Origin of the sequence: Azospirillum picis, from assembly GCF_017876115.1 — a bacterium.
Classification (GTDB): domain Bacteria; phylum Pseudomonadota; class Alphaproteobacteria; order Azospirillales; family Azospirillaceae; genus Azospirillum; species Azospirillum picis.
In genome coordinates this window covers 164,750-207,113 of the sequence record NZ_JAGINO010000010.1, presented here as the reverse complement: position 1 = coordinate 207,113, position 42,364 = coordinate 164,750, and the positions used below count along the sequence as shown (strand labels likewise).

At 70.6% G+C, this 42,364-nt stretch carries 39 protein-coding genes (1 of these 39 only partly in view); 17 read left to right on the top strand and 22 right to left on the bottom strand.

The window, feature by feature from the left end; genetic code table 11:
* Positions 1 to 275, top strand: a 275-nt coding sequence (locus tag J2850_RS15850; protein WP_209983298.1) for a hypothetical protein, incomplete at its 5' end; no start/stop codon positions are given.
* A gap of 170 nt (positions 276 to 445) precedes the next feature.
* Here J2850_RS15850 and J2850_RS15845 read toward each other — a convergent pair.
* Entirely contained in the window at positions 446 to 1,372 is a 927-nt protein-coding gene (locus J2850_RS15845) for a restriction endonuclease (RefSeq protein WP_209983296.1), read from the bottom strand.
* Positions 1,373 to 1,638: 266 nt separating this feature from the next.
* Positions 1,639 to 2,715: a DMT family transporter gene (locus tag J2850_RS15840; protein ID WP_209983294.1), complete on the bottom strand. Its 1,077-nt coding sequence runs from the start codon at positions 2,713 to 2,715 to the stop codon at positions 1,639 to 1,641.
* Between the two features lie 312 nt (positions 2,716 to 3,027).
* On the opposite strand from J2850_RS15840, the gene J2850_RS15835 reads away from it, so the two are divergent.
* Positions 3,028 to 3,603 (top strand): hypothetical protein, encoded by a 576-nt coding sequence (locus J2850_RS15835; RefSeq protein ID WP_209983291.1) that lies wholly within the window; start codon positions 3,028 to 3,030, stop codon positions 3,601 to 3,603.
* On the opposite strand, the gene J2850_RS15830 is transcribed toward J2850_RS15835, so the two are convergent.
* The 7 genes from J2850_RS15830 to J2850_RS15800 all read right to left on the bottom strand — a co-directional run bounded on the left by J2850_RS15830 (position 3,591) and on the right by J2850_RS15800 (position 13,370).
* Positions 3,591 to 4,382: a galactosyltransferase-related protein gene (locus tag J2850_RS15830; protein WP_209983289.1), complete on the bottom strand. Its 792-nt coding sequence runs from the start codon at positions 4,380 to 4,382 to the stop codon at positions 3,591 to 3,593. The genes J2850_RS15835 and J2850_RS15830 overlap by 13 nt on opposite strands.
* Positions 4,383 to 4,407: 25 nt before the next feature.
* Positions 4,408 to 7,002, bottom strand: a complete 2,595-nt coding sequence (locus tag J2850_RS15825; protein WP_209983288.1) for a tetratricopeptide repeat protein — start codon at positions 7,000 to 7,002, stop codon at positions 4,408 to 4,410.
* Between the two features lie 9 nt (positions 7,003 to 7,011).
* On the bottom strand, positions 7,012 to 7,740 hold the full coding sequence (locus J2850_RS15820; RefSeq protein WP_209983287.1) for a hypothetical protein: 729 nt from the start codon (positions 7,738 to 7,740) through the stop codon (positions 7,012 to 7,014).
* A gap of 21 nt (positions 7,741 to 7,761) precedes the next feature.
* Positions 7,762 to 8,739 carry a glycosyltransferase family 10 domain-containing protein gene (locus J2850_RS15815; RefSeq protein WP_209983285.1) on the bottom strand — a complete coding sequence of 326 codons (978 nt, stop codon included), beginning with the start codon at positions 8,737 to 8,739 and terminating at the stop codon, positions 7,762 to 7,764.
* 162 nt (positions 8,740 to 8,901) lie between these two features.
* Complete coding sequence (locus tag J2850_RS15810) at positions 8,902 to 9,771, bottom strand: DUF1003 domain-containing protein (protein ID WP_246513112.1); 870 nt, start codon at positions 9,769 to 9,771, stop codon at positions 8,902 to 8,904.
* Between the two features lie 206 nt (positions 9,772 to 9,977).
* The gene (locus J2850_RS15805) at positions 9,978 to 11,801 is read right to left on the bottom strand and encodes a phosphoenolpyruvate carboxykinase (GTP) (RefSeq protein WP_209983283.1); all 1,824 of its coding nucleotides are present in this window, start codon (positions 11,799 to 11,801) and stop codon (positions 9,978 to 9,980) included.
* Between the two features lie 546 nt (positions 11,802 to 12,347).
* The gene (locus tag J2850_RS15800) at positions 12,348 to 13,370 is read right to left on the bottom strand and encodes a HugZ family pyridoxamine 5'-phosphate oxidase (protein WP_209983281.1); all 1,023 of its coding nucleotides are present in this window, start codon (positions 13,368 to 13,370) and stop codon (positions 12,348 to 12,350) included.
* Positions 13,371 to 13,602: 232 nt separating this feature from the next.
* Here J2850_RS15800 and J2850_RS15795 point away from each other — a divergent pair, with 232 nt between their 5' ends.
* From J2850_RS15795 to ptsP, 8 genes are all read left to right on the top strand, one after another.
* Entirely contained in the window at positions 13,603 to 14,298 is a 696-nt protein-coding gene (locus J2850_RS15795) for a response regulator transcription factor (RefSeq protein ID WP_209983279.1), read from the top strand.
* A 1-nt stretch (position 14,299) separates the two neighbouring features.
* Positions 14,300 to 16,099, top strand: coding sequence for a stimulus-sensing domain-containing protein (locus tag J2850_RS15790; RefSeq protein WP_209983342.1), 1,800 nt, complete (start codon positions 14,300 to 14,302; stop codon positions 16,097 to 16,099).
* A 191-nt stretch (positions 16,100 to 16,290) separates the two neighbouring features.
* Complete coding sequence (locus tag J2850_RS15785) at positions 16,291 to 16,692, top strand: hypothetical protein (protein ID WP_209983277.1); 402 nt, start codon at positions 16,291 to 16,293, stop codon at positions 16,690 to 16,692.
* Between the two features lie 223 nt (positions 16,693 to 16,915).
* The gene (locus J2850_RS15780) at positions 16,916 to 17,374 is read left to right on the top strand and encodes an HPr kinase/phosphorylase (RefSeq protein ID WP_209983275.1); all 459 of its coding nucleotides are present in this window, start codon (positions 16,916 to 16,918) and stop codon (positions 17,372 to 17,374) included.
* Positions 17,371 to 18,333: an RNase adapter RapZ gene (gene rapZ, locus J2850_RS15775; protein ID WP_209983272.1), complete on the top strand. Its 963-nt coding sequence runs from the start codon at positions 17,371 to 17,373 to the stop codon at positions 18,331 to 18,333. The genes J2850_RS15780 and rapZ overlap by 4 nt, the downstream gene beginning before the upstream one ends.
* A 122-nt stretch (positions 18,334 to 18,455) precedes the next feature.
* Positions 18,456 to 18,854: a PTS sugar transporter subunit IIA gene (locus J2850_RS15770; RefSeq protein WP_209983271.1), complete on the top strand. Its 399-nt coding sequence runs from the start codon at positions 18,456 to 18,458 to the stop codon at positions 18,852 to 18,854.
* Positions 18,855 to 18,864: 10 nt separating this feature from the next.
* Positions 18,865 to 19,185, top strand: coding sequence for an HPr family phosphocarrier protein (locus J2850_RS15765; protein ID WP_209983269.1), 321 nt, complete (start codon positions 18,865 to 18,867; stop codon positions 19,183 to 19,185).
* A 67-nt stretch (positions 19,186 to 19,252) separates the two neighbouring features.
* Positions 19,253 to 21,040 (top strand): phosphoenolpyruvate--protein phosphotransferase, encoded by a 1,788-nt coding sequence (gene ptsP / locus J2850_RS15760; RefSeq protein ID WP_209983267.1) that lies wholly within the window; start codon positions 19,253 to 19,255, stop codon positions 21,038 to 21,040.
* Between the two features lie 22 nt (positions 21,041 to 21,062).
* Here the strand turns inward: ptsP and J2850_RS15755 are convergent, their stop codons facing one another.
* Both J2850_RS15755 and J2850_RS15750 read right to left on the bottom strand, forming a co-directional pair.
* Entirely contained in the window at positions 21,063 to 21,935 is an 873-nt protein-coding gene (locus J2850_RS15755; protein ID WP_209983265.1) for a c-type cytochrome, read from the bottom strand.
* Entirely contained in the window at positions 21,932 to 22,825 is an 894-nt protein-coding gene (locus J2850_RS15750; RefSeq protein WP_209983263.1) for a thermonuclease family protein, read from the bottom strand. The genes J2850_RS15755 and J2850_RS15750 overlap by 4 nt, the downstream gene beginning before the upstream one ends.
* 95 nt (positions 22,826 to 22,920) lie before the next feature.
* Between J2850_RS15750 and J2850_RS15745 the strand changes: the two genes are divergently transcribed.
* Both J2850_RS15745 and J2850_RS15740 read left to right on the top strand, forming a co-directional pair.
* Positions 22,921 to 24,408 carry a M48 family metalloprotease gene (locus tag J2850_RS15745; protein WP_209983261.1) on the top strand — a complete coding sequence of 496 codons (1,488 nt, stop codon included), beginning with the start codon at positions 22,921 to 22,923 and terminating at the stop codon, positions 24,406 to 24,408.
* Positions 24,409 to 24,651: 243 nt separating this feature from the next.
* Positions 24,652 to 26,676: an adenylate/guanylate cyclase domain-containing protein gene (locus tag J2850_RS15740; protein WP_246513110.1), complete on the top strand. Its 2,025-nt coding sequence runs from the start codon at positions 24,652 to 24,654 to the stop codon at positions 26,674 to 26,676.
* Positions 26,677 to 26,767: 91 nt separating this feature from the next.
* Here J2850_RS15740 and cobT read toward each other — a convergent pair whose 3' ends face one another.
* From cobT to J2850_RS15720, 4 genes are all read right to left on the bottom strand, one after another.
* Positions 26,768 to 28,639: a cobaltochelatase subunit CobT gene (gene cobT / locus J2850_RS15735; RefSeq protein WP_209983259.1), complete on the bottom strand. Its 1,872-nt coding sequence runs from the start codon at positions 28,637 to 28,639 to the stop codon at positions 26,768 to 26,770.
* A gap of 82 nt (positions 28,640 to 28,721) precedes the next feature.
* Positions 28,722 to 29,105 carry a GxxExxY protein gene (locus tag J2850_RS15730; RefSeq protein WP_209983258.1) on the bottom strand — a complete coding sequence of 128 codons (384 nt, stop codon included), beginning with the start codon at positions 29,103 to 29,105 and terminating at the stop codon, positions 28,722 to 28,724.
* A 92-nt stretch (positions 29,106 to 29,197) separates the two neighbouring features.
* Positions 29,198 to 30,202 (bottom strand): cobaltochelatase subunit CobS, encoded by a 1,005-nt coding sequence (gene cobS, locus J2850_RS15725; protein WP_209983256.1) that lies wholly within the window; start codon positions 30,200 to 30,202, stop codon positions 29,198 to 29,200.
* A gap of 74 nt (positions 30,203 to 30,276) precedes the next feature.
* Entirely contained in the window at positions 30,277 to 30,921 is a 645-nt protein-coding gene (locus tag J2850_RS15720) for a J domain-containing protein (protein WP_417281587.1), read from the bottom strand.
* 129 nt (positions 30,922 to 31,050) lie between these two features.
* On the opposite strand from J2850_RS15720, the gene J2850_RS15715 reads away from it, so the two are divergent.
* Both J2850_RS15715 and J2850_RS15710 read left to right on the top strand, forming a co-directional pair.
* Positions 31,051 to 31,326: a BolA family protein gene (locus J2850_RS15715; protein WP_209983254.1), complete on the top strand. Its 276-nt coding sequence runs from the start codon at positions 31,051 to 31,053 to the stop codon at positions 31,324 to 31,326.
* A 323-nt stretch (positions 31,327 to 31,649) separates the two neighbouring features.
* Positions 31,650 to 32,135, top strand: coding sequence for a ribbon-helix-helix domain-containing protein (locus tag J2850_RS15710; protein WP_209983252.1), 486 nt, complete (start codon positions 31,650 to 31,652; stop codon positions 32,133 to 32,135).
* A gap of 39 nt (positions 32,136 to 32,174) precedes the next feature.
* Here J2850_RS15710 and J2850_RS15705 read toward each other — a convergent pair whose 3' ends face one another.
* The 4 genes from J2850_RS15705 to J2850_RS15690 form a co-directional block, all read right to left on the bottom strand.
* The gene (locus tag J2850_RS15705) at positions 32,175 to 32,792 is read right to left on the bottom strand and encodes a DUF2889 domain-containing protein (protein WP_209983250.1); all 618 of its coding nucleotides are present in this window, start codon (positions 32,790 to 32,792) and stop codon (positions 32,175 to 32,177) included.
* Positions 32,793 to 32,926: 134 nt separating this feature from the next.
* On the bottom strand, positions 32,927 to 33,388 hold the full coding sequence (locus J2850_RS15700) for a CBS domain-containing protein (protein WP_209983248.1): 462 nt from the start codon (positions 33,386 to 33,388) through the stop codon (positions 32,927 to 32,929).
* Between the two features lie 186 nt (positions 33,389 to 33,574).
* Positions 33,575 to 34,708, bottom strand: a complete 1,134-nt coding sequence (aroB, locus tag J2850_RS15695; protein WP_209983247.1) for a 3-dehydroquinate synthase — start codon at positions 34,706 to 34,708, stop codon at positions 33,575 to 33,577.
* Between the two features lie 48 nt (positions 34,709 to 34,756).
* On the bottom strand, positions 34,757 to 35,419 hold the full coding sequence (locus tag J2850_RS15690) for a shikimate kinase (protein ID WP_209983338.1): 663 nt from the start codon (positions 35,417 to 35,419) through the stop codon (positions 34,757 to 34,759).
* A gap of 369 nt (positions 35,420 to 35,788) precedes the next feature.
* On the opposite strand from J2850_RS15690, the gene J2850_RS15685 reads away from it, so the two are divergent.
* From J2850_RS15685 to xerD, 3 genes are read left to right on the top strand one after another with little or no spacing between them, the layout of a single operon-like run.
* Positions 35,789 to 35,929, top strand: a complete 141-nt coding sequence (locus J2850_RS15685) for a hypothetical protein (protein ID WP_209983245.1) — start codon at positions 35,789 to 35,791, stop codon at positions 35,927 to 35,929.
* Positions 35,910 to 37,877 (top strand): hypothetical protein, encoded by a 1,968-nt coding sequence (locus tag J2850_RS15680; protein ID WP_246513109.1) that lies wholly within the window; start codon positions 35,910 to 35,912, stop codon positions 37,875 to 37,877. Before J2850_RS15685 ends, J2850_RS15680 begins: the two co-directional genes overlap by 20 nt.
* Positions 37,878 to 37,910: 33 nt before the next feature.
* The gene (gene xerD / locus J2850_RS15675; protein ID WP_209983243.1) at positions 37,911 to 38,897 is read left to right on the top strand and encodes a site-specific tyrosine recombinase XerD; all 987 of its coding nucleotides are present in this window, start codon (positions 37,911 to 37,913) and stop codon (positions 38,895 to 38,897) included.
* A 176-nt stretch (positions 38,898 to 39,073) separates the two neighbouring features.
* Here the strand turns inward: xerD and J2850_RS15670 are convergent, their stop codons facing one another.
* The 3 genes from J2850_RS15670 to J2850_RS15660 all read right to left on the bottom strand — a co-directional run.
* Complete coding sequence (locus J2850_RS15670; protein ID WP_209983242.1) at positions 39,074 to 39,385, bottom strand: polyhydroxyalkanoic acid system family protein; 312 nt, start codon at positions 39,383 to 39,385, stop codon at positions 39,074 to 39,076.
* Between the two features lie 67 nt (positions 39,386 to 39,452).
* Complete coding sequence (locus tag J2850_RS15665) at positions 39,453 to 41,738, bottom strand: PAS domain-containing sensor histidine kinase (protein ID WP_246513108.1); 2,286 nt, start codon at positions 41,736 to 41,738, stop codon at positions 39,453 to 39,455.
* A 188-nt stretch (positions 41,739 to 41,926) separates the two neighbouring features.
* Positions 41,927 to 42,364, bottom strand: partial view of an Hpt domain-containing protein gene (locus J2850_RS15660; RefSeq protein ID WP_209983237.1) — the 3' portion only. It continues 1,122 nt past the right edge of the window; only the last 438 of its 1,560 coding nucleotides appear in the window; the start codon falls outside the window, past its right edge; the stop codon is at positions 41,927 to 41,929.

Genomic DNA, 42,364 nt, shown 5'->3' with positions numbered 1-42,364 from the left:
CAACACACCGGCTCTGCTTCGAGGCAAACTTGACCAGCAGGCTTGTCGTACCGGATCAACATGAGGCATGTATGACCCTCCTCGGCTCCACCATTTTCCTCCTTGAAATTCGTGATGCGACAGCGGAATTCGCCCGGAAGCGGCGGAGTTCACCGCGTCTTCATGCCGCCCCCGTTGTGCACGCGGCGTTGACCGAATCGCCGTCCTCCCCTCTCGAAATCCGCCATCTCTGCCCATCCGGGGTGTCGCACATCGCTGCTGCCCGAGCGGCGTGAGCTTGCCCTTGGCGGTTGGGCAGGCGACGACGGCATGGGCTCGGAAAGTGCCGAGTTCTGTGGCCGGGAGGCCGGACATCCCCCTTCCGCAGGCCATCTCCAAGGTCCGCTACCCGGAACCGGCTCTTGGCCGCCTGATGCTCGCCCCGTTCCCGGGATAGGCTCCGCTGCTATTCGAAGAAGTCCTCGTCCACCCTCTTGATGTGGAGGGTTTCCTCGATCCTGCATCCGACCTCGTGGCGGATCATGAGCTTGGCCAGTTGGATGCCGTCGATCAGCACGATGCGCGTACCCAACCGGTCGGCCGTCTCCCTGGCCGACGTGGTGAAGGCGGAGGTGGTGACGAACAGCCCCTTGGTCGCCTTGAACAGGTTCAGGCTGCCGAAGAAATCGCGGATGGCCCCCGCCCCGACCGTGTTGCCGTCGGCGTACCGCTTGGCCTGGACATAGACCCGGTCCAACCCGAGCGGATCCTGGTCGATGACACCGTCCACGCCGTCGTCGCCCGACTTGCCAACCAGAGCCTTGTCGAGTTCCCTTACCGAACCGCCATAGCCCATGGTGATCAGCAGGCGGACCACGGTCTTCTCGAAGAAAGCGGGCGTGCCGGATCGCACCCGCTGGAGGATTTCCTCCGCCAGGGACGCCTCGATCCGCAGATGGGCCTGCCGCATCACCTCATCGGGTGTCAGGGGACCCTCGGCGGCCGGCATCACGACTTCTGCACTGTCGGCGGCCTCCGCCATCCCGGCCTCGCCGTTGCGGAAGCCCTTGAAGCTCGGGAATTGCTCCAGGAACCGGATGGTGATCCGCTCCGGCGGCGAGTTCAGGACGTCCCGGCCGGCCGGCGCGATGCGGAAATGTGCCCGCCGGGTGAGGTCCACCAGCCCGGCTTTGGTCAGGTAACTCTTCGCCCAATGGACCCGGTTGGCGAAGGTCGTCTGCCGGCCCGACGGCAGAAGCTGGGCTCGCTCCTCGTCGGTCAACGCGAACACGTCGGCAAGCTGGTCCACCACATCGCCGATGCGGACCTCGCTGCCCCCGGCGGCGGTCTTCAGCACGGGGAGCATCAGGGTCTGGAAATCGGGAATGGCCATCGCGAGCCCAACGTCTCTTCAAAAGTGTGCAAGGCGGCGGCACTCTATCAGACCGGGTGCGGCAGGCAACGCCGCTGACCGGGGGCGGGGCTGCGGCAGGGTGGCCGGCTCAATCCTCCTCGTCCCAGTCGTCGCCGGGACCCGGATACTGCGGCGGGGCCTTGCCGACCGACGCGACCACCCTGGGGTAGCCTTTGCGTGGCTCCCGCTCGCCGAGGGCCAGGACCTCGACCCGGAACCGCCGCGCCGGCGGGCCGGTCCGCGCCTCAATGCGTGTGGGCGTGGTGGGCATCGGGGAAGTGCGGGTGCCGGTGCCGCAGGCGTCCGTGACGATGGCGGTGGGTGTGCGGTTCGCGCACCGGGCCGTCGTGATGATGCTGGTGATGCTCGTCGTGGACGTGCGGGTGGTCGTGCTCGATCTCGTCGTGCTCATGCTCGTGGTCATGGTCCTCGGTGAGATGCAACCAGACCCCGAAGCCCATCAGCACCGCCGCGGCGACGAGCCCGAACGTCACCGGCTCCCCGAAGATCACCAGCGAGGCGGCACCGCCGACGAAGGGGGCGGTGGAGAAGTAGGCCCCGGTCCTGGCGGTGCCGATCTGCCGCAGGGCGACCACGAACAGAACGAGGCTGATGCCGTAGCCCGACAGCCCGACCAGCATCGCCGCGGCGACCGCCGGCGCGGCGGGCATGGCGGAGCCGAGCGTCGCCGCGATGCCGACATTGACGCTGCCGGCCACCAGCCCCTTGATGATGGCGATGTCCACGGGGTTGGCCAGCGACACCTTGCGCGTCAGGTTGTTGTCCACCGCCCACATCAGGCAGGCGGCGGCGACCGCCGCGGCTCCCCATCCCGCGGCGATGTCCATGCTTCCGCGTCCCGTGCTTCCGCTCCCCATGTCTCCGCTTAAGGAGAGCACGACCGCCCCTGCCACGATGGCGGCCATGCCGGTGACGAGCCGCCGGTCGACCCCTTCCTTGAACGCGAACCATGCCAGCAGGGCGGTGAACACCCCTTCCAGGTTGAGCAGCAGCGAGGCGGCCGATGCCGGTGCCGCGGTCAGGCCGTACATCAGCAGCACCGGGCCGGCAACTCCCCCGGCGGCGACCGCAGCCGTCAGCCACAGCCATTCGGCGCCATGGATGCCCCGCTCCCGCCCTGCGCCCCGGCCAGCCAGCGCGCGGGCCAGCCTCACCAGCCCGAGCCCGAGCCCGGAGCCGAGATAGAGAAGCCCCGCCAGCATCCAGGGCGACAGGTCGTGGACCAGCAGCTTCGCCAGCGGCGTGCCGACGCCGAAGAGCATCGCGGCGAGAATGGCCGCGGCCGGCCCGGTTCGAACCATGGAGCGTCCCTCCGTCCGAAGGCCCTGGCATTGCCCGCCGGCCGGACCCGATGGAAGCCCCACCATCGCGCATTCACGGGGTTCGTGGAACCGGAATCGGGCGCCGTCCCGGTCATATACGTGCATCGAAGCCGCCATTCGCGCAAAAGCTGGTCCCTGGAGCGGCAAATCAGGAAACATTACTTCCTTTTTGCACACTCCTTCGTCGCACCGGCCTCGGCCTTCCTGTAGGATCCGGGGGAAGGGCGGGGCTCCGCCATCCGTCGCCCACCATCCATGACGCTCACCATCCATAACGCTCAGGGAGGAGCGATGCCCGTAACATTGCAGGCCGGCGACATCCTCATCAATTCCGACAAGTTCGGCCATGTCGGGCTGGCGATCGGCAACTGGCAGGGCAACCGCTCGGCCTCGTCGACAGCCACCCACTGCGCCTGCATGGCGATCGTCCACGCCACCAACAGCGGCGTGATCCTGGACGGCTGGGGGCAGAAGGCGGTGGTGTTCCGGCCGCTCCAGCTTTCGGTGACGGAAGTGCTGGCAGTCTCCAAGATCGCCGAGGAGATCAGGAACGGTGCCCAGTACGGCGCCGCGCGCGCCGTGTTCAAGTCCTGGACCGGCAGTTCCAGCTACGGCAAGGGCGCCCGCGAACGCCTGGACAAGTACCGCAGCCGCCTGCGGATGAACGACACCGGCGGCACCGCGCTCTCGATCGTCAAGAACGTCTTCTGCTCGGAACTGGTGATCCTCGCCTACCAGTTGGCGCTGAACGAGGACCATGCCCAGTTCATCCGGCTCGACGGCATGCACTCCCTCCCCAGCACGCTGAAGACCTACCTGACCGGCCGCAGCAACGCCTGGCGGATGGAAGGCGACTACGTGCCCTGACCGCCGCAGGCGGCAAGCTGGTCCGGGTGCGGGGCATGGTTCAGGTGGATGCGGACATGCTCCCAGCGGCCCCGGCCGTCCGGCGTGCCGTCGTCGCAAGGCGTGCGATCCAGCACCTCGAAGGACAGGCTCGACAGCCCGTCGCCCTGCGGCAGCTTTCCGGTCGACCAGAGATGCTGGAACATCCGCCGGTTGACCAGGGAGATGGGGGTCGGCACCGCCTCCGGCGTGAAGCCGTCGTTGTCGTGGTCCAGCGGCCGGAAGGTCCCCTTGCGCCGCCCGGTCGGCAGGCGCCGGGCCCGGATGCGCAGGGAGAAGTCGAAGTCCTCGTAGCCCCAGCCCCAATACTGGTTCGAATAGCCGTCGATCTGGCGGAACACCCCGTTGGGCACCAGCAGCACCCCGCCCATGGTGCTTTCGAGGTTCGAGGTCACGGTGCGGTCGGAACGGCCGGGCGCGACGGGACGGTTCTCGGCCCCGTGCCACAGGATCGGCGTCGGCTCGGCAGCCCAGGAGTAATCGGCGTCGAGCGGCAGGTAATCGACGTCGTGCAGGCAGGTGTAGTCGCTCCCCTCCGCGCCCAGGACGAAGCCGGCATTCTTCAGGGCGCCGCGGTTGAACGGCAGCCCGGCATCCTGCTCGACGACGGTCACGCGATAGTCGAGCGGGACGGCCAGCCGGGCGAAATAGGCCGTCAGCCACGGCACGAACTGGCGCAGATGCTCCGCGCGGTCGCGGTAGGGAACGACGATGTGCAGGCGATGCTCGTTGGCGTCCACGGATCCTCCCTCCTCCAGCAGCGGGCTACGGCAGCGCCGGCACGTCGAACCCACGGGGTGCTGCGCCGGCGCGCCGGATGTCGGCCATCGTCCGGTAGGCCGCCTCAAGGTGCCGGGCGAAGCGGGGCGTGTCAAACAGCGGGCAGCCGGCCAGCCCGTCCGCCAGCCGCCGGTGCAGGGCGGCGAGCCGTGCCGGGTCGCGGACCAGCGCCAGCGCCAGCGCCTCGTAGGCGTCGTCGTCGGCGGTGACCAGCTCCGGCAGCCCGGCGGCGCGGAGCAGGCTGGCCGCCACCCGGCCGGCGAAGGTCGTCCCCGACCGCGTCAGCACCGGCAGCCCGGCCCACAGCGCGTCGCTCGCCGTGGTATGGGCGTTGTAGGGAAGCGTATCGAGGAACAGGTCGGCCAGCCGGTGCCGGGCCAGATGTTCCGGCAGCGGCAGCGGCGACGCGAAGACGAGCCGGCGCGGATCCAGGCCGCGGGTCGCCGCCTCGCGCCGCAGGTTGCCGACCGCCGCCGGGTCGGGTGCGAACAGCCACAGCACGCTGCCGGGAACCGCCCGCAGCAGCCGGATCCAACGGTCGAACAGCGACGGCGTCAGCTTGTAGGGGTTGTTGAAGCTGCAGAAGACGAAGCCGTCCTCCGGCAGGCCGCAGGCGGCACGGGTCGGCGTCCCGGCGGCGATGGTGCGGCGGCGGTCGTTCGGCTGGTAGCAGTGGGGCAGGCGGACCACCGCCTCACTGTAATGGGCGTCGTCCCCCGGCGGGATCACCACCGCATCCCCGATGATGTAGTCGATGAAGGGGGCGCCCATGGTGCCGGGGTATCCCAGCCAGTTGACCTGCAGCGGCGCCGGGCGCGCCGCCAGGATCGGCGTCCGCGCGAAGGCGGTGTAGCCGTTGAGATCCACCAGGATGTCGAGGCCGTCGGCGGCGATCCGCTCCGCCGCCGCGGCATCGGCCATCCGGCCGAGATCGACGAAGCCGTCCACCGCGCCGGCGATCCGGCGCCGCATCGGGCCGCCGTCGTCGACGCCGATGGAGTAGGCGTGGATGGTGAAGCCGGAGCGGTCGTGCAACTCCAGAAGCTCGGCCACCAGCCAGGCGATGGCATGCTCGCGGAAATCGGCCGACAGATAGCCGACACGCAGGCGCCGGTCGGCGGGACTTGCCGGCGCTGCCGGCGGGCGGGAGGGCGACCGGATCCCGGCGGCCTTCTCCGCCCAGCGGACGGCCGCGGCCAGTTGGTCGGCCGGCGTCGACGGCGCCGACAGCAGGGCGAAGGGCGGCAGGTGCGCCGCACCGCGTCGGGCGGCCCCGATCAGGCTCTCCTCCAGCAGGTCGAGGTCGCGCCAGTCGCAGAGTTGCCTGCGCTGCTGGACGAGCTGGGCCAGCGCCGGCACATGGCCGGGAACGAGCCGCAGCACCCGTTGGTAGGCCGCGGCGGCCGCCGCCGGCTCGCCGGCCTTCGACGACGCCGACGCCAGATCCAGCCAGGCCTCCGGATCGCCGGGCAGCAGCGCCAATGCCCTGTGCAGCGCCTGCAGCGCCGCCCGCGGCCGGTGCCCGTTCAGATGGACCTGTCCTGTCAGCCGCCAGCCGGCGGCCATGCCGGCGTCCCGCGCCAGCAGGTCGTGCAGAACGGCCAGCGCGCCGGCATCGTCGCGCCGCCGCCGCAGCGCTTCGGCAAGGCTCAGCATCGCCGGAAAGAACCCCGGCCGCAGGTCGAGGGCCAGGCGGAACTCCCGGACCGCGTCCTCCTCCCGGCCCAGCCGGACCAGGGCATTGCCCAGATTGTTGCGCGCCTCCGGCGCCGTTGGCGCCAGCCGCACCGCAGCCGCCGCGGCCGCGGCCGCCTCCGGCCACAGCGCCAGCGCGTGGGCGGCGTTCCCGACGGCCATCAGCGCCGCCGAGTCGTCGGGCGCCAGTGCCGCCGTCCGCCGCGCCGCATGCCGCGCCGCCTGTGACCGCCCCTGGTCGAGATGGAGCAGCGACAGGTTGGCCCAGGCCGCCTTGCGGTCGGGAGCGAGCAGCAGCGCCTGCCGGTGCGCGGCCTCCGCCTCCGCCGCGGCGCCCGCCTGCTGCAGGGCGGTGCCGAGATTGTCCCAGGCGCTGGCGTCGCCGGGGGAGCGGCGCACCGCCTCTTGGTGATGGGGCACCGCCTCCGCGATCCGGCCGAGCGCCTGGAGCAGCAGGCCGAGGTTTCCGTGCACGCTGCCGAGGTCCGGCCGCCCGGCCAGCACCGCCCGGTAATGCGGCTCGGCCTCCGCCATCCGGCCCCTGTTGTGATGGGCGAGCCCGAGGCCGTAATGCGCGTCGAGCGAGTCCGGATCGAGGCGCAGGGCCGCTGCATAGCAGGCGGCGGCACCGTCCCAATGGCTCACCGAGACCAGCAGCGCGCCGAAGTCGAGATAGACGTCGAGGTCCTTCCGCAGGGCCAGCGATTTCTGGAAATGGGTCACCGCCTCGGCGATGCGGCCCAGCCTCCGGGCGATCAGGGCGAGCCGGTGCAGGGCGGCGGCATCGGCGGGGTCGGCATCGAGCAGCCGCGACCACGCCGCCCGTGCCTCCTCCAGCCTGCCGGCCTGCTCCAGGGACGATGCCTCCTGCCGGGCGTCGGTCATCGGGCGGCCTCAGTCGCGCCAGCGGGTGTGATGGAGGATCTGCGGGATCGCGGCCGGCCGGCGATCGTTCCCCCACTGCGAGATGTCGGCGACGGTCCGCACGCCGCGGCGGCGGCCAAGCAGGCTGAGGATGCTCTGGTCATGCCGGTGATCGCGGAACTCCGGGTAGTTCGGCAGGCCGCATTCGTTGGGCCGGTCGGTCAGGATGCGCGGATCCTCGGCATGCTGCAGCCACTCCGCGGCGAAGGCCACCGTGGCGGGCGTGCGTTCGCAGACGATGAAGCTTGCCAGGATCTGCGTGGCGTTGGCATAGCCGGGATGGTCCAGCCCCATGTAGTGGAAGCAGTCGCGCTTGGTCCACACCCGGTTGCGATGCTCCGCCTGCAGGGTGAACAGCAGGATCGGCAGGTCGCGGCGCTGCCGGCACAGCTCCACCACCGGATCGATGCGGTGGATGAAATGGGCGCCGCTGTCGCAATAGAACAGCACGTCCCCCTCGGCCAGTTGGGTCGACAGCATCCAGTGGATCAGGAAGGGCTTCCACAGCCAGTAGCCGGCACCGCGCGGCTGCTCCAGCGTGGCGCGGTTGCGGGCAACGAAATCCGGATGGTCGTCCAGTGTCCGGCGGCCGAGCGCCGCCACCGCGTCGAAGCCGCCCACCGCCAGCCCGGTCGCCGCGTTGTGCTTCTGCGCCGCCAGGAAGGCGCCGTCGGCATAGTTCAGGAGGATGCGCGCCATGATCGTTCCCGCCTGTGCCGGCTAAAGCCGGGCCTCGATGAACTCGACGAGCCTGTAGACGTCGAAATGGAAGTCCTCGGTGCCGAGGAAGGGCGGCACGCCGCGCACCGCGCACCAGGCGTCGTAGTCCTCGTCCAGCGCCAGGATGTGGCTGCAGGCGGCCTCGTCGTCGGGAAAGGCGGAAACGTCGATGAAGCTGCCGGCGGCCACCTCGCGGCGCAGCTCCGGATCGCCCCAGTAGAGCGGGACGGTCCCGGCCTGGAAGGCGTCCAGGATCTTCTCGGTCAGGTAGCCGGGATGGCTGCTGTTCTCGAAGGCGAAGGCGAAGCGGTAGCGCTGGAAGACCTTGATCTTCGGCAGCCAGCCCGTCCTGACCACCGATCCGGTGTTGTTCAGGTGCCAGCCCACCGCATCGACCCGGCGGCGGGCGTCCAGCATCGCGAAGAAGGCGTTGCGCCGTTCGGCGTGCGGATTCTTGTAGAGGAAGGCGCAGAAGCCGCGGTCCTGGAACTCGCGCCGGCTCGGAAGGACCGGGGGAAGCACCGGCTGGCAGAACAGCGGGGTCGCCGTCTCGCGGAAATGGTCGTGGGCATGGACGACGTAGAGCGGCAGCCGGAAATGCCGCGGATCGTCGAGGCGGTCGAAGGACACCGCCATGTCGAAGGAGTCCAGCGGCGGCCTCCGGTTCTCGCCGGTGAAGTAGAGCGAGCGGGCGCTGCGCATCTCGCGGTGGCGGCCGCCGAACACCGAGACGATGGCGAGGTCGCTGTCGTCCTCGACCACGCGGACCGCGAAACGGGTCGCCAGCAGGGCGGTGAAGAAGTTGCGGCGGCTGTCGAACTCCGGCCAGAAGTCATGGAAGGCGAGCTTGAGCGGCGGTTTCGCCCCGCGCCGCGGTCCGTCCGGCCCGGTCAGCAGGAACCGCTCCAGTTCCAGCGGGTTGCGCCGCCCGCCCGCGAAGAAGTCCGCCAGGAAGGCGCTGGTCCGCGCGTCGATCATGCCCTGCCCCCTCTCGCACCGCCCCTGCGGACGGCACGGAGCTTAGCAAAGCCGGCACCGCAACGGCAGGGCCAAGAGGCCACCGGCCGGCACGGCCGTACGGAATGCCGGCCGGCACGGCCGTACGGGATGCCGCCCGGTGACGGCGGGGATGCCGGCCGGTCAACGGCGCAGCCGCTTTTCCTGCATGATCTCGAGCTGGAGCTGCTGGATTTCGGTCAGGCGCTGCCACTGCCGCTGGATCAGGTAGTCCATCTTCTCGTGCAGGTGCCGGATCTCCAGTTCCGCCTTCAGGTTGACCCGGTAGTCGTTCTCCGACCGCAGGCGGTCCTTCGCCTCCTGGCGCTTCTGGCTCATCATGATGACCGGCGCCTGGATGGCGGCCAGACAGGACAGCAGCAGGTTCAGCAGGATGAAGGGATAGGGGTCGAAGGACCTCGGCTCGCCCTCGATCACGTTCACCGCCATCCAGACGGCAAGGAACAGCCCGAAGGAGATGAGGAACGCCCAGCTCCCTCCGAAGCTGGCGAGCCCGTCGGACAGCCGCTCGCCCAGCGTCCTGCGGTCGTCGTACTCCTCTTCCGGGTTCTCGGCCAGCGTGTCGTGGCGGGCCAGGCTCTCCGCGACCTCGCGGTCGAGTTCGCTGAGTTCGCCATGCTCCGCCTGCAGGAGTTCCGCCACGTAAAGGGAGCGGTAGCGCGCCAGCTCCTGGCGGCTGATCAGCGATTCGGGGTCCAGATGCGGGTGGTCCCTGCGGATGCGGTCCGCCAGGTTGGGCCGCAGGGCGTCGAGCGCGATCAGGTCGCGCTTGGGACGGCGCTTGCCGCTGATGGCGCAGGGGTGGCGCTTGGACGGCAGGATCGATCCGGACTCGCCGCCCTCCGCCTCGGCATCCGGCTCGGCTGTCCCGTCACCGTCCGGTCCACCATGGCGCATCCCGGCCCGCTCGGGCATGGGGGTCGGCACCACCCGGTCATCCCCGTCCTGCGGCGGAACCGGCGAACCCGACGGTGGAAGTGTGTGATCGGTCATGGTGTCGCCTCCCTGGCATGCCTGCGAACCGCAGGGAGGACTTTATGCCCGATTGTTTTGACAAGCCGGTTAAATCGCTGAAAGGCGGCGGCCGGCCGGGATGACAGGGCGTTCATCCCGCCCGCTTATCGTCATGAGAAAAGTGGCCACCATGAGAAAAGGGGCCGCCTTCCGGCGGCCCCCCCATCCCTCGCGCGGCGTCGGGGTCAGCCGATCCGCCAGACCTCCGGGATGCTCTCCAGCCGCTTCAGCAGCGCGTTGCGCTGCTGCTCGATCTCGTCCGGCAGGCGGTCGCCGAAGCGGTTGAACAGCTCCTCCTGGTCCTTCGCCTCGGCCTCGGCCTCCTTGCGGTCGATGTCCATGATCTTGGCGAACTTGTCGGCCGGGAAATTCAGGCCCGACCAGTTCAGATCCTGGTAGCGCGGCGAGTAGCCGAAGGGCGACTCGGCCACGTCGTTGGCGCGACCGCGGACGCGGTCGACGATCCACTTCAGCACGCGCATGTTGTCGCCGAAGCCCGGCCAGACGAACTTGCCGTTCTCGTCCTTGCGGAACCAGTTGACGCGGTAGATGCGCGGCAGGTTCTCCACCTTGCCTTCCATCGACAGCCAGTGGTTCCAGTAGTCGGCCATGTTGTAGCCGCAGAAGGGCAGCATGGCGAAGGGGTCGCGGCGGATGGCGGCCTGGCCGACCGCGGCGGCGGTGGCTTCCGAGCCCATGGTCGCCGCCCAGTAGACGCCTTCGCGCCAGTTGTAGGCCTCGAACACCAGCGGGAAGGTCTTCGACAGGCGGCCGCCGAAGATGAAGGCGCTGATCGGCACGCCGGCGGGGTCTTCCCAGGCCGGGTCGATCGACGGGCACTGCGCGGCCGGCGCGGTGAAGCGGGAGTTCGGGTGGGCGGCGACCCGGCCGCAGCCCGGCGTCCAGTCCTTGCCCTGCCAGTCGATCAGGTGGGCCGGCGCTTCGTCCGTCAGCCCTTCCCACCACACGTCGCCGTCGTCGGTCAGCGCGACGTTGGTGAAGATGACGTTGCGGTCCAGCGTCTTCAGCGCGTTCGGGTTGGACTTGATGCTGGTGCCGGGGGCGACGCCGAAGAAGCCGGCCTCCGGGTTGATGGCGCGCAGCGTGCCGTCGGGCTGCGGCTTGATCCAGGCGATGTCGTCACCGATGGTGCGGACCTTCCAGCCCTCGAACTCCTTGGGCGGGACCAGCATGGCGAAGTTGGTCTTGCCGCAGGCCGACGGGAAGGCGGCGCCGACATAGGTCTTCTCGCCGGCCGGGCTTTCCACGCCGAGGATCAGCATGTGCTCGGCCAGCCAGCCCTGCTCGCGCCCCATGGCCGACGCGATGCGCAGCGCGAAGCACTTCTTGCCGAGCAGCGCGTTGCCGCCGTAGCCGGAGCCGTAGGAGACGATGCGGTGCTCCTCCGGGAAATGGACGATGTACTTGTTGTCGGCGTTGCACGGCCAGGCGACGTCCTTTTCGCCGGGCTCCAGCGGGGCGCCGATCGAATGCAGGCAGGGGACGAAGTCGCCGTCGCCGAGGATGTCCAGCACCTTCTGGCCCATGCGGGTCATCAGGCGCATGTTGACCGCGACATAGGCGCTGTCGGAAATCTGGACGCCGATGTGCGAGATGTCGGAGCCGAGCGGCCCCATGCTGAACGGCACCACATACATGGTGCGGCCGCGCATGCAGCCCTCGAACAGGCCGTCCAGCTTGGCCTTCATCTGGGCCGGGTCCATCCAGTTGTTGGTCGGGCCGGCTTCCTCGCGGGTGCGCGAGCAGATGTAGGTGCTGTCCTCGACGCGGGCGACGTCACCCGGATCGGAGCGGCAGAGGAAGGAGTTCGGCCGCTTGGCCTCGTTCAGGCGGATGAAGGTGCCGGCCTCGACCATCTCGTTGCAGAGGCGGTCGTATTCCTCCTGCGAGCCGTCGCACCAGTGGACGCGCTCCGGCTTGCATTTCAGCGCGATCTCCTCGACCCAGGCCAGGAGCTTCTTGTTCCGCGTCCGCGTGTTACCAGTCATATCGTCCCTCTCGAAGCTTGGTGCCGGTGATGCGGCGCCGGGTTCCCGCCCGGCGGCTTGCGCACTGCCGCTCCGGCCATTCTTTCGTCCGTCGTCTTGTCAGTCGGAAAAGCCCGCCTCAGCGGGGCGCCGCCTGTGGGCGGCGGCCAGGGCCGAAACCCGTCCCCAGGCGCGGCATCGCGGCGGCACGGCGGCGATGCATCGCGAGGGGCGGCCCCGACGTACGGCTTCTTGGGGCGAAAAGCCTGGGAGCCGACGGCTCCCCGGACGTAAAACGGGTCGATCCGTTATGGTCCACTGAAGTGTTCTCCTGGTTGCGCTGGACGCACGCCGCGTTCTTGTTTTTGGTGCGGCGTCCGTAGGTGTCGAGGCGACCTCTCGGCTGGTCGTTCAGGCTGACGGTCGGCAGTTCTTCTCTCGATTTTTATTGTTATTGGTTTCGCTTCGCTCTTTCCGCGAGCGTTGCCTTGTTTTCTTGTTTTCCGGTGGGCGTGTTCACCCTCCGTCGTCCGGACGATGGATTTCTCCTGTCAGCGGCGTGCTCCCTCACATCTCCCCCTCCCGGGATTTGCCCGGCGCCGGCGAGTGTGAATTCAGTGTCTCCGGACCGGAGGATCCCGGCCCGCCCTGCGGCCGGACCAGCTTGTCCAGCTCCAGTCTAGCCGATTCGGGGTCCTGGATTCTCCGGCCAAAATCGACGCGGGCGACGTACCCCCCGCGTCGGAGATCGCATCCCTCCGGGTCAAGACCGGTCAGGGACCAGCCCTCGCCGTTCCCGCCGCCCTTCCCGTCTTTGCCATCACCGGCGGCGGCCAGCCGGGCGCCGTAGCCCTCGGCATTCAGGCGGTCGAGCAGGTCCTGCTCGCCGGCCGCCAGCGCCGGGGCGGGCGGAGGAAAACCCAGTTCGGCGGCGGTCAGCCAGTGGATGCGGCCGAAACCGGCGACGAGATGCGCCCGCTCCACCGCCACGCGGTAGAGGGCGAAGTCGCCGAAACCGGCATAGAGGGCGGCGTCGGGATGGCGGCGCAGGTAGCGGGCGCGGCAGGCGGGGTCGTCCGACCGTTCCACCCGCCCAAGCAGCGACAGCCGGGCACCGGTCAGCGGCTGCGCCAGCCCGGCGGTGCCGTCGAACAGCAGCCCGACGCGGTTGTCGGCCAGCAGGTTGCGCGTATGGTCGGCCAGCCCGGACAGCAGCAGCAGGGGACTGCCGTCATGGTCGAGCGCCACCAGCACCAGCGAGGGGTAGGGCCAGCCCGCGCAACCGGCGCCGGCTTCCTCCGCGCCCCGCGCGTCACCCTCCCGCGCATCCCCTCTCTGCAGGGTTGCGAAGGTGGCGCGGTCGCAGGCGCGCATCAGCCGCCGCGCCCGGCCAGCCGGGGTGTCGGCAGCCGGGGTATCGGCAGTCGTGGGGGTGGAGGCCGGGGGCGCGGATAGCGATGCCCCGGGGACAGTGGCCGTCCCGGGAGCTGTCCGGCCCGCCGCAGCACCGGACGGCGGCGCGCCTCCCGTCCCCTCCGAAGCCGCTTCGGACGGGGCGGGACGCACGGGAAGGTCGTTCGAAAAACTCATTCCAAAACGAGTGCGTTCTCCCGCGCGGCACCGTTGTTCGGCGCCGCATTGACGCCATATTGGCCCATACAAATGCTGTGGGAAAAGCGAAAACTGCCGCTGGCACCTGGACTCTGGCATAAAGTATTGGGATGACCACTCGGCCTATGCCCATGTTTCCGCTAACATTCCCCGCGCCGCGCCAGTAACCCACAGACTTGCCGACTTGCCCAATTAGGATCCCGGATCGACCATGCCCCACACCGTCGCCCTGGTGGATGACGACCGCAACATCCTGGCCTCGGTCTCCATTGCGCTGGAAGCCGAGGGCTTCGACGTCCGCACCTACACCGACGGCGCCGAGGCGCTGCGCGGGCTGACCCAGCGCCCGCCCGATCTGGCCGTCCTCGACATCAAGATGCCGCGCATGGACGGCATGGAACTGCTGCAGCGCCTGCGCCAGACCAGCCGGATGCCGGTCATCTTCCTGACCAGCAAGGACGACGAGCTGGACGAGCTGATGGGCCTGCGCATGGGAGCGGACGACTACATCAAGAAGCCCTTCTCGCAACGGCTGCTGATCGAGCGCATCCGGGCGCTGCTGCGGCGCGAGGCGCTGCGCGGCGACGTCGAGGAGACCGATCCCGGGCAGATGATCACCCGCGGCCCCCTGACGCTGGACGGCGCCCGCCACTCCTGCGGCTGGAAGGGCCAGCCCATCGACCTGACGGTGACCGAGTTCCTGCTGGTCAAGGCCCTGGCGCAGCGGCCGGGCCATGTGAAGAACCGCGACCAGTTGATGGACGCGGCCTATGGCGAGCATGTCTATGTCGACGACCGCACCATCGACAGCCACATCAAGCGGCTGCGCAAGAAGTTCAAGGCAATCGATCCCGACTTCACCCAGATCGAAACGCTCTACGGCGTCGGCTACCGGTACAAGGAATAGCGTGGACATCAAGACCGCAGGCGGGCGCAGCGGCCGCCGCCGGCGCGGGGTGTCGCCGCTGACGCTGCGCGTCCTGGCGGTGAACGTCCTGGCGCTGGCGCTGCTGCTGGCCGGGCTGCTCTATCTCGGCCGCTACCAGGACCGGCTGATCCAGGCCGAGACCGAGGCGCTGGCAACGGAGGCCCGCATCTTCGCCTCGGCGCTCGGGGAGGGTGCCGTGAACCGCATCCTGACCCCGCCCTCCACCCCCGCCGGCGGCGCCCCCGGCAGCGGCGCCCCCGGCAGTGGCGCCCCCGGCAGCGGCGAGGAGGGGGGCGAGCGGTTCGAGCTGGCTCCCGAGCTGGCCCGCCCGATGATCCGCCGCCTGGCGGAGGCGACCGCGACCCGCACCCGGCTCTACGACATCGACGCCCGCATGCTGTCCGACAGCCGCGTGCTGGTCGGATCGCAGGGACGCATCGAGATCCGCGAGCTGCCGACCCCGCCCTCCGGGGATCCCGTGTCCCGCGCGATCAACGACCTCTACACCCGGCTGATCGACGTTGTGCCGAGCCGCGAGGGGCTGCCGGTCTACCGCGAGGAGCCGGGACAGTCCAATCCCGACGTCGAGCGCGCGCTGAACGGCGAGACGTCCGCCACCGTCTGGCGCGTCGACGACGCCGGCGGCAAGAGCGACACCCCGGAGCTGCTGCTGACGGTGGCGGTGCCGGTGCAGCGCTACCGCGAGGTGCTGGGGGCGGTGCTGCTGAGCCGCAGCGGCGGCGAGATCGACCAGGCCATACGCTCCGTCCGCTTCGACATCCTGCGGGTGTTCGCCGTCGCCCTGCTGGTGACGATCGCCCTGTCCTTCTATCTGGCCGGCACCATCGCCCGGCCGATCCGCAGGCTGGCGCAGGCCGCCGACCGGCTGCGCACCAGCCATGGCCGCCACGCCCAAATCCCCGACCTCACCGCCCGCGGCGACGAGATCGGCGAGCTGTCGGGCGTTCTGCGCGAGATGACCGACGCGCTGTGGACCCGCATGGACGCCATCGAGCGCTTCGCCGCCGACGTCGCCCACGAGATCAAGAACCCGCTGACCTCGCTGCGCAGCGCGGTGGAGACCGCCGGCCGCGTCAGCGACCCGCGGCACCGCGACCGGCTGATGGCGATCATCGCCGACGACGTCCAGCGCCTCGACCGCCTGATCAGCGACATCTCCAACGCCTCGCGGCTGGACGCCGAGCTGTCCCGCGCCGAAGCGGAGCCGGTCGACATCGGCATGCTGCTGGCCATACTGGCCGACCTGCGCCAGGCGGTGGCAGGCGAGACGGCGGTGGTCGAGGCGGCGGCCAAGACGGCGGCTGAGACGGGGGGAACGGACCCCGCCGACGGCGGGACCGCGGGCGCACCGGACGCCCCGCGCCTCGTCGTGGAGGTGCCGGCGGGCGAGCGGCTGGTGGTGCCCGGCCTGGAGGGGCGGCTGACCCAGGTGTTCCGGAACCTGATCGACAACGCGCTGTCCTTCTCGCCACCCGGGGGCGTGGTAAGGGTGACGGCGAGGCGGAGCGGCTCCGGCGTCACGGTGGTCGTCTCCGACAACGGCCCCGGCATCCCCGCCGGCAAGGAAAACGCGATCTTCGACCGCTTCTATACGGAGCGCCCGCCCGGCGAGAAGTTCGGCACCCATTCCGGCCTCGGGCTTTCCATCGCAAAGCAGATTGTTGATGCCCACAATGGTTATGTATACGCGCGAAATCGCGCCGCCGCCGACGGCCGGATCGACGGAGCGGACTTCGTGGTGACGCTGCCGTTGCTGTGAAGCCGCCTGCGAAATCCGTCCTTCATTGTAAGTATACGGTGGACAACGCCCGCGCTTGCCTCGATCATCCTTCGAGAAGCCTCGCCCATCCGGTGATCCGCGGTCCGGACCACCATCGGCAGGTTGTCATCCTCCGGCCGGGTAAGCGCTCTGCGGGCTTCATCGGCGGTGCACAACGATTCGAGGTTGCCATGACCGAGTCGTCGCCACCTTTCTCCTCCACGCGGCTCCCCGGCTCCGCCCGGCGTGCGGATGGTGGTGGCGGAGCGGTCGTCGACTTGCGCCGCTACCGGCTGGCCCGGATGATCCGCGATGCCGGCCGGCAACAGGGCGAACTGGCCCGGATGATGCGGGACTCCGCCCGCGAGCGCGGCCAGATGGCGGAGGCGCTTCAGGGCGCCCAGCGCCATCTCGCGAGCCTTGCCGCCACCTACAAGGTCCTGATGCTGCGCCTGAAGCGCGAGAAGGATTTCCGCGATGCCTGCCAGGCGGCGGCGGAACTGGGGGATCTGGACGAGATGATCCGCCGCCGCGACGCCCTGGCCCTGGAACTGGAGGCGATCCGCCGCCCCACGGACGGCGCCGGCCAGTGACAGCATCGCGCAATGACAGCACCGGGCAATGACAGCGCCGGCTGGTGGCCGCGCCCGAAGGCCGGCGGCGGGTATGCCGCCGGTAGTCGGGTGGGACATTCCGCATCGAAAGATCGGTTGAAAGCGGATGGGGGAGCCCGGTCAGGTTTCCCCGCCTGTCCCGCCGGCCCACCGTTCCGTTTCCATTGACAGGAACGGTCGCACGTCTCACCTTCGGCAAACTATGGTGACGATTCACGGCACCTGCGTCTTGCTCTCCGACACCGGCGTGCTGCTGCGGGGAGAAGCCGGACGCGGAAAATCCGATTTGGCCTTGCGACTGATCGACAATGGCGCCCGGCTGGTCGCGGACGACCGGGTTGTGCTGCGTGCCGACGCCGGCCGCCTGACCGCCTCCGCGCCGCCGGCGCTCGCCGGCCTGCTGGAGGTGCGGGGCGTCGGCATCCTGCCGGTGCCCGCCGCCCCGTCGGCCGCCGTCGGCCTCGTCGTGGATCTGGTGCCGCGGGACGCCGTCGAGCGGCTTCCCGAGGCGGAGGTGGACATGCTTCTGGGCATCGCCCTTCCCCGCCTGGGCCTGTGCGCCTTCGACGCCTCGACGCCTGCCAAGATCCGCCTGGCCGCCGCACGCCTGCGCGACGGGCGGCTGGACCGGGTCCCCGCCAGCCTGTCGGCCGTATCATGAATTCTGCCGTGCCGTCCGATCCCGCCGGTTCCGCGGCCGGCGCCCGCGGGCGCGTCGTGCTGGTCACCGGGCTGTCCGGGGCCGGCATGTCGGTGGCGCTCAAGGCGCTGGAGGATCTGGGATACGAGGCGGTCGACAACTTGCGCCTGTCGCTGGTGCCCGCCCTGATCCAGCAGGCCGATCCCAAGCGCCGGCCGCTGGCGCTGGTGATCGACAGCCGCACCCGCGACTTTTCCGCGCAGAACTTCCTGGACGAGCTGGAGGAGTTGCGCCGCCGCGACGATTTGGACGTCCGGCTGGTCTTCCTCGATTGCGGCGACGAGGTCCTGCAGCGCCGCTTCACCGAGACCCGGCGGCGTCACCCGCTTGCCGAGGACCGCACGGTGCCCGACGGCATCCAGCGCGAACGCGCCCTCCTGTTCCCGCTGAAGGAGGACGCGGACGTCACCATCGACACGACGCAACTGTCCATTCACGATTTGCGGCGCATCCTGTCCGGGCATTTCCAGCGCGATGCGCAAGCCGCCTTGCAGGTGTTCGTGACGTCCTTCTCCTTCCGCCAGGGCCTGCCGCGCGAAGCCGACCTAGTCTTCGACGTGCGCTTCCTGACCAACCCGCACTACGATCCCGAGCTTCGGCCGCTGACCGGCCTGAACCCGGCCGTCGCCGCGCGGGTGGAGAGCGATCCCGACTTCCCGGACTTCTTCCGCAACCTGACGGGCCTGCTGCGCCCGCTGTTGCCGCGCTACAACCAGGAAGGCAAGAGCTACCTGACCATCGCCATCGGCTGCACCGGCGGCAAGCACCGCTCGGTCTTCATCGCCGAACGGCTGGCGGCCTGGCTGAAGCAGCAGGGGCTGCGGGTGAACATCAGCCACCGCGAGCTGGACCGGCAGGGACTGCGGACCGGCGGCGCGGCCGGCACCCCGGCGGGCCAGCCGGCCGGCACCCCGGGATGATGCAAATTGCGCATTGACGACCATACGTCCAACCAACGATCCAGAAGCGGCGAGGGCCGGCGTGGCAAGCCGCCGACCCCGGTGCAGGTCTCCGGGGAGGACTCAACCTTGAAGGATGTCCCATGATCGGTATGGTTCTTGTCACCCACGGACGACTGGCCGAGGAGTTCATCGCCGCACTGTTCCATGTGGTGGGCGAGCAGCAGCAGGTGCGCGCCGTGTGCATCGGCCCGGACGACGACATGGAACAGCGCCGCCAGGACATCCTGAACTCGGTGGCGGAGGTCGACGACGGATCGGGGGTGGTGGTGCTGACCGACATGTTCGGCGGCACCCCGTCCAACCTGGCCATCTCGATCATGGACAAGGCGAAGGTCGAGGTGATCGCCGGCGTCAACCTGCCGATGCTGATCAAGCTGGCCAGCGTGCGCAAGACCGAGCCGCTGGAGAAGTCGGTGATCGCCGCCCGCGACGCCGGGCAGAAATACATCAACGTCGCCTCCACCCTCCTGTCGGATTGAACCCGCCGCGATGAGCCATCCCGAGGATACGGCCCCCAAGGACGATGCAGCCGTCGCCGATGGCGAGCTGCGCCGCACCGCCACCATCACCAACCAGCGCGGCCTGCATGCCCGCGCCTCGGCCAAGTTCGTCAAGCTGGTCGCCACCTTCGATGCCGAGATCAGCGTGCGCCGCGGCGAATCCGTGGTGTCGGGCGAGTCGATCATGGGGCTGATGATGCTGGCCGCCGGTCCCGGGACCACGGTGGAACTGCGCGCCGCCGGCGCCCAAGCCGACGAGGCGATGGCCGCCCTGCTGGACCTGATCAACCGCAAGTTCGATGAAGAGTGAGATTCCCCCCACCGCTCCCGACCCTGTGCCGGGACCGAAGCCGGCCGCCCAACCGATGCCAGGGCCGATGACGGGGCCGGCTTCCGGTTCCGGCAGCGAGGCCGGTGGCGCGCCGCGGAGCCTGCGCGGGCTGGGGGTGTCGCCCGGCATCGCCATCGGCCCGGCCCATGTGGTGGAGAGCGGTGCCGTCGCCATCCCGGAATACGCCATCGATCCCGGCGCCGTCGAGACCGAGGTCGCCCGCTTCAACGAGGCCGCCGCCAAGGCGCGGCGCCAGATCAAGAAGCTGAAGGGCAAGGCGCTGGTCCTGCCCGATTCGGCGTCGGAGGAGATCGGCTTCCTGCTCGACGCCCATCTGTCTATGGTCACCAACTCTCGCCTCACCCGAGGGGTCGAGCAGCGCATCAAGAAGGACCGCGTCAACGCCGAGGCCGCCATCCAGGCGGAGATCGCCGCCATCGCCGCCACCTTCGCCGGGATGGACGACGCCTATCTCGCCGGCCGCATCGACGACATCCGCGAGGTCGGGCGGCGGCTGACCCGCAACCTGATGAAGCAGGAATACCGGGCCTTCAGCACGCTGCCACCCGGCAGCATCATCCTGGCGGAGGAGCTGACCCCCGCCGACACCGCGCTGCTCGATCCCTCGATCATCGGCGGTTTCGCCGCCGTGCTCGGCGGTGCGGAGGGGCACACCGCCATCCTCGCCCGGTCGCTCGGCCTGCCGGCGGTCCTCGGCGCCCCCGGCCTGCTGGCCGGCGTGCGCAACGGCGTGACGGTGATCGTCGACGGCCTGCAGGGCCGCGTCCTGATCGACCCGCCGGCCGAGGTGCTGGCCGACTACACCGCCCGCCGCGCCGCGCGCGAACGCGAGCGGCAGGGACTGAAGAGCCTGCGCAAGCTGCCCGCCGTCACCCGCGACGGCACAGCCGTGACGCTGATGGCCAACCTGGAGCTGCCGCGCGACCTGGAGCACGCGCTGGAGAACGGCGCCCAGGGCATCGGCCTGCTGCGGACCGAGTTCATGTTCATGAACCGCGACCAGCTTCCCGACGAGGACGAGCAGTACGCCGTGCTGCGCACCATGATCGACGGCATGGGCGGGCGCACCGTCACCGCCCGGACCATGGACCTGGGCGGAGAGAAGCTGGCCGGCTGGATGGCCGGCCGCTACGGCGAGCCGTCCAACCCGGCCCTCGGGCTGCGCGCCATCCGGCTCGGCCTGCGCGAGCCGAAGCTGCTGGAAACCCAGCTCGCCGCCATGCTGCGCGCCGGCGCCCACGGGCCTCTGCGCATCCTGCTGCCGATGATCGCCTCGGTCGCCGAAGTGCAGAAGGTGCGCGAGATGATGGGCACCGTCGCCCGCCGCCTGCGGCGCCGCGGCGTCACCATCGCCGACCCGCTGCCGCCGGTGGGCGTGATGGTCGAGGTGCCGGGGGCCGCGCTGTCGGCCGACGCGCTGGCCTATGCCGCCGACTTCTTCGCCATCGGCACCAACGACCTGACCCAGTACACGCTGGCCATCGACCGCGCCGACGAGCAGGTCGCCACCCTCTACGACCCGCTGCACCCGGCGGTTCTGCGCCTGATCCAGTTCACCATCGAGGCGGCGCTGCGCGCCCGCATCAGCGTGTCGGTCTGCGGCGAGATCGCCGGGGATCCGCGCTACTCGGCGCTGCTGCTGGGGCTGGGCGTGCGGGAGCTGTCGATGGCGCCGCCGGCGGTCCCGGCGGTGAAGAAGCGCATCCGCTCCATGGACCTGATGGAGGCCAGCCGCCGGGCGCGCGTCATCATGGACCAGAGCGACAGCGGCCGGATCGCCACCCTGCTGGACGATTTCAACGCAATCGCCTGACGGCGCCGGGCGGACCGCAGCCTCACGGCTGCTTCCGTCCGGCCATGTGGCCGAGATAGGCGATGACCCGCTCCAGGTCGGCGTCGCTCAGCATCGAGGGATCGAACCCCGGCATCTGCTGGCCGGGCCAGGTGCGGACGGCGCGCGGGTCACGGACCAGCCGCTTCAGGCCGTCGGGGGTCAGATAGTCCGTCGGGTTCATCGGCCGGTTCAGGTCGGGACCCATCGTGGCGCTGCCGGCGCCGTTCAGCGTGTGGCAGGCCATGCATTGGGTGATGAAGACCGCCTGCCCGGCGCGGGCCGGCGACTCCGCGGCCAGTCCGGCGTCCACCGCGAGCTGCGGCCAGCGCGTCAGCGGATCGTCGGAACTGACGATGCGGGTGAGCTGGTAGGGCCACTGCTCGCTGCGCACGCCCGACGCCTCGGGCCTCACCCACACCAGGTAGAAGGGCCCGGCCGACACCTGCTTGCCCGGCAGCGCCGGCCAGGGCCGGTCCGGCGGCTCCACCGCCAGGAAGGCGACCGCACCGTCCGGGCCGGTGCGCAGGCAGAGGTCCGGCGGAAGCTGGGCGGTGAAGCCGTCGGACGCCACCCCCTCCAGCACGCTGCCGGGCGCGAACTCCCCGACGCCGAGGAGGCTCGCCAGCGGCACCGCGCGGTAGCGCATCGGCCCGCCGTAGGAGACGTCGGCGGGGATGTCGACGGTCACCGCGTCCGGTCGCGCCAGCAGCGCGTCGCGGTCGAAGCGGCGCTCCGCCCCGGCGGCGACGATGGTCAGTTCGGGGCCTCCGGCCACCGCGGGCTGCGTCGCCGCCGGTGACAGCAGGGCCAACACGACCAGGACCGGCAGCAGCGCGATGGCGGCGAGGAGGGGCGTGGTCGGGCGCAGTCTCATCCGTCCGGATCCTCGGTTGCGTCCCCGTCCCGAAGCTCATCCCCGGGATCGGCGTCCTCGCCGTCGGCGTCGGCAGCGGGGCCGGCGGCGGGGCCGGGCCACGGGGAAGGACCGGCGGCGGGCGGCGGCTCGCGCTCCAGCCGCTCGATCTGGGCGGGATGGGTGATCTCGATCATGGGGCCGTTGCGCAGCAGGATCCAGCCCCGCACGCGCACGCGCCGCCCTTCGTAGGACAGCGGGTCGATGCCGGCCCGGACGAGGTCCCGCATCGCCGCCCGGCCGATATGGACGGTGACGTCGCTGCGCCAGTCCTCGCCGAAGTCGAGATAGCTCTCGCCGCGGCCCTTCGACACGCGCAGCACTACCCCTTCGACGACCTGGAAGCTGTCGCGGTCGCGGGCAAGGCCAGCCGGGTCGCCGGCATCGCGCAGCGCATAGACCCGGCTCCGCCACAGCCCGCGGCCGGCGTCCCGTGCCGCCGTCTCTTCCGCCAGCAACTCGGCGGCGTAGGCGCTGGCGTCGGGACGGGTATGGACGCGGGCGAGCCCGCGGGCGACCAGCGCCGACTGCAGCCACAACCCGTCGTCGCGCACCAGATGGGCGAGCAGCCGGCCATGGCGGTCCGTCGGCGCCGGACCATGGACGACGACCGGGCGGCCGAGCGCCAACTGGGCCAGCATCGCCCTGGCGGCCTCGGCCAGTGGCCAGACCCGCCCGTCGCGCGGGTCGGCGCCGCGCGGCGGCTTCGCCGCCTCGATGCCGGCGAGGCGGACCTGCCGGCCGTCCTCCAGTTCCAGCGTGTCGCCGTCGAGCACAGCGGTCACCCGCAGGGCATCCGCCCGGACGGCGCCCGCCAGCAGAAGCCCGGCCAGCAGGACCAAGGCCGGCATAAGGTCCGGCACGCGCGGGTACGGGAAACGGGCGGGGCGCATCGGAAACTGCCAAGGTTGCGGAACATCCGCCGCCGGGCGGGGTTCTGTCCGATATGCCGACCTCCGATCCCATCCGCAAGCCGTTCCGCAAGGCCGCCGGCGCGTTGGCCGCGCTGTGGCTCGCCGCGACCCCCGTCCTCGCCGTCCCCGCCCCCGCCATGGCCGGGCTGCTGGACGGGACGCTGTTCGGCGGCGGCGATGCGGCACTGGGGGCGCAGGAGCATCCGAAGATCCTGGCCCAGTTCGGCGGGGAGGTGAAGAATCCGCGGCTGACCGCCTATGTCGGCCAGCTCGGCCGCCGTCTGGCCGCCACCACCGATCTGGCGAACGAGCCCTGGACCTTCACCGTGCTGGACAGCGATGTCGTCAACGCCTTCGCCCTGCCCGGCGGCTACGTCTACATCACCCGCGGCCTCCTGGCGCTGGCGCAGGACGAGGCCGAGGTCGCCGGCGTCCTCGCGCATGAGATCGGCCACGTCACCGCCCACCATTCCGCCCAGCGCATGACCCGCGAGACCATTGCCGGGCTGGTCGCCGCCGGGGTCGGCGCGGTGTTCGGCAGCGACGCCCTGGCGCAGATCGCCGGGTTGGGCGGCACCGCGCTGGTCGCCAGCTATTCGCGCGAGCAGGAGCTGGAAGCCGACCGGCTGGGCGTGGCGACGCTGGAGCGTGCCGGCTACGATCCCTTCGCCATGGCGACCTTCCTGGAGACGCTGCGGCGCGACGGCCAGTACGAGGGCCTGCGTGCCGGCGGTTCCGGGTCGGGTTCGGAAGGCTTCGACTTCCTGGCCAGCCACCCGGCCACCGAGGAACGCGTGCGCGTCGCCGCCGACCTCGCCCGCAGCCTGCCGCCCGGCGGCGCCCGGCCGCGCGATCCCTACCTGGCCGCGGTCGACGGCATGATCTATGGCGACAGCCCGGAAAACGGCTATGTCCGCGGCCGCAGCTTCGCCCATCCGCAGCTCGGCATCGCCTTCACCGTGCCGCAGGGATACGCGTTGCTGAACGGTGCGGACCAGGTGGTCGCCAAGGGACCGAACGGCGTCGCGATGGCCTTCGACGGCGGCTCGGCGGCCGGCCAGACCGATCCGGCCGCGTTCCTGACCGGGGTCTGGGGCAAGGGTGCCGCCCTGTCGAACCTCGAACGCGTCACCATCGACGGCATGCCGGCGGCGACCGCCACCACCCGTGGCGAGGCGAACGGCGGCAGCGCGGACGTACGCCTGGCGGCGATCCGCATGCCGGACGGACGCATCTACCGCTTCACCTTCCTGGCCCCCGCCGGGACGCTCGCTCGTTACGATGCCGATTTCAAGTCCGCGGCAATGAGCTTCCATCGCCTGACGGCACAGGAGGCCGGACGCTACCAGCCCCGCCGGGTCCAGCTCGTGACGGTACGGCCCGGCGACACCGTCGAGGGCTTCGTCCGCCGCATGCCGCAGGAGACGTATGCCGAGGAATTGTTCCGGATCATCAACAATATCCCGCCGGGCAATCCTTTGGAACCGGGCCGGCGGGTCAAGCTGATCGTGGGCGGTTGAAGGCGGGCGGCGCGCGGCCGCCCAGCGTGGTCCTGGCCTTGTGAAATCCGCGTAAGGATGGCCCCGGCGGGTTGCTCCGCGCCGGGTGCGCGGGGTAGGCTGCCGCCCATGCCCGACACCCCGCCAGCGCCCCTGCCGCCGTCCCCCTCCGCACCGCCGGCCACGCCGGGCGCGGGCGCGAGGGAGGATGCGAGGACGGGCGGGAAGGCAGGCGGAAGGAGCGGTGCTAGAACCGGCGGGCGGATGGGCGGATGGGCCGCGGTCAGGCTCGCGTCCAGGCTGGCCGGACGCCGGCGCCTGCGGCTGCCGATCGCCGCGGTTCTGGTCGCCGGCTTCGGGTCGCTGATGCTGGCGGCGGTGGCCAGCGTGCTGATCCTGGGGCTGGTCAGTGCCAGCACCAACACCTTCGCCCTGCTGAACGACAAGGCGGACCTGGCGCTGGCCGGCGTCGAGGTGCGGGTGCGCCACCAGCTCGACCCGGCGCGCGAGATGGCGCGCTTCGTCGCCGGCCTGATCGAGCGCGGCGACCTGCGCACCGACGACACCGCCGCCATGACCGATACGCTGCGCGGCGCGCTGGCCGGGGCGCCGGACGTCACCGGCCTCATCTTCGTCCGGCCCGACCTGACCGGCGTGCGCGCCGGCCGCCTCAACGGCGAACTGGTCTCCGGCGCCGTCGACATGCAGGGCGAGGGCGACATCCCGCCGGAGATGCTGGACGGCCCCAACCGCAGCGCCGCCGCCTGGGCCGACCCGCGATGGCTGAAGGAGGCACAGAACAGCTTCGTCACCCTGTACCAGCCGGTGCGGCGGGATGGCCGCTATCTGGGCCAGGTGGCGGTCGGGGTGTCGCTGGGCGACCTCTCGCGCTTCCTGTCGGTGCTGTATGTCGAGCAGGGGCTGAACGCCTTCGTCCTCTACGACCGCGACCACGTGCTTGCCCACCCGGCGCTGGTCGGCCGCAGCTTCGACTTCTCCAACAAGCATGACGGGCCGCCGCTGCCGCGGATCGACCAGGTGGACGACCCGGCGCTCGCCTCGCTGTGGACCAGCGGCGTGCCGGCGCAGTCGCTGAAGAAGCGGGTCGAGGGGCGCAGCGTGCGGGTGCTGGGCAGCGACTACACCTTCCTGACGCGCAAGATGTCGGGCTACGGGCAGCAGGACTGGACCATCGGCATCGGCTACCGCGACGGCGAGATGGGCAACGAGATCCGGCGGCTCTACATCACCGGCGCCGTGGGCTTCGCCATCCTGCTGGTGTCGGTCGGGGTGGCGCTGCTGGTCGGCCGGCGGATCAGCCGGCAGGTGGCACGGCTCGCCGAGGCGGCCGACCGCGTCCGCGCCTTCGAGTTCCGCGCCATCGCCGACCTGCCGGACTCGCGGCTGCGCGAGATGGCGCGCGCCGCCAGCGCCTTCAACGCGATGGTCGCCGGCCTGCGCTGGTTCGAGACCTATGTGCCGAAAGCGCTGGTGCTGCGGCTGATGCGCCAGCGCAACATGGAGGGCGGCATCGCCTCGGTGCAGCGCGAGGTCACGGTGATGTTCACCGACATCCGCGGCTTCTCCCGCATGGCCGAGCATATGGCGGCAGCCGACACCGCCACCCTGCTGAACGAGCATTTCACCCTGCTCGCCGCCTGCATCGAGGCGGAGGGCGGCACCGTGGACAAGTTCATCGGCGATTCCCTGATGGCCTTCTGGGGAGCACCAGAGGCGCAGGAGGACCATGCCACCCGCGGGCTGCGCGCCGCCCATGCCATCCACCACGCCATCCGCGCCGACAACCGCCGCCGCGTCGCCGAGGGGCGGGCGCCGATCCGCGTCGGCATCGGGCTGCACAGCGGTCCCGTCGTGGTCGGCAACATCGGCTCCGACAGCCGGATGAACTACACCATCGTCGGCGACACGGTGAATGTCGCCGCCCGCATCGAGGAGCTGTCGGCGGCGCTCCAGGGCGACGCCGAGGTGATCGTGCTGACCAGCGGCGTCACGGCGACCAGGGGCAAGGACGCCGCCCCGATGGTGCGGCAGGGCGGCCGGTCGCTGCGCGGCCGCACCGGCACCACCGAGCTGTGGCGCCTGGTTCCGGAGGACGAACGCAAGGACGCGGCGAAGGCCGCCGCCGCTCCGGCGGTAAAGCCGACGCTTCCCGTCACGATGACGCCGCCCGAGGCGGCCGGGGGGGTTGCAGGCCGCCCCGCCGCGGGAAGCGCTGCCGCCGGAACTGCGGCGGAAGCCGCCACCGGCGCCGGATCAACGACGATATGACGCCTGCCGGTAAGGATACCGGCAGGCGTCAGAGGTGATTTTCCGCTAAGTCACTGACAAGGCTTCAGACACCCTCGCCCGTATCCTTACCTCATCGCCATCCGCGGCGGCCGCCGCGGCGGTCGTCCTCGTCGAACAGCTCGGCCAGCTTGTTCATCATGGTGCCGCCGAGCTGCTCGGCATCGACGATGGTGACCGCGCGCCGGTAGTAGCGGGTGACGTCGTGCCCGATGCCGATCGCCACCAGTTCCACCGGCGACCGGGTCTCGATCTGCTCGATCACCTGCCGCAGATGACGCTCCAGGTAGTTGCCGGCATTGACCGACAGCGTCGAGTCATCGACCGGCGCGCCGTCGGAGATCACCATCAGGATGCGGCGCTGTTCCGAGCGGCCGAGCAGCCGGTTGTGCGCCCACTGCAGCGCCTCGCCGTCGATGTTCTCCTTCAGGATGCCCTCGCGCAGCATCAGCCCGAGATTCTTGCGGGCGCGGCGCCACGGCATGTCGGCGGCCTTGTAGACGATGTGGCGCAGGTCGTTCAGCCGGCCGGGATGCGCCGGCTTCCCGGCGGCGACCCAGGACTCGCGGGCTTGCCCGCCCTTCCAGGCGCGGGTGGTGAAGCCCAGCACCTCGACCTTCACCGCGCAGCGTTCCAGCGTGCGCGCCAGGATGTCGGCGCTCATCGCGGCGATGGAGATCGGACGGCCGCGCATGGAGCCGGAATTGTCGATCAGCAGCGACACCACCGTGTCCCGGAAATCGGTTTCCTTCTCCTTCTTGAAGGACAGCGGCAGAACCGGGTTGGCGACGACGCGCGCCAGCCTCGCCGCGTCGAGGATCCCCTCTTCCAGGTCGAAGCTCCAGGAGCGCTGCTGCTTGGCCATCAGCCGGCGCTGCAGCCGGTTGGCCAGCTTGGAGATCACACCCTGCAGGTGCTGGAGCTGCTGGTCGAGCAGGTGGCGCAGCCGCTCAAGTTCCGCCGGGTCGCACAGGTCGGCCGCATCCACCACCTCGTCGAACTGCGTGGTGAAGGCCTTGTAGGCGTTCGGATCGGGCTCGTTGCGGCGGCTGGCGTCGTTGCGCCAGGGCTGGCCGGGGCCGGCGGGCTCCTCCGCCCCTTCGCCCTCGCCCATCTCCATGTCGCCTTCCTCGCCGGCCCCCTCCTCGGCCGCCTCGCCGGCCTCCGAGGAGTCCTGCATCTCCGACGACGCCATGGGCTCGGAGTCCGACTGGTCCTCGTCCTGGCCGCGGGTCTGGCCGTTCTGGGACGAATCCTCGTCCTCGGAGGACTGGGTCTGCTGGTCCTCCTCCTCTTCCTGGTCGGCCTCCTGGCCGACCTCCATGTCGAGGTCGGCCAGCAGCCGGCGCACCGCCTTGGCGTAGGCGTCCTGGTCGTCGGCGAAACCGGCCAGCCCGCGCATGTCCTTGCCCAGCCGCTCCTCGACCCAGGGGCGCCACAGCTCGACCGCGTGGGCGGCGGCCGGCGGCGGCGCGGCGCCGGTCATCGCCTCGCGCGCCATCAGCCGGAGGGCTTCCGACAGCGGCACCTGGCCGCGGTCCTCCAGCCGGTCGAAGCCCTGCCGGGTGTAGCGGTCTTCCAGCGCCGCTTCCAGATTGTGGGCGACGCCGGCCATGTGGCGGCTGCCCAGCGCCTCGCAGCGCGCCTGCTCCAGCGCGTCGAAGGCTTGGCGCGCGGTGTCGCCGAGCGGCATGCGGTGGGCATGGAGCGCGGCGTCGTGGTGGCGCAGGCGCAGCGCCACCGCGTCGGCCGCGCCGCGCAGCTTGGCGACCTCGACGGGATTGAGGTCGCGCGCCGGCAGCGGCACCCGCACCCGCTGGCCGGAGAGCCCCGGCGGATCCGACGAGAAGCCGACCTGCACCTCCGCCCGCCTGGACATGGCGCGCACCGTGGCGGTGGTGGACCGCTTGAAGGCCTCGACGGGGGTGTCGTTCTGGGTGGTCATCGCTGGGCGTCTTTGTTCTTGGGAAAGTTAAGGCGCGTTGGGCAAGACTGACACGGATTTCACGGATTTAGACACGGATTTTCTAATGCGTCAGTACCCGTTTGACCGTCAGGCCAGGTCCGGCGAAGTTGAACAGGAGCCCAGCCGGTGGTCCGCTGACGCGCAGACAATTCAGAGCTCGGCGGCTGTGGGCTTGAATAAGCGTTTCACAGCTCTTCAGTTCCACGATTACCCGTCGCTCGACGACGAGGTCGGCAAAATAGCTGCCGACCGCATCGCCTTTGTAAAGCACCCTGAAAGGCACTTCGGTCGCCGCCGCCAAGCCGGCATCGGACAACTCACGAAGCAGTGCCTTCTTATAGACCTGCTCTGCAAACCCGTGTCCCAACGCGGTATGAACCGCGAAGGCGGCACCGATCACACGCTCGGTCAAGCGGTCGAGATCGGCACCCAGGCTCACCCTCATCCGTAAAATCCGTGTTTTAATCCGTGAAATCCGTGTGAGTCCTTTTATGCCGCGCCCTGACATCACCGAAGGACAGGACGCGGCATACGACTTCACACGAGGTTCGCCTGCACCCCCGTCTCGGGCAGCTCGACGCCGAAGCAGCGCTGGTAGTATTCGGCGACCGTCGGCCGCTCCACCTCGTCGCACTTGTTGAGGAAGGTGATGCGGAAGGCGAAGGCGACGTCGTTGAAGATGCGCGCGTTCTCGGCCCAGGTGATGACCGTGCGCGGGCTCATGACCGTGGAGATGTCGCCGTTGATGAAGCCGGCGCGGGTCAGGTCGGCCAGGCGCACCATGGCGGCCACCGTGTCGCGGCCCTTGGCGTCGTCGTAGGACTGCACCTTGGCCTGGACGATCTTCACCTCGGCGTCGACCGGCAGGTAGTTCAGGGTCGCCACGATGTTCCAGCGGTCCATCTGGCCCTGGTTGATCTGCTGGGTGCCGTGGTAGAGGCCGGTGGTGTCGCCGAGGCCGACGGTGTTGGCGGTGGCGAACAGGCGGAAGGCCGGATGCGGGCGGATGACCCGGTTCTGGTCGAGCAGCGTCAGCTTGCCTTCCACCTCCAGCACGCGCTGGATCACGAACATCACGTCGGGACGGCCGGCGTCATACTCGTCGAACACCATGGCGCAGGCATGCTGCAGCGCCCAGGGCAGCATCCCCTCGCGGTACTCGGTGACCTGCACGCCGTCGCGCAGCACGATGGCATCCTTGCCCATAAGATCGATGCGGCTGATGTGGCTGTCCAGGTTGACGCGGATGCAGGGCCAGTTCAGCCGCGCCGCCACCTGTTCGATGTGGGTCGACTTGCCGGTGCCGTGATAGCCCTGGACCATGACGCGGCGGTTGAAGGCGAAGCCGGCGAGGATGGCCAGCGTCGTATCGCGGTCGAACCGGTAGGCGCTGTCGAGGTCGGGCACATGCTCCGTGCGCTGGCTGAAAGCCGGCACCTGCATGTCGCTGTCGATGCCGAAGACCTCGCGCACCGAGACGGTGGTGTCGGGCGTGTGGTCGAACAGGGCCGAGCTGGCCTGGGTCGCTCCTTGGGAAGCCATGGGTGGTTTCTTACGTTCCAGCGAGTGTCGGTTGTCCGGCGGCCGCGGGATTGACCCGGCCCGCCAACGGGGTTTCAGGCAGCATAACAGGCTTTCAGCGTATTGTAGGCCAGATTGATTTCTTTCAACCGTTCTTCCGCCGCCTTGTCGCCGCCGTTGGCATCAGGATGGTGCTTTTTCGCCAGTTCCCGATAGCGTGCCTTGATGCGGGCAAAGTCCACAGGTGGAGTGAGTTCCAGCACCGCCAGCGCCTTTTCCTCCTCTGTCCGGGCATGATGGCGGCGATGCGCCTTTTCCTCGTCGTTCGTCTTGCCGTTCTCACGGCCGAATTCGAAACTGAAACCGTTGACCACGCGGTCGCGGATGAAGCGCTCCTGCGTCGCCCATTTGCCGAGCGGCCAGCTCGGCCGCTGCCAGGTGGTGTCGCGCCGCACCTCGGCCTCGATCTGGTCGGTCGACATGCCGGCGTAGTAGTCCCAGGCCCGGTTGTATTCCCGGACATGATCCAGGCAGAACCACCAGTATTCGTTGAGGGTGTTGCGGCCTTTCGGCGCGCGATATTCGCCTTCGGCCACGCAATCGGGATGGTCGCACACACGGGTGGCAGCACGCGGTGCTGCATAGCTGTCGTAACTGGAGCGGGCGCGGTTCCTGGTCATCGGGCAAGTATGGGAAGAGCCGGAGCCTCTGGCAAGCGCGCCGAATCGGGCTTCCGTCATCCGTAATCCGCAGACCCGGGCGCTTGACAGAAGCGGTGTGAAACCCTCTCCTTTCCGGCGATGCCGCGCCACCGGGCACGCCACCGGGCACGGCGCCGGGCACGACGGCGAAAGCAGTAGGGAACCCCAATGGAATACGCCACCCGCATCCGCGAGAAGCTGACCGCCGGATTGACGCCCGAGCGGCTGGAGATCGTCGACGACTCAGCCCGCCATGCCGGTCATGCCGGAGCCGATGCCGCCGGCGAGACCCATTTCCACGTCACCGTCGTCTCCGCCGCCTTCACCGGCAAGTCGCGGGTGGAGCGCCAGCGCATGGTCTATGCCCTTCTGGCGGAGGAACTGCGCGAGCGTGTCCATGCGCTGGGCCTGACCACCGGCGCGCCGGGGGAAGCCGGCTTCTGAAAGCCCGGCCACCACGGTCCGCGGTCCACGGCCCCGCTCCCGCCCCTCCTGCCTGTCGATCCCTGCCCGTCGATCCCTGCCTGCCGACCGGTCGCCGCCGATCCCTTCGGCGCCCCCGGGCACGGTTGCGGGAACCGGCCGCAACAGCATACATATGCATTCAACCAGAAGTCGCGACTTCCTGGCGAGGGAGCAGTAATCAGCGCGAGTTCGGTTGCATTTCCCGCAGCGTTTAGTACAGTACCCGCCATGCAACCATGTATCGCGCCGTGGCGGACACACTCTTCGCATGTCCGCCGGCGGCTTCGTGGAAGGGGCTGCGGATGGCGAAGCGTGGGCCGAAGAAGAAGCGGGTGAGTTCGTCCGGCATGGGCGTGGAGCCGTTGAAAAGCCAGAACATCATGATCGGCGGACACCGTACCAGCATGCGGCTGGAGCCGACGATGTGGGACGCGCTGGAAGAGATCGGCAGGCGGGAGGGTTTCACCGTCAACCGGCTGTGCACCCAGATCAAGGAGAGGATCGAGGAGCAGGCCCGCCGCCGCGGCATGATGCCCGACGAGACCGACGTCACCCTGACATCGGCGGTCAGGGTCTTCATCGCCTCCTATTTCCGCCGTGCCTGCACCGAGGATGGGCATCTGCGTGCCGGCCATGGCGGCAACGACCCGTTCGCCGGCACGCCCTTCGAACTGCCGCCCGCCGCGGAGGAGGCCGATGGCGCCAGGCCCGCCGCCGGTCCGGCCTTCTCCACGCCCGCCTCGCCAGTCGGGTTGCCGGCGCCCGCAACTCCCCGGTTCGACGCCTGACCGACGCCTGACCAGCGCCCGGCCGTCAGGCCGGCCTTCTCATTCCGCCGCCTCTTCCCGCCGCTCCGCGCCGGCCTCGCCGGTATAGTGGGCCGGCCAGTTCCTCCGCACCACTTCGCCGTTGCTGTCGAAGATGTGGCACATGTTGAGGAGAACCGGCCGCTTGCCGTCGTCCGGGAGCGGCGTGCCGGCTGCCCGGGCACGCTCCGCCGCCTCGCGGGCGAGGATCGGGTAGACGGTCTGGAAAGCGGTGGTCGCCAGCGGGCCGAGCAGCTCGACCAGATGGGTGCAACCCTTCGGCCCGCCCAGCCGCTCCTTCACCGCACGGGTCCAGCCCGGACCGACGCGCAGGCCGACGAGTTGCTGGAAGCTCGGCGTGATGCTGCCGCAGGCGCGATAGGGGCTGTCCTGGGTCACCGCCTCCACCGCCATGACGGTCAGCTTGTCGTCGACGGTCAGCCGCATCCACATCTGGTGGATCGGCGTGCCGGGATCGAGATGCCCGCGCTCCTCCGTGTGGAAGCCGTAGCTCTTCACATCGGTCAGGTGGCCTTCGATGTCCCACAGCCCGTCGGCACGGCGGAACCCCTGGCAGGTGACGCGGCGCGTATGGATCGGCTCGCGCTCGGCGGGGGCGGACAGCGAGGTCGCGGACATCGGGCTTTCCAGGTCTGGCGGCCGTCATGCGGCCAGGATGGCGTATCATCGACTATCGGTGGGGCCGGGCGCCCGGTCAACCCGGCCCCACCGCAACGCAGCATTACCCTTGCGTCAACCTCGCCCCCGCCGCGTCAGCCGACGCTGGCGTCCGCCGAATAGCCGGAGCCGAACATGTAGGCCTCACGGCTGCGGAGTTCGTCCTCGAGATGCGCGCGCACCACGGCGAACAGGTCGCGGATCGAGACCATGCCGACCGCCTCGCCATCCACGGCGATGGGCAGGTGGCGGTAATGGTAACGCTCCATCAGGTCGAGCGCCGCGATGGCGGCGGCAGACGGCTCCAGCGTGTCGGGATCGGCGGTCATCACCACCGACAGCGGCGTGGTGTCGGGGTCGAGCCCGGCCGCGACCACCCGCACCGTCATGTCCCGCTCGGTGACGATCCCCTTCAGCGTCCGCCCCTCGGTGACCAGGACAGCGGCAATGCGCCGCTCGGCCATCAGCAGGGCGGCGTCGCGGGCCGTCGCGTCGGGTGGAAGGCAGGAAAGCGTCTGGTTCTTGATGACGTCGGGCATCAGTCGGCGTGTCGGCATGTGTCCCCTCTCCCTCGAAGTGGCCAGGTTTTGTGGACGAACGATGCACTCGGCCGCGATGTGTCACCGCGGCACGCCAATTCTGTCAGCTTGCACTACAGATCGTCAATAGAACGGAATATCTGTACCCTCACGCACCAGCGCAATCGCCCTTCGCCCCTATGGAACCCACCTGCAAATGCAGGTTCAGGCCGGGGCGACCGCTTCCTCCAGCACGGCCCGGACGGCGGCGGCGTCGACGTCGCGGCGGGTGAAGGCGTTGCCGATGCGGTCGGCCAGGATGAAGGTGATGCGGCCGTCCTGGACCTTCTTGTCCTTGGCCATGGAGCGCACCAGCCCGTCGACGTCCCAGGCGACGCCCGCGATGTCGGCCGGGCGCACCGGCAGGCCGACGGCGGCGAGATGGGCGCGGGCGCGGGCGGCGTCCGCCGCCGGGCAAAGGCCGAGCCGGACCGACAGGTCGAAAGCCAGCACCATGCCGATCGCCACCGCCTCACCGTGGAGGAGCGTCTGGCCGAAGCCGGTCGCCGCCTCCAGCGCATGGCCGAAGGTATGGCCGAGGTTCAGCAGCGCGCGGTCGCCGCTCTCGCGTTCGTCGACGCCGACGATGTCGGCCTTGGCGCGGCAGCTCACCGTCACCGCATGGCGTCGCGCGTCGCTGTCGCCCGCGACCACGCGGTGGCCGTTCTCCTCCAGCCACGAGAAGAAGCCGGGCTGCCGGATCAGGCCGTACTTCACCACCTCGGCATAGCCGGCCAGCACCTCGCGCCGCGGCAGGGTGTCGAGGGTCGCGGTGTCGGCGATGACCAGCCGCGGCTGGTGGAAGGCGCCGACCAGGTTCTTGCCGTGCCGGCTGTTGATGCCGGTCTTGCCGCCGACCGAGCTGTCGACCTGGCTCAGCAGCGTCGTCGGGACCTGGACGAAATCGATGCCGCGCAGCGCGGAGGCGGCGGCGAAGCCGGTGATGTCGCCGATCACCCCGCCGCCCAGCGCCAGCAGCACGGTGGACCGCTCGATCCCACGGCCGAGCACCTCGTCCATCAACTGCTGGAAATGCCCGAAATCCTTCGTCTTCTCGCCGGCCGGCAGCACGATGGCCGGCTGCGGCGCGATCCCGGCCTTCGCCATCGCCGCGTCGAGCGTGGCGAGGTGCAGCGGCGCCACGTTGGCGTCGGTCACCACGATGGGCGCCCGGCCGCGGGTGACGGCGGCGATCCGCTCGCCGGCCTCCGCCAGCACGCCGTCGCCGACCAGGATGTCGTAGCTGCGGGCGCCGAGGTCGAGGCGGACGGTGTCGATGGAAGCGGGAGCGATGGTCATCGGATGGTTCCGCAGGTCTGGCGTTTCGTGGAGGACGGCGTCGAGCGGTCAGCCGGCATCGGCCTTGCCGGGGCGCCCGCCCCGGCCATGCCCGCCCCCGGAGCCGCCCCCTGAGCCGCCCCCTGAGCCGCCGCGGTGGGGCAGGACGACGCCGAAATGCGCCTCCAGCGCACCGATCACCAGCTCCACCGTCACCTCCGGCGGCTGCTCGTCACTGACCACCGTCAGGTCGGCCTCGGCGTAGATGGGGTAGCGCTGCTCCATCAGCCGGCCCAGGATGGCGCGCGGGTCGCCCTGGTTCAGAAGCGGCCGGTGGGTGCGCCGTGCGGTCCGGGCGACCAGCACGTCGAGTTCGGCACGCAGCCATACCGACACGGCATGCTCGCGGATCGCGGCACGCGTCTCCGGATCCATGAAGGCACCGCCGCCGGTGGCCAGGATATGGACCGGCTCGTCCCGCACCAGCCGGGTGATGATGCGGCGCTCGACCGAGCGGAAGACGGGCTCGCCGTCGCGGGCGAAGATTTCGGCGATGCTGCAACCGGCCGCGGACTCGATCTCGGTATCGGCATCGCGGAAGGCCAGGTGCAGGCGCGAGGCCAGCCGGCGGCCGATGGCGCTCTTGCCGGCCCCCATCAACCCGACCAGCACCACGGTGCGCGGCAGCAGCGGCTCCGCGTCTTCCACCGTTCCGGCCGGCCGGGCCGTCATCGCCTTGCGCACTCCCATCACGTCACCCGATCCGCACCCGTGCCACCCGCACCATCTGCTCCGCCCCCGCCAGGTCCGCCGGACGGCCGTCACGACGCTGCAACAGACATCACTCATACCCGCGCGCCCCGACCCGGCACAAGCGCGCCGGCCATCTCCATTAGGCCGGTGGGCGGGTTGCGTGCCGCTCCGACCTGTGGCTACACTGCCGCCGCCGCCAGACGGCGCACCCGATCGCCGGGTGCCGCTGCGGCCGGGTCGCGGATGCTTTAGCAGAAATGCCCTTGCTTGTCCCAAGCCCTGCGGTCCCCGACCGTGCTAGGCCCGCCCCGTCCGACAGTCCTTCCGACACAACGCGTCCTTGGTGCCATGAGCCGGTTTCTCTCCATTCTCGTCGTCCTTCTGTTGCTGGTGATCGCCGGTGGCATGGTCTTCCTTGCATCGTGGGATCTGCCGGCTCCATCGAAGACGGTGGAGAAGGTCCTGCCCGATGAGCGCTTCCCGCGCTGAGCAGCCGCCACCGGCCGTCGCCGCAAGCGTCGCGGCGGGAACCGTCCGGCGGACCGGACCGCTGGTGGCCGGCCTGCTGGCGGCCGGCTGGAGCCTTGCCGCCGCCGCGCAGGCCTTCGGGCCGCCGATCCGGCTGACCCCGGATGCGGCCCAGCCCGCTCCGCCACTGCCCGCCCTGGCGCCCCCTGCCCCATCGCCCGTCCTGGCACCGCCCGTCCTGGCACCCGCTCTTCCGGCGGCCCAGCCGGCATCCCCGCCGGGGACGGCCGGGGGCGAGGCCTCCGCACCGCCGGATCCCGACGGAGCCGGGGTGCTGCGCGGTCCCCAAGGGCTGGGCGCCGACCCCTGGCGCGGCATCGGCCGGGCGGACCTGCTTCCCCTGATCGCCGCCCTGCCCGTCGACACCCCCTCCCCCGCCGCCAAGGCGCTGGAGCGCCGCCTGTTGCTCAGCGCCGGTTCTCCGGCGGCCGGCGGGGAGTCCGCGCCACGCCGCTTCGGCGCGCTGCGCGTCGAGAAGCTGGCGCGGATCGGCGATCCTGCCGGTGCCGCCGAACTGGCGGCCCTGCTGCCCGCGGCGCTGGCTGGCGATGAGGCCGCCGCGCGGGCGCTGACCGACGCCGAGCTGGTGCGCGGCGGCATCGATTGCCAGCGCGCACTGGAGCGCGGCAAGGGCTTCGCCTCCTCCTACTGGACGAAGCTGGCGCTGCTCTGCCGTGCCCGGGTCGGCGATCGCGCCGGCGCCGACCAGGCGCTGGCGAAGCTGCGGGAGGGAGGGAGATCCGATCCCTTCCTTCCCATCGGGGAGGCCCTGGCCGGTGCCGCGCCGCCGCCGGCGCGGGCATTGGCTCCGGGATTGGCCGGGCCGGGCGATCCCGACGGTCCCGCCCTGACGCTCACCGCGATGCGCATGGCCCGCATCGGCCTGCCGCCCGACCGCCTGCCGCTGGAGAACCCGCAGGCTCTGGCCGCCGTCGCCACCAACCCCTCGACCGACCCGTCCACCCGCGCCGCCGCGGGCGAGCGCGCGGCGGCGGCACTGTTCCTCGACGCCCGCCAGCTCCTGGATCTCTATGCCCAGGTGCCGCCCAGGGGCGACGAGCTTCTGCGCCTGTCCGACCTCGCCCGCCGCGACCGCGGCGCCCGCACCCGCGCGCTGGTGCACCAGGCGATGGCGGCGGCGATGGACGGTCGCCGGCGCGTCGCGCTGGCCGGGCTGGCGGTGGAGCTGGTGGACCCGCGGCTGGCGGCCGGGCCGGTCGGCAGCGCCGCCGCCGGGCTGCTCGACAGCCTGTCGCCGAGCGGCGACGCGGCGGTGCTCGCCCCGGCCGCCGCCCGGCTCTATTATGCGCTGGGACGGCTCGACCAAGCGGGACGCTGGCACGATTTCGCGCTGCGCAGCAGGAGCGCCGCCGACTGCGCCTGGCTGTGGCCACTGGCGTTGGCCGCCACCGGGCGGAGCATGACCGGAAGCGGCGGGGGCGGAACCGCCGATCCGCAGGCGCTGTCCGCCTGGCTCGACGAGGTGCTGCGCGGCGCCGACGGCCCGGCGCGCGCCCGCATCGCCGGCCAGCTCGCCCTGTTGCAGGCGATGGGCATCGCCGTGCCCGACGAGGCCTGGATGACGGCGACCGACGGCGCCGGCCCTCCTTCCGGCAGCGACGCCGGCGTCGACCCCGCGCTCTGGCAGCGGCTGGGCGAGGCCGCTGCGGGCGACCGGATCGGCGAGACGGTGGCCGCCGCCCTTCTGCTGCTGGGCGAAGCCGGCCCGGCCGGCGTGCCGCCGGTGGTGGTGGCCCGCATCGCCGCCACCCTGAAGGCGGTCGGGCTTGATGCCGACGGCCGGGCGCTGGCGCGTGAGGCGATGGCGGCGATCAGCGGCCCGACCCCATCCTACGCTGGCGGCGCTGCGAACGGCGCGCCGTCTCCCCTTCCTTCCGGAGCCTACTGACAGCATGAGCGGCCCAACATGAGCAGACCGGGCATGCCCGCCAAACGCCGCGGCCGTCCCTGCAAGCCGCGCGACTTCGCCACCCCGCCGCATCTCGACGCCTTTCTCGACATGCTGACCGCGGAGCGCGGCGCCGCGGCCAACACGCGCATGGCCTACGAGCGCGACCTTGCCGACCTCGGGCGCTGGCTGGCCCAACGCGGGCTGCCGCTGGAGAAGGCCGGAACCGAGGATCTGCGCGCCTACTTGGCGGTCCAGAGCAAGGAGGGCGCGCCGCGCACGGTGGCCCGGCGGCTGTCGGCGATGCGGCAGTTCTACCGCTTCCTGCTGGCCGAAGGCCGGCGGACGGACGATCCGGCCTCGCCGCTCGACAGCCCGAAGCAGGGACGCCCGCTGCCGAAGATCCTGACCGAGGCCGAGGTCTCCGCCATGCTCGCCACCGCCGAGGCGCGCGGCGGCCCCGAGGGGCTTCGGCTGGTGGCGCTGCTGGAGGTGCTCTACGCCACCGGGCTGCGCGTGTCGGAGCTGGTCGGGCTGCCGATGACCGCCATCATGCGGGACGGCCGCGGCCTGCTGGTGCGCGGCAAGGGCGGCAAGGAGCGGATGGTCCCGCTGTCCGATCCGGCGCTGGCGGCGATGGCGGCCTATATCCCGCTGCGCCTCCATTTCGTTCCCGCCGCCGCCGGGCAGGAGGCGGGGCACAGCCCCTTCCTGTTCCCGTCGCGCAGCTCGGCCGAGGGCCATCTGACCCGGCAGCGCTTTGCCCAGTTGCTGAAGCAGCTCGCCATCGACTCCGGCATCGATCCGGAAAAGGTCAGCCCGCACGTGCTGCGCCATGCCTTCGCCACCCATCTCCTCGACCATGGCGCCGACCTGCGCTCGGTCCAGAAGATGCTGGGGCATGCCGACATCGCGACGACCCAGATCTACACCCATGTCGTCAGCGAGAGGCTGAGGAAGGTCATGCACGACCACCACCCGCTCGCCCGCCGCAAGCAGGAGGAACCGTCGGAGGGCTGAGCAGGCACCGGTAAGGATCGAAGCGGGCGGCAGCCGCCGGCCGCAGCCCCCCTGCCGGCCCCCCTTTGGCCCTGGATGGACGACAATGGACTGATCTGAAAAGGAAATCTGAGGAAATGGCGGCAGGGACGGAGAGGCTGGCCGTCGGCGGCCGAGGCTCCGCCCCCCTTCTATCCTTACTTCTTCTCCAGCATCAGCGTGCCCTGGCGGGTCACCTTGTTCTTGATCTTGTCGGCGAGCAGCGCCAGCGCCCAGGGCAGTTCGACCTCCATCTCGACGCTGTCCTCCAGCACGTCGATGTGGCCGGCGATGGTCTGCGCCATCGCCACGACGCGGAAATGCATGCGGTCGTCGGTCCAACTGTCGTCGATGCTGGTCGCCACGGCGCTCAGCCGCGCCCGCGCCTCGCCCATGCCGTCGACCAGCCGGCGCTTGGCCTCGTCCCGGCCGAGCGAGTGGGGAATGGAGAGGGTCAGGGGTTTCGGCATCGTCGGCTCCGCAAAGGACTGTCCGGTGGAGCAGGGGTAACGTCCCCGCGCCGGGTTGGGTCCCGGCTTACGCCTTCACGCCGTTCACCGGCGCCCGCACCGGCATGATGCAGCGGACATGGGCGCCGCGGCCGGCGGTCTCGTCCAGCTCGAGCCGGCCGCCATGCAGCTCCACCACGTTGCGGGCGAGCGACACGCCGAGCGCCGCGGCGCCCTGCGGATCGGACTCCGGCAGCGCGGCGCCGCTGACCGACAGGGTGACGCTGCCGTTCAGCCGCTCGCCGGCCAGCCGGATGCGGCGGTCGGACGGCGGGTTGCGGATGGCGCCCACCACCAGGGTGAACAGCGCCTGTTTCAGGCGCTTGCCGTCGCCCTCGATCTCGCCCAGCGCCTCGGGTGCCACGACCTCCATCCGCAGCCCTTCCCGCCGCGCCCAGTCCTTGGTCAGGCCGGCCACCGACTCCAGTAGATCCGGCAGCGCGATGGCGCCGCGCTCCAGGGTGGTGACGCCGGCCCCCAGGCTGGTCAGGTCGACGACGTCGTCGATCAGTTCCAGCAAGCGTTGGCCGGCCGACAGCATGCCGCGGACATACTCCATCTGCCGCTCGTTCAACTGGCCGAAATACTGGTTCGACAGCACTTCGGCGAAGCCGATGATGCCGTTCAGCGGCGTGCGCAGATGGTGGGAGACGTTGGAGATGAATTCCGTCTTCAACTGGTCGGCCGCTTCGAGCGCGGCGTTGGATGCGCGCAGCGCCGTTTCCAGCCGCGCGCCGTCGGTGACGTCGAGATAGCTGTTGAGGACCGCCCCGTCCGGCAGCGGCAGGGTCGAGAACTCCACCACCGACCCGTCGCTGCGCTCCATCCGGCCGGACCGGACGCTGCGCTCCAGCGTCGCGCCCACCAGCTCCTCCTTCAGCGCCTCCCACCCGGCGGCCGGGCCGGCAGTGGGAGCCGAGTTGGCAGGGCCGGCGCCACCGGCGGCGTCGGCGGCCTTCTCGGGCGGCTGCGGCGCATCCAGCAAAGGCCGCATCCGCTCGATGACCTCGGCGATGTGGGGCTCACCCCGCAGGTCGGCCTCGGCAAGATCCCAGATGCGGGCGAAGGCCGGGTTGGACAGCTTCAGCCGGCCGTCGCCGCCGAAGACGGCGATGCCTTCCGCAAGATTGTCCAGCGTTTCCTGCTGGACCGCCATCAGCGTGTTGTAGGAGGACTCCAGCGCCAGCGTGTTGGTCACGTCCTCCAGGATGGTGATCAGCCCGCCCTGGGGGTGCGGCGCCGCCAGATGGCGCAGCGTGGTGCCGTCGGGCAGATGCAGCAACTCCTCCAGCGGCTCCACCAGCCGGGTGTACCGGGTCAGCCTTTCCCGCTTGAAGGTCTGGTAGTCCGCATATTCCGGCAGCCGCCGGCGGGCGCGCAGCTCCTCCAGCAGTTCGGCGTTGGTGGGCTCCGTGCGCAGCCAGGCCTCGTCCAGGTCCCACAGCCGGGCATAGGCCTGGTTGAAGAATGTCAGCCGGGTGTCCGGCCCGAAGATGGCGATGGCGGTGCTCAGCCGCTCCAGGACCTCGGCGTGGGCGGTCAGGTGGCGGTCCAGCTCTCCACGCAGTTCCTGCAGCGCGGTGACGTCGAGCGCATAGCCGACCACCGGAATGCCGCCGTCGCCGGCCGGGAGCGGCGCCTCGGTCACCTCCAGCAGGCGGCGCTCGGTGCCGATCACCACCGGCACGCGCTCGGACTGGGCGAAGCCGCCGCCGCGCGCCCGCTCGGCGAGCGACCGTGCCGCAGTGGCCAGCTCCCGCCCTTCGGCGACCGCGGTTTCGGGATCGCTGTCGACGGCGCGGGCATAGGCGCGGTTGCACCAGGACAGGCGCAGGTCGCGGTCGCGCACCCACATCGGGACCGGCAGGGCATCGGCGACCGCCCGTAAGCCGTCGAGGCGCGAGCGGATCGCGTCGACCTCCGCCGCCTGCCGGCGCGCGGCGTCGCCGGCCGCGTCATGGGCGGCGGTGATGTCCTCGATCCAGATCACGTCGAAGCGTTCGGCGCCGGCACTGCCACGCCGGCCGGCCAGCATCAGGCGCCGCCCGCCGGCGCCTGATGCCTCGCAGCGGAAAGGTTTGCCCTCGCGCCGCAGGCGGTCGACCGCCGCGCGCAGATCGGCCGCGGGCAACGCCGACCCCAGGCCGTCGGCCGAGGATATGCCGAGCAGGGCCGCCGCCTCGTCCGACAGGAACGCCTCACCCGAAACGCTCCAGGCGCAGCAAGGCAGCGGAGCGGCGGCGAGCAGGGCCCGCCAGCGGTCGCCGTCCGCGGCGTGTTCGGCCTGGCGCCGGGAGTCCTTGTTGCGAAACAAGCCAGCGAAACCGACCAAGCTCTCCACCCCCGAACCGCCGGGACCGCCGGGGCCGCCGAACTGCGGACCATGGGCGAAATCTGACGAAATGAATCAACACCCGCAGAGTAATTCAGCCCGCCTTTAGCGACAAGCAACACGCGCCGACCGTGCGCTTTTTCGGAAAGGAGTTCACTCCAAGGTAGAGCTCAAGTGGGAGGGTCCGGTTCCGTCATGCACTCTTTCGGCAGGGGTACCATCTTTTTCGTGTGATGAAGTGCGTGAATCGCCTTTTCCACCGCCGGGAAGGCCGCGGCCATTGCATCTGCATGCCGAACGGCATCCGCCGTCCGCCCGTCGAGGAGCGCGCGCTCCAGCGCCGCCGCGGCGCCGGCCAACGCCGACGCCCCCGCCGTCCGCGCCGCCCCGGCCACCGTATGGGCCGCGGCGCGCGCCGCCTCCGCATCGCCGGCCGCCAGCGCCGCCAGCGCATGCTCCAGCGTCGGCCGCGTCGTCTCGATGAAGAAATCCATCATCTCGACCGCGCCCTGGTCGAGGCTGCCGAACGTCTCGACCACATGACCGAGGTCGAGCACCGCCGGCGTGAGTGATGGCGGATCGGTGGCTGGAAGATCGGTGGTCGGTAG

What these genes read in the sequence shown, in the direction of transcription:
- J2850_RS15805 (WP_209983283.1), bottom strand. Translation starts at nt 11,801, where the DNA reads ATGACTGGTAACACGCGGACGCGGAACAAGAAGCTCCTGGCCTGGGTC.
- xerD (WP_209983243.1), top strand. Translation starts at nt 37,911, where the DNA reads ATGCCCGCCAAACGCCGCGGCCGTCCCTGCAAGCCGCGCGACTTCGCC.
- J2850_RS15835 (WP_209983291.1), top strand. Translation starts at nt 3,028, where the DNA reads ATGCCCGTAACATTGCAGGCCGGCGACATCCTCATCAATTCCGACAAG.
- J2850_RS15740 (WP_246513110.1), top strand. Translation starts at nt 24,652, where the DNA reads ATGGGCGGATGGGCCGCGGTCAGGCTCGCGTCCAGGCTGGCCGGACGC.
- cobT (WP_209983259.1), bottom strand. Translation starts at nt 28,639, where the DNA reads ATGACCACCCAGAACGACACCCCCGTCGAGGCCTTCAAGCGGTCCACC.
- J2850_RS15810 (WP_246513112.1), bottom strand. Translation starts at nt 9,771, where the DNA reads ATGACCGATCACACACTTCCACCGTCGGGTTCGCCGGTTCCGCCGCAG.
- J2850_RS15670 (WP_209983242.1), bottom strand. Translation starts at nt 39,385, where the DNA reads ATGCCGAAACCCCTGACCCTCTCCATTCCCCACTCGCTCGGCCGGGAC.
- J2850_RS15795 (WP_209983279.1), top strand. Translation starts at nt 13,603, where the DNA reads ATGCCCCACACCGTCGCCCTGGTGGATGACGACCGCAACATCCTGGCC.
- J2850_RS15720 (WP_417281587.1), bottom strand. Translation starts at nt 30,921, where the DNA reads ATGACGGAAGCCCGATTCGGCGCGCTTGCCAGAGGCTCCGGCTCTTCC.
- ptsP (WP_209983267.1), top strand. Translation starts at nt 19,253, where the DNA reads ATGACGGGGCCGGCTTCCGGTTCCGGCAGCGAGGCCGGTGGCGCGCCG.
- J2850_RS15785 (WP_209983277.1), top strand. Translation starts at nt 16,291, where the DNA reads ATGACCGAGTCGTCGCCACCTTTCTCCTCCACGCGGCTCCCCGGCTCC.
- J2850_RS15680 (WP_246513109.1), top strand. Translation starts at nt 35,910, where the DNA reads ATGAGCGCTTCCCGCGCTGAGCAGCCGCCACCGGCCGTCGCCGCAAGC.
- aroB (WP_209983247.1), bottom strand. Translation starts at nt 34,708, where the DNA reads ATGACCATCGCTCCCGCTTCCATCGACACCGTCCGCCTCGACCTCGGC.
- J2850_RS15825 (WP_209983288.1), bottom strand. Translation starts at nt 7,002, where the DNA reads ATGACCGACGCCCGGCAGGAGGCATCGTCCCTGGAGCAGGCCGGCAGG.
- cobS (WP_209983256.1), bottom strand. Translation starts at nt 30,202, where the DNA reads ATGGCTTCCCAAGGAGCGACCCAGGCCAGCTCGGCCCTGTTCGACCAC.
- J2850_RS15715 (WP_209983254.1), top strand. Translation starts at nt 31,051, where the DNA reads ATGGAATACGCCACCCGCATCCGCGAGAAGCTGACCGCCGGATTGACG.
- J2850_RS15845 (WP_209983296.1), bottom strand. Translation starts at nt 1,372, where the DNA reads ATGGCCATTCCCGATTTCCAGACCCTGATGCTCCCCGTGCTGAAGACC.
- J2850_RS15780 (WP_209983275.1), top strand. Translation starts at nt 16,916, where the DNA reads ATGGTGACGATTCACGGCACCTGCGTCTTGCTCTCCGACACCGGCGTG.
- rapZ (WP_209983272.1), top strand. Translation starts at nt 17,371, where the DNA reads ATGAATTCTGCCGTGCCGTCCGATCCCGCCGGTTCCGCGGCCGGCGCC.
- J2850_RS15685 (WP_209983245.1), top strand. Translation starts at nt 35,789, where the DNA reads ATGAGCCGGTTTCTCTCCATTCTCGTCGTCCTTCTGTTGCTGGTGATC.
- J2850_RS15700 (WP_209983248.1), bottom strand. Translation starts at nt 33,388, where the DNA reads ATGCCGACACGCCGACTGATGCCCGACGTCATCAAGAACCAGACGCTT.
- J2850_RS15690 (WP_209983338.1), bottom strand. Translation starts at nt 35,419, where the DNA reads ATGACGGCCCGGCCGGCCGGAACGGTGGAAGACGCGGAGCCGCTGCTG.
- J2850_RS15755 (WP_209983265.1), bottom strand. Translation starts at nt 21,935, where the DNA reads ATGAGACTGCGCCCGACCACGCCCCTCCTCGCCGCCATCGCGCTGCTG.
- J2850_RS15800 (WP_209983281.1), bottom strand. Translation starts at nt 13,370, where the DNA reads ATGAGTTTTTCGAACGACCTTCCCGTGCGTCCCGCCCCGTCCGAAGCG.
- J2850_RS15730 (WP_209983258.1), bottom strand. Translation starts at nt 29,105, where the DNA reads ATGAGGGTGAGCCTGGGTGCCGATCTCGACCGCTTGACCGAGCGTGTG.
- J2850_RS15745 (WP_209983261.1), top strand. Translation starts at nt 22,921, where the DNA reads ATGCCGACCTCCGATCCCATCCGCAAGCCGTTCCGCAAGGCCGCCGGC.
- J2850_RS15765 (WP_209983269.1), top strand. Translation starts at nt 18,865, where the DNA reads ATGAGCCATCCCGAGGATACGGCCCCCAAGGACGATGCAGCCGTCGCC.
- J2850_RS15705 (WP_209983250.1), bottom strand. Translation starts at nt 32,792, where the DNA reads ATGTCCGCGACCTCGCTGTCCGCCCCCGCCGAGCGCGAGCCGATCCAT.
- J2850_RS15750 (WP_209983263.1), bottom strand. Translation starts at nt 22,825, where the DNA reads ATGCCGGCCTTGGTCCTGCTGGCCGGGCTTCTGCTGGCGGGCGCCGTC.
- J2850_RS15840 (WP_209983294.1), bottom strand. Translation starts at nt 2,715, where the DNA reads ATGGTTCGAACCGGGCCGGCCGCGGCCATTCTCGCCGCGATGCTCTTC.
- J2850_RS15770 (WP_209983271.1), top strand. Translation starts at nt 18,456, where the DNA reads ATGATCGGTATGGTTCTTGTCACCCACGGACGACTGGCCGAGGAGTTC.
- J2850_RS15710 (WP_209983252.1), top strand. Translation starts at nt 31,650, where the DNA reads ATGGCGAAGCGTGGGCCGAAGAAGAAGCGGGTGAGTTCGTCCGGCATG.
- J2850_RS15815 (WP_209983285.1), bottom strand. Translation starts at nt 8,739, where the DNA reads ATGATCGACGCGCGGACCAGCGCCTTCCTGGCGGACTTCTTCGCGGGC.
- J2850_RS15820 (WP_209983287.1), bottom strand. Translation starts at nt 7,740, where the DNA reads ATGGCGCGCATCCTCCTGAACTATGCCGACGGCGCCTTCCTGGCGGCG.